Source organism: Bartonella sp. LJL80 (assembly GCF_054871565.1).
This window is the reverse complement of the sequence record NZ_JBTXLM010000012.1, coordinates 1-57,182: the sequence shown is the minus strand read 5'-3', so window position 1 is coordinate 57,182 and position 57,182 is coordinate 1. Positions and strand designations below refer to the sequence as shown.

Below are 57,182 nucleotides of genomic sequence, written 5' to 3'. Positions count from 1 at the left end.
AATTGTACCTAGCACAACAATACCAGCTGATTCAGCGCATAGAAACAAGACGAAGACCCAATTTAAAATAAACGACTTATATCAGAATAGCTTAAAATTTATAAAAAGAATTGTCAACTAAAAAATGAAATATTTAGATACTCTAAGTCATTGTCTTTTATTTTCGAAATTCTTTACATACATACCGGATCTATTAGCAGCGAACATCGACACTTGCGCCTATCTTTTATCTTTCTGTAGATCGCAAACCAATATGCGCAGGGTTACATCATAAAAAAACAGCATACAGACCTATCTGCGGTCCTTCTATAGCCCCAAGTGTAATTTTTGATGTTTTTTTTAACAGTATCCTTGACAATGGACAGGTCAATTTTTATCTCTTGTGGCATGTTAGCACTCACTGTGGTAGAGTGCTAATAAGGGGGCAAAACCCTCTTTGAAATTGAGCTTAAATCGAGTTGAAACAATTTAAGGGTTCAAAACATGGCTAAGACCAAATTCCGCCCACTTCACGATCGCGTAGTCGTTCGTCGGGTTGAATCAGAAGAAAAAACCGCCGGTGGCATCATTATTCCAGATACCGCTAAAGAAAAGCCGCAGGAAGGCGAAGTTATCGCTGTTGGACCGGGCGCACGCGACGAAAGCGGCAAGCTGGTCGCACTCGACGTCAAGGCCGGCGACCGCGTTCTGTTCGGCAAATGGTCAGGCACAGAAGTCAAGCTTGATGGCGAAGATGTCCTGATCATGAAAGAATCCGACATTATGGGCATTCTCGGCTAATCGCCGTATTTCCATAAAATCTCATCAATCTATTCCGGGATATTTCCCAAGGAGAAGTTAAATGGCTGCTAAAGAAGTCAAATTCGGCCGCGATGCGCGTGAGCGTATGCTGCGTGGCGTTGATATCCTTGCCAACGCTGTCAAGGTAACTCTCGGCCCTAAAGGCCGCAATGTTGTTATCGATAAATCTTTTGGCGCACCGCGCATCACCAAAGACGGTGTTTCGGTTGCCAAGGAAATCGAACTTGAAGATAAGTTCGAAAATATGGGCGCACAGATGTTGCGCGAAGTTGCATCCAAGACCAATGATGTTGCCGGTGACGGTACAACAACAGCTACTGTTTTGGGTCAGGCGATCGTTCAGGAAGGCGCAAAGGCTGTTGCTGCCGGCATGAACCCGATGGATCTGAAGCGCGGCATTGATGCAGCTGTGGAAGAGGTTGTTGAAAACCTTCTCAAGAAAGCCAAAAAAATCAAGACTTCTGAAGAAGTCGCTCAGGTTGGCACCATTTCTGCCAATGGCGAAGCTGAAATTGGCAAGATGATTGCTGAAGCCATGCAGAAAGTTGGCAATGAAGGCGTCATCACTGTTGAAGAAGCCAAAACAGCTGAAACAGAGCTGGAAGTTGTTGAAGGTATGCAGTTTGACCGTGGCTACCTGTCACCATACTTCGTAACCAATGCTGAAAAGATGGTAGCTGATCTGGATGATCCTTATATCCTCATCCACGAAAAGAAGCTTTCAAACCTTCAGGCTCTTCTTCCTGTTCTTGAAGCTGTTGTCCAGTCGGGCAAGCCGCTTGTCATCATCGCTGAAGATGTTGAAGGTGAAGCATTGGCAACTCTCGTTGTCAACAAGCTGCGCGGCGGTTTGAAAATTGCTGCTGTTAAGGCTCCGGGCTTTGGCGATCGTCGTAAAGCCATGTTGGAAGACATTGCAATTTTGACATCCGGTCAGGTTATTTCTGAAGATCTCGGCATCAAGCTTGAGAATGTCACACTTGACATGCTCGGCCGCGCAAAGAAGATCAACATTTCTAAAGAAAACACCACGATCGTTGATGGCGCTGGCAAAAAGCCTGAAATCAACGCTCGCGTTAACCAGATCAAGGCACAGATTGAAGAAACCACATCGGATTATGATCGTGAAAAACTTCAAGAACGTCTGGCCAAATTGGCTGGTGGTGTTGCCGTTATCCGCGTTGGCGGTGCAACGGAAGTTGAAGTGAAAGAGAAAAAAGACCGCGTAGACGATGCATTGAATGCAACTCGTGCTGCGGTTGAAGAAGGCATCGTTGCCGGTGGTGGTACAGCTCTGCTTCGTGCAGCTGCTGAGATCAAGGTAAAAGGCATCAACTCTGATCAGGAAGCTGGCGTCAACATCGTTCGTCGTGCTCTGCAGGCCCCTGCCCGTCAGATCGCAACCAATGCCGGTGAAGAAGCTTCTATCATTGTTGGCAAGGTTCTTGAGAACAAGAAAGATACCTTTGGTTACAACACAGCCAATGGCGAATTCGGTGATCTGATTGCTCTGGGAATTGTTGATCCGGTCAAGGTTGTGCGTTCTGCCTTGCAGAATGCCGCTTCAATCGCTGGCCTGTTGATTACAACAGAAGCAATGATTGCCGAACTGCCGAAGAAAGAGGCTCCAATGCCTCCAATGCCCGGCGGCGGCATGGGCGGTATGGACTTCTAAGAAGTCCGGTAAAAAGAAATCCTTGAGCTCAACTTATGGGTTTGAGGTTTGGTTTAGACTTCGAGATGAAGTCATCACCATAAGAAAACGGGCCTTGGGCCCGTTTTTTTATGCTCTGATTTTATCCTCTATTGGCTTTCGCGTTTGGCTGGTCAAACGCTTCACCGCACTCTATCTCATCGAGAAAGCACGAGTGATACGTGGCTTACAGCTATCCTTTCGACCAAATGTTTTGTGTTGATTATTGCGGGAACATGCTCGCGATGTGGATTCGTCTCTCGCGCAATGGACATAGCGCATTGATGAAAATGGCGATCCGTGTATGCGTGTCTACCCACTATCCGCTATGATCAATTGCGTCACTCTGAAAGCTTGCGAAATAGCTTTCTATTTTGCCCAATACCGTTTGCAGCAAATCTGAAAGCCAAAATCGTGCGGCCGCCTTAGGCTGATAAACCTGTTCGATCGATAAGCTTTTGTGTTCAGGCAACTATGCAGCAAGTTGCGCGATGCGCGTAGACTTAAGGCGAAGTTGAATGAACATTTAGGATATCAAATGAAAAATCGTTTTACCAACAAAGTCGCTCTAGTAACTGGAGGTTCGAAGGGGATAGGAGCTGCCATTGCAAAGCGCTTAGCATCCGAAGGTGCTGTCGTTTTTGTCAACTATTCGCGCGGATCAGAGGATGCTGATAAATTGGTTGAAGGCATTCGCCAACAAGGTGGTATTGCGTTTGCAAAGAAGGCCAATGTCAGCATTCAAGGCGAAATCGAGCGCATAATTGCGGAAATTACCGAGACCCATGGTCGATTAGATGTGCTCGTCAATAATGCGGGAGTATATACAACACAGAGTTTGGAAGCCTTCAGCGATAGTGAATATGGCAGACAATTTGATTTGAATGTCAAAGGCTTGATTTACTGTTGCAAGGCTGGCGTCGCGGCGATGCCGGAAAGTGGTGGTTGCATCGTCAATGTAAGCTCGAGCGTGACATCGTTTAATCCTGAAAACTCGCTCATCTACACTGCCTCCAAGGCAGCCGTGGATTCAATCACCAAGACGCTTGCCAATGAGCTCGGCAAACGAAAAATACGCGTCAATGCCGTAAATCCCGGCTTAACCATCACAGAAGGTGTGCGCGATAGCGGGTTTTTCGATCCGAGCTTCAGAGCACATATCGAGTCAATCACGCCTTTAGGGCGCATCGGTACACCGGACGATGTGGCCCCCGCAGTGGCTTACCTTGCTTCGGATGAAGCGGGTTGGGTTTCTGGCGAGTGCCTAATTATTGGCGGCGGCCTTAGTTAATTCTTTATCCAAGAGGAAGAAAATGAAGTTAGATAAAACTTACGGCCCATTGATCAACGGCGCCTTTGAACTTGATGGACTCGACATTCATCCGGTGATTTCTCCAGCAACTGGCGAAAAACTTGCCGACCTGTCCTATTGTGGAGAACAAGACGTCGAGCGTGCGATTCTAGCCGCAAAAGCGGCATTTCCAGCATGGAACGCATTGGGACAACAAGCGCGCGCACGCTTGGTATCCCAACTGGCCGATGAATTGGAGGCAGACTCTGAACGCATGGCACAAATCGATGCGCGCGATGTGGGCAGATGTATCACTGAGCTACGCCGCGACTATCAAACGGCAGTGAGACATTATCGTTATTTTGCATCGGTGATAATGGGCTATGAGGATACGGGCAGAGGCATTGCTGACGGTTACAGTTTAGCAAAACGCGAACCACTCGGTGTATGCGGACAGATTATCCCTTGGAATGCGCCCGCAATCATGGCGGCGTTTAAACTTGCACCGGCATTGGTGACGGGAAATACTGTCGTGTTGAAGGCCGATGAAAATGCATCTCTATCGACTTTGGAACTCGGCAAAATGATTGCACGGATATTCCCTGCCGGTGTCGTCAATATCATCACCGGTTTGGGCAATGTGGCCGGAGCAGCCCTCACCGCTAACAAATGGGTTCGTAAGCTATCCTTTACCGGTAGCACGGCGGTTGGAAAGCTGGTTGCAAAGGCGGCCGCTGAAAAGCTGATTCCGGCAACGCTGGAGCTGGGAGGGAAGAGTCCGAATATCGTATTTCCCGATATCGAAAATATTGACGATGTTGTCGATAATGTCACTTTTGCAGCAATCCACAATAATGGTCAGTCATGCCTGGCGGGAACGCGACTATTTGTGCATGAAAGTATCTATGACGATTTCCGTGCGAAATTGGTGGCAGCTTTCAAGCGCGTGCGCGTCGGTTCACCTCTATCTGAGGACTCACGTGTCAGTTGCCTGGTGTCAGGAAAACAGGGCGAAAGGGTGCTTTCTTATATACAGCTCGGTCTCGACGAGGGGGCGACTTTGCTGACCGGCGGTAAGCGGTTAGATATTCCCGGCTGCAAACATGGCTATTTCATAGAGCCAACCATCTTCTCAGCGCAAAATAGCATGCGAATTTGCCAGGAAGAAATCTTTGGTCCGGTGCTGACTTTGATCAAATGGTCTGATTATGAGGAAATGATCGAGCAAGCCAACGATACTGAGTATGGATTAGCTTCCGGCATCTACACCAGTCAGTTGAAAAACGCTATGGAAACCGCTGATAGACTGGAAGCGGGATCCGTATGGATCAACCGCTACTCTAACATTACCGATGGTACGGCTTTCGGCGGCTACAAAAACAGCGGAATAGGCCGAGAGTTTTGTAAAGAAACCCTCAACGCCTACACGCAGATTAAAACGGTAACAATCCAAGCTTCATCGCCCGCGGCTTGGTTTGCAGAAAAAAAACAATAACAGCGTGTGTCATCAACATCATGGAGACGGTTATTGCCTGTTCTTCATGATGTACGTCTTTGGCGACACGCCCATAGCTTTCTTGAAAGCGGTACTAAAGGAGCTTTCGGATTCATATCCCAGATCAAATGCGATCTGGGATATTTTTTCATTATTGCCAATCATTCTTTCAATTGCCAAGTTAAAGCGCCAGCCGCGCATATATTCATTGACGCTATAGCCCGCCAGCTTTCTGAATTTCGTGGTAAAACCAGTACGAGACATACCTGCAATCTTGGCAAGTTCGTCAAGACTCCATTTCTTCCCTGGTTGATCGTGGATGCTGGTCAACGCCAACCCTATATTTTTGTCGGCCATTGCATAGAACCAGCCTTCGCCATGGTGAAGCGCACCGGAAGACAACAGCACCCTCAAAGCTTGTGTTAAGATAATCTGTAAAAGGTGCTCGACTATAAGCTCACCGCCCGGCCCCGGCTTTTCTATTTCCAGTGAAAGTCGGCACAGGAAGTCTGCTATGCCTTCATTTTCCTTTCTCTGTGTTTTGATAATGATAGGTTCTGGAAGATTGGAAATGTAGCGGAACGTATCATTGATCCGAAAGACAAAGCGACATCCGACAAATGAAAAGCTATTTCCGCCATTTGTAAAATAAGATGATTTTTCTTTTTCAAAATGAATCTGTCGTACATCCACTGCCGGTGCATTTGGCGCATCGAAAATGCTGAATTCCCGCCCACTCGACAAAATCAGAACATCGCCTCGTTCAACCTGATGCACAGTTTCATCGCCCGCCATTTTTATGTAAAAAGAACCGTTTTTTACAATGTATATTTTCATGCCGGAATACGCCGGAAAAAGAGCTCTGGTGCTAGAGCTCATGTCAAAAGTAACGACCTTCTGACTGCTGATTTTCAAACGAGAAACGATATCGGATAAGGGATCCATTACCACCACCATATTCAATGAATTTTACGAGTGAGTTAGTTGTGTTTTTTCACAACGCCTGTACATCCCCGTAGCATAATTTATTCCGCCTTGTTCCTAAGCCTTTCAACAAGGGTCCGAATGATAATAAAAAACGTTCATACTCTAAAGTCCTGAGTTTTACATGATGCTAATTTATTTAATTTTTAGCATTGGAGATATCATGATCGATTCCGATAAAAAATCGAACCATGTGGGTATATTGGCAGCGCTTACGACGTCTCTATTTTTTGTCTTATTAAATAGCGGCTCTCCTACGCCTCTCTACCCGTTATACAAAGAGTTGTTAGATTTTAATAATATTGATCTGACTTTTATTTTTTCATCTTATGGTTTTGGCGTTTTAGTAACATTATTCATAACTAGGAATTTCAAAATAACCGTGAAAAATTCCAAGTTCTTTCTACTTATATCATTCACCATCATTGTTTTGTCGAATTTGGGTTTCGCGTTCTCGCGCTCTTTATTCTTATTGTGCGCATTTAGATTTGTTTCCGGTTTAGGTTCTGGAATTGCAACAACTTTTATCAACACTTTACTGATAAGATTCAGTCACGGCGACAGCGCAAAACGAGCCGCCTTGATGGGTAGTTTGGCGTTGGTGGCAGGTTTGGCACTCGGACCGGTTATCAGTAGCATTTACTTTCAGGTTTCATTTTTCCCACTTTCATCACCGGCAATAACCGTCGCAGCATTCGTTCTTCTATCGGCAATAGCTATTGCAGTGCTTTGGCCGCATGATAGTCAACATCGTGCCGACGCCAAAGTTGAGACAGCTATGAAAGACACTGGTCATTTTAGTAAGTTGTCATTTTTGCTAGCAGCACTTTGCGTATTTGTTTCTTGGTCATATGCTGCACTCATCCTTTCAATGGGCCCGACAACGGCTATAAGTGTTTTCGCCGTTCGCTCTCCAGCCTATTTTGGTTATTGTGCAACTTGTTATCTGATAGTTGCCAGCATTTTTCAATTTATCTTGCCGCGGTTTTTGAAACCGGAATATTCTCTGATATCTGGGCTCATCACACAGATTTTTTCCATGGTGATAATGGCTGTATCTCTTGAATATGCTTCAATTCTGGGGGCTTTGATTAGTTTGGTTCTCTCTGGTATTTCATATGGTGCTGTGTTTATTGGCGGGGCCATTTTGGTCAATAGAATCTCCGTCACCGCTCCCGGTTGGAATGCAGTACCGAAGTTTTATTTCATTATTTATTTGTTTAATATTGTGCCTCCTATAGCAGGATGGCTGGCTGATAAAATCGGACTTTTAAGCGCATTATCAATATCAATTTATTTCTTTATATCTGTTTATGCCGTGTTTGGTATTCTAACATTCTGGCATTATCTATTGAAACAACCTGAATTAAACCATCATGAATAACCGCTTGCTTTGATGGTATGTCCCCCAAAATATCGTGTGTGACATGCCCCCTCCCCTCAAAAAGAACCAATCTAAAATGAAATTTACCTACAGCTAGAAAGCATCCAATCCGTGTCAGGCTGAAAAAAGCAAGGCTGATCCCGATAAGCTACGATACAAACGGAGATAGGTATGCCCCATGCAATGTTTTTTACACGATGAGGCGTGATAAATCCTATCGGCTTAAATGTAAATTCCTCCATCTCCACCGATCATGGCCTACGGCAAGAACCAGCAAGGCCACTGATCGGATAATTATTTTAAGTCGATCGATTTTTACTTTATTTAACGGCGAATATGCATCTATTTGAATGATACTGACGCAAATATAACAATCCTACTCATCATATTCACGGTAAAGTGCGTTTTCTATTTAATAAAACGGCATAAGCTATTTCTACAATATTTATGGTGGTGGGAGATTTCAATGGAACAAAATGGTTTTAGTCGCAGAGACTTATTGAAACTGATCGGCGCAGCTGCCGGTACATCCGCTATGTATCAAGCTATGGTCACCCTGGCCCACGCCAATGACAGCGACTTCATTGCTCCGCCTGTTTTGTCGGGCGCCCCGAAAGGAGCAAAGGTTATCATATTGGGTGCGGGAATAGCCGGTCTTGTCAGTGCTTATGAGTTACGAAAAGCCGGATATGATGTTCATGTTCTGGAATATAATAATCGCATGGGCGGACGCTCATGGGCGATACATGGCGGTGACAAATATACTGAACTGGGCGGCTTCGAACAGGAATGCAAATTCGATCCTGGTTTGTACATTAATCCAGGGCCTTGGCGCATACCATATCACCATCAAGGGTATCTGCATTATGCACGCACGTTTAATGTCAAGATGGAGCCTTTCAATGCCGTGAATGGCAATGCCTATCTCCATTCAAGCAAAGCATTTGGTGGCAAGCCGCAACGCTACCGGCATATTCTGGCCGATTATAACGGGCAGATGGCCGAGCTTTTGTCCAAGGCTGTCAACCAAGACGCCTTGAACGATAGTGTGAATAAGGAAACGCAGGAACTCTTATTGGAATCTTTGTGCAATTGGGGTGCGTTGGACAAAGACTTTCGCTACACCGCCGCTACAGCGGCTGCACAGCGTGGCTTTGCACAAGATCCCAATGCGGTAAGCGACGGGATACCGGCTGAACCGATAAAGCTTGATGATATTCTGACATCGCGCCTATGGGAAACGCTCAACCTGCCTTTTGCCTATGAATACGGCCCCGCTATCTTTGAACCTGTAGGCGGTATGGACGCACTGCCGAAAGCAATGTCGAAGCAATTAAGCGATATCGTCACGTTGAATGCACGGGTTAAAAAGATCATTCAGGCGGAAAACAGCGTTACTGTTACCTATGAAGACGTCACGCAGCAAAATGCCGAAAAAACCGTTACGGCAGACTATTGCATATGCACAATTCCCTTTTCCATCCTGTCGCAACTGGAACATAATTTCAGCGATGCCATGGAAGCGGGCATTGCAGCCGTACCCTATGCTCCAAGCTTCAAGGCCGGTGTACAATTCAAGCGGCGCTTCTGGGAAGAAGATGAGGATATCTATGGCGGCATCACATTTACCGATCTGCCAATAGGACAGATGTCGTATCCTAGCACCGACTTTCTTTCCAATGGAAAAGGCGTCGTTTTATGTTCCTATTTGTTTGGCGTTCAGGCGTTTGAATTTTCCAGTTTGACGCTTGATGAACGTTTGAAAAAAACGATGGAATCCGTCGTCCAAATTCATCCGAAAGCAAGGGAAGAGTTCGACAATGGTGTAACAATGGCGTGGCACCGTTCGCCCTTTACCCTAGGCTGTTATGGTCTTTGGACCAACGAAACGCGTGCCTTGCATTTCAAAAATGTATCCACAATGGATCGGCGTGTTGTACTTGCAGGCGAGCATATATCCTATATTCCTGCCTGGCAGGAGGGCGCCATTCTGTCTGCAATGGAAGCGATACGCCAGCTTCATGAACGGGCTGTAAATGCACAGTAAGCGGGAGGATGAAATGTTGAAGCGAATATTTTATAGCATACTGTTTCTAAGCTTTGGCAGTTTGGGAGCATGGGCAGACGGTGTTGGTACAACCGGGCCCTCACAGTTTCCACAACAGACCGGTAAAGAATTGTTTGCCAATATTTGCCAGTCCTGCCATATGCCCGATGCAAAGGGTGCAACGGGTGCCGGCACCTATCCGGCACTGAGCAAAAACGAAAATCTGCGTTCCTCCATGTATCTGGCTTATGTCATTATGTATGGCCGCCACGGAATGCCCGGTTTCGGCGGCGTATTGGACGATGCGCAAATTACCGAGCTTGTGAATTATGTCCGCAGTTCGTTTGATAATCATTACCAGGATCCTGTCACCGAGGCCAATATCAGCTCCATCCGCAAACCGGATTATGAATATGTTGATATGAATTAGCCAATCGGGTGTGGAGGCTGCCATAGGCAGGGATGGAGTCACAGTTGCTATGAAAAAATTTGTTTTATCTCTCATCGGAATTTGTCTTTTAGTGTTTGTCGGTTTGCTGGGCTTTGCTTTGTGGCCAACCAAAACGCCTGTTCTTACAGCAGATAATGATGCGCTTCATCAACCCGACATCATAGCAAAGGGACGCTATCTTGCGGTTATCGGCGATTGTGCTGCCTGTCACAGCCAAAAAGGTGAGGAAGCCTTTTCCGGTGGTGCGGCCATTCAGTCGCCTATCGGTGCGATGTACGCTCCCAATATTACGCCAGACGAAACCAATGGTATCGGCGCTTACACCTTGAACGAATTTGCCCGCGCTTTGCGCAATGGCATTCGAAAAGACGGTGTCACTCTTTACCCGTCAATGCCCTACCCTTCGTTTTCGCGATTAAGCGATGATGATATCAAAGCTCTCTTCGCCTACTTCCGATATGATGTTTCCGCATCCGATCGTCCGCGCATGAAAGATGGAATTGCCTGGCCTATGTCTATCCGGTGGCCCGTGGCTATTTGGCGTAAGCTCTATGCACCCCAGGCAATTGCTTTTGACACTTCCGATTATGCCGACAGCAATATCGCACGTGGAGCTTACATTGTGCAAGGGCTGGGCCATTGCGGTACATGTCATACGCCGCGCGCGCTGACATTGCAGGAAAAGGGTTTGAGCGAAAAAACCGCCACCTACCTGACGGGAAACACACTCATTGATGGCTGGGTAACGACAAACTTACACAACGACAGCAATGGTCTTAAAAATTGGACGGAACAGGATATTGTTGCCACACTTTCGAGTGGCAGAAATCCGCATGGCGTTGCCATTGGCAAACCAATGAACGACATGATCACCCGTAGTGGCAGAAATTGGAGCCAAGAAGATCTGAATGCCGTTGCTGTCTATTTGAAATCCCTGCCCCCATCCACGAAAACCCAAAGCGGTTTTTCGATCGATAATTTGGCAACAACTACGCAAACCAATAGTGATATTGCTTATCTTTATCAGAAAAACTGTTCCTCATGTCATGGCCGGAATGGCGAGGGTATGGGTGGTATATTCCCGCCTTTAGCGGGCAATCCCACTGTCATCGCGCCCGATGCTCAATCGGTTGTCAGACTGGCTTTGAACGGCTATAGCGCACCGGAAAACTACGGCAAACTTGTGCCGTTGAGTATGCCTTCTTTTGCGTCGAGATTATCTGACGAAGACATTACAAACATCGTCAACTACATACGCAACCATTGGGGAAATCATGCCCCGCAAGTGGGAAGCGCAACGGTGACAAAACTACGAAAAGCCTATCCGGTTTCACATTAGAATGCTTAGGCTGTAGTTAGAATTAACCGTAGCCGAAAGCGCGACGAAAAACTGCAGTGTGGGTGGCGAAACCTGCACTGCCTTTATCCGTGTTTCCATAGCGCCGGTAACAATGTCATCCGAACATTTTGAACCCGCATATCTGACGTGCAACATGACAAACTCCAATTGAACTTGAGACGATTAGAGCGCGAGCGGCCTTCATCCCAAAAAAAGCGCTTCGCCTCGTTCAACCATTGGTTCGGTTTTCCGCCGGCATTATTCATAAGCAATAGATACGGCAAAACATTTCACAACGCTTGACACGAAAATCGAAACGGATAAAAACGTAACATTATAACGTTACGGATTCACTCATGCCAAAAATCATTTCACAACGCCTTTTATCCATCGATGCCATGCGTGGCTTCGTCATCATCTTGATGTTGCTCGACCATGTTAGAGAAACATTCTTTCTGCATCAGCAGGTGGCAGACCCTATTGATGTTCAGAATACTGCATTCTCGCTATTTTTCAGTCGTGAGCTCGCGCATATATGTGCGCCGGTTTTTGTTTTGCTTACCGGTGTTTCTGCAGCTCTTTACGGACAGAAGGTCCAATCGACGAAAGCGGTTTCCGGCTTTCTTTTGAAACGCGGATTACTCCTCGTCATTTTTGAACTCACTATCATTAATTTTGCCTGGACTTTCCAATTTCCGCCCACGGTGGTCTATCTTCAGGTCATTTGGGCAATCGGCCTCAGTATGATGGCGCTTTCAGCGCTTGTCTGGCTAGACAGGAAAACCATTGCTATAATCGGTCTCATCATCATCGCGGCGCACAATCTGCTCGACGGGATTCATTTCTCACCCGATTCCGCCCTTTATATTCCTTGGGCGATCTTGCATGACCGCTCTTGGATTGAATTTGGTGAAGCCTTTAGAATGCGAACATCCTATCCTGTTTTACCATGGATCGGGATCATCGCTATCGGATACGCAATCGGGCCGATTTTTTCCAAGACTGTTAGTGCTGCAAAACGCCAACTTTGGCTGACAACGACGGGTATAGCCTGCGTCATCGCCTTTTTCCTTATAAGGCTTCTCAACGGCTATGGTGAAAAACATTGGCAAACAGGGGAAAACCTGACACAGACCGCGATGAGTTTTTTCAACATCACGAAATATCCTCCGTCACTGCTGTTTGTGCTACTCACCCTCGGGCTCGGTTTTATCCTTCTCGCGGTCTTCGAGAAATACCAGCTCTCAAAGCCGATTGGCTGGCTCGCCGTCTTTGGCAGCGTACCGATGTTTTTCTATATATTCCATCTCTACGTTTTGAAATTTCTCTACATCATCGCAAGCGCCATCTGGGGATTGAACCAAGGCAAATATTTTGGCTTTGATTCCATTCATTCGGTTTGGCTCTGTACCGTCATTCTCGTGATTTTGCTCTATTTTCCAGTCCGCACATTTGCCCGCTTCAAGGCAAGGCGGCGTGATTTGACCTGGCTGAAATATTTTTGATTGCGATAACTTGAACAGTGATGTCAGCAGTGAAACCCTCGTGCGTTACACATTCGCGCGAGGGCTCTTTCCACTGCCCATATCTTAGGCTATCGTCACCCGATCAAAGAGGAGTTTTACTATGGCATCTATCCGCACCGAAACCGATACCTTTGGCGCAATCGACGTTCCAGCCGATCATTATTGGGGCGCACAAACGGAGCGCTCTCTCCATAATTTCAAGATTGGCGGCGAGAAGCAACCTATCGCGTTGATACACGCGCTCGGCATTGTCAAAAAAGCGGCAGCGGTTTCCAATATGAAAGCGGGCAAGCTGGCGCCGGAAATCGGCAAGGCCATTATTGCCGCCGCTGATGAGGTTATCGAAGGCAAGCTCGATGATAATTTTCCTCTGGTTGTTTGGCAGACGGGGTCGGGCACGCAGACAAATATGAATGTCAACGAGGTGATTTCAAATCGTGCCATTGAGATGCTCGGCGGGGAAATGGGCTCCAAAAAGCCTGTCCACCCCAATGACCATGTCAATATGAGCCAGTCCTCAAACGATTCTTTTCCAACCGCCATCCATATTGCCACAACATTGCAAACGGTAAACAAGCTTTTCCCCGCCATCGACCATCTGACGATCGCTTTGAAGGATAAAGAAAAGCAATTCGACAAAATCATTAAAATCGGTCGCACACATACACAGGATGCGACACCAGTCACCTTGGGGCAAGAATTTTCAGGTTATCGTGCTGCTTTGGAACATAACCGTATCCGTATCGAAATGGCTTTGCAGGATGTGGCCAAGCTTGCACAGGGTGGCACAGCAGTAGGCACGGGCCTCAATGCACCTATCGGCTTTGACGTTGATTTTGCCGAGGCTGTGACAGATATAACCGGTGTTCCATTCAAGACAGCGGAAAACAAATTTGAAGCTTTGGCAAGCCATGGTGCGATTACAAATTTCCATGGCAGCCTGAATGCCTTGGCGACAGATCTTTTCAAGATTGCCAATGATATCCGTTTTCTGGGATCAGGCCCCCGCTCCGGCCTTGGAGAACTGAGCTTGCCCGAAAACGAGCCGGGTTCATCCATCATGCCAGGCAAAGTAAACCCGACACAATGCGAAGCCATGACCATGGTTGCCTGTCAGGTATTTGGCAATGAAACGACCGTGACCGTTGCTTCTAGTCAGGGCCACTTTGAACTGAATGTTTTCAAACCGGTTATTGCCTATAATGTGTTACAGTCCATCACCATCCTGTCAGATTGTATGGTGTCTTTTGCTGACCATTGCGTCAAAGGCATCAAGGCAAACGAAAGCCGTATTCATGATTTGATGGAGCAATCTTTGATGCTGGTAACCGCTCTGGCTCCGGCTATCGGTTATGATATGGCGGCAAAAATTGCCAAGACAGCGCATAAAAACGGCACAACATTACGCGAGGAAGCTTTAAACGCCGGCGTGTCCGAGGCCGATTATAATCGTCTGGTTAAGCCGGAAGACATGATCCATCCAAAATAGAACCAAGCTGTTTTGATTTTGTCTAACCGAAACCGTGCAGGATTTTTCCCGCACGGTTTTTCTACAAGTATCCGTTGAAAAGGTTGCATGACGTTTTCGTTCGCGAAATACATAAAAAGGATACTTGGAGTAAAGCCATGCCTCTATCCAAATCGGATACACTCCAAAAAACAGCATGGCGCATCGGGCATAATATATCCGCCGTTGTCGTTGAGCCAATTTCAAGTCCGCGGCGTTCCCCCTATGGACGCAGGCAGCAATGCTCGTCGGTTTGTGTATGTCTCTTCATCCAGCATTCAAATTAGAACAGACAATCTCGTGGACTGTCTATTCTGCTACTATAATTGCCTTTGTCAAAAACCCGATGGTCTTAACTCTCAACGCGGCTGCGTTTTTTGATGTAGAAGATAACAGCCAACAGAACGATGATCGCGACGGCCATACCACCCCAAAACAGCATTAACAGCGGTGTTGCCGAATAGTTTGGCTTCATCTTTCGCAAATCAGAGACTTGCGACTTGTTTACCTTGGCATCAGGGTTACCCCAATTCTGTAAAACGTAATTTGCCAGTGATGCAATTTGTGTATCATCCATGTCCTTGTTGTAAGCTGGCATAAAAGCATCAACTTGACCGGTATGACGTGACACGCCATTTAAAATGGTCAGCACCAAATTGGATGGATCGGCAGCACCAACCGCGGAATTGTGAAACAGAGCCGGATAATAATTGCCAGCGACGCCCGAACCACTTGGCTGATGGCAAGACGCGCAAGCATTGTTGAAGAGAACTGCGCCGTCGGTGGTCGATGTATCGCTCGCATTCCCGGTGATGGCCGTTTCTACGTTGAGTTCCTTATTTTCAACAGCTGCGAAGAATGCCTGATCTGTCTTGCCAAACAGGGCGTAATCAGCGGCAACCGGCTCGCCATAGTCTGAACGAGACTGTTTTTGTGCTGGATCAGCAACTGGCGTCAGCGAGCGCAGATATTTGACCACTGCTTGCAAATCGGCATCTGTAAAATATTGGGTGCTGTCTTCAACTGCTTCAGCCATATCCCCCGCGGCCGAGCCTTTCCCAACGACCTTGCCTGTATGGAGGTAAGCTATAATTTGTTCATCCGTCCAGCTTCCTATACCGGAAATCTTGTCGGGTGTTATGTTGGGAGCATGCCATCCACCTGCACTCGAACCAGCAAGATGTTTGGATGTATCAAGCCCCATCATAAAATTGCGCGGCGTATGGCAAGTACCACAATGCCCCAACACATCAACCAGATAACGACCACGGTCAATATCACTTTCGCCTGCTGCATGGTTCGAGCCGGAACGCATGTTGAACAAGTTCCATCCAATCATCAACAGTCTGATGTTAAAAGGAAATGACAGTTCTGTTTTGGGTGCTGCTTCGTCTATAGGCTTCGTCGTTTGTAAGTAAGCATAGAGTGCGCTTGCATCATCATCCGTCATGGCATGGTAAGCATCATACGGCATAGCGGGATAAAGCCGACCTTTGGTCTTGCTGATACCATCTCGCACAGCCTTTGCGAATTCGGCTTCACTCCAATTACCAATGCCATATTGTTTGGAAGATGAGATATTGGCTGAATAGACCGTACCAAATGGCGTGCCCACAGCATATCCGCCGGCAAATGGTTTTGCCACATCTGCCGTATGGCAAGCCACGCAATCGCTGGCACGGGCGATATATTCGCCATGTGCAATCTTGTCTTGGCTGTCCTGAGCAAAAGCACTGCCGGACAGCGCAAGTATGGCCGCCAATGACATGAGATAAGGCTTCATTTTATACCTCCCTTGCGATGATTTCTGCACTACGCAGCGCCAACGCTACACCGGTCATTGTTGGATTGTTTACACCGACGCTCGGCATGATACCCGTGGTCGACAAGAACAGATTGTCGTGATCAAACGTACGTCCTTCAGAATTCACAACAGAGTCCTTTGGATCATCTCCCATGATGAGACAACCTGCTGGATGGTCGCGGTTTTCCCAAACATCATCAGTCAGGCTGAACACATCACCTTCAAAAATTTTGAGGAAGGTCCTATAATCCTGAAGCGCAACCTCTGCACCCGCCCGCACGTAATCATCAACGGCGAAATGGATGGACATTTGTGGTAGGCCGAACATATCCTTGCTCTTGCTATTTAACGTCATCCGGTTTTCAGGATGTGGCAAAAGCTCGAAATTGGATGAAATCTCAACCGTTCGTGCCGAATAATGGCGGATTTTTTCATCCAGCTCCTGCCCGACAATGCCCTGTTTCAACAACCAGTCAGTTACAGCCGGATTTGACACATAGTTGCCTATTTCGTGGCGGATTGCGCTTCGCTGCTTACGAAACTCGCCATCGCGCCATTTCATAATATCGCCTTGCTGCACCGGCCCACGACCGGGCCAAAGCGGATCCTTGGCGAAGAATACCAAGCCATGACCATTATTATCCATCAAGTTGCGGCCGACCATATCCGACGAGTTTGCCACGTCGGACAGGAGCAGAAGGCGAGCGGTTTCCAGTGTATGCGCTGCCACCACAAAATATTTTGCCGTCAGTCGGGTCGATTTGCCGTCTGGAGAAAAATAATGAACGGCAGAAATCTTTCCACCTTCGCCTTTTTCAAGCTTGTAGGCGCGGGCATTTTCAATAATCTTTGCCCCCGCTTGTTCAGCCTTCGTTGCGTGCCGGTCACCGCTATATTGAGAACCGATAGGGCATATAGGCGAACAATTGTTATTTCCCACACATGCCGGACGCTCTTCATAAGGCACGGTAGCCCGTCCGTTGGGCTGATAGGTAAAGGGATAGCCATGTTGCGCCAGTTTGTCCTTGATGGTCTGGCTTGAATAGCTATAAACCTGTGGCGGTATCGGAAAAGGCTGCTTACGAGGTGGATAGGTGCCACGACCGTGGCCGCTATAATCTTCCTCACTATCGCCAGAAACTCCAAGTTCCATTTCCGCCATGTGATAGTAGGGTTCAAGATCGTCATAGCTGATCGGCCAATCTCGCCCGACACCATAGGTTGACTTCATCTTAAAATCGTTAGGCAAATTTCTCCAGCAAGCCCCGCCCCAATGCCATGTCGTGCCGCCAACAAGACGAAGCTGTCCCGGCAGATAGACTTGTGGACCGGTATTTACAATATAACCTTCCTCATAAGAAGTCGGTGCCCATTTTTCAGAAGGATAAGGGTCGTTTCGGTTTCCACCGTTGGAATAGACATTGCCGCTGGAGCGGAAGTTCTGCAATATTTTCCAGCGCGGCACCCGCGGTCCCGCTTCAAGAATAAGCACCGATTTGCCAGCGCGGGCAAGAAGGTTTGCTGAATTGCTACCAATAATACCCGAGCCGATAACAATCACATCTGCATCATAATTTTCCATAGGTAAAATCCCGATTGTTAAGGTCAGTCATTTGAAAGTGTGGATGGTGTTGCCCGCCAATAACCAGGCCCGCCGCGCGCATAGGTTGGGAGAACCGTCACATCAATCGTCGGGCTCCACATCAAAGCTTGAGAATAGGTTATGGGGATTGCTTTATTCAATTCGCTGCTGCTGTTGATATCACCGACGCGCCCCAGATAGAAAGCCGATATAATATCGATGATTGTGCGTCGGTGGCCGGCATCAGCAAAAATTTCGGATGTTTTCAAGGTCTCGATAGACCGTTCCGCCGTTTTCTGGAGTGCCACATTCAATGCCCAGTAACGGTCTTCGAAATCCGCCATTTTGGTTGTCAGTGCAATCCACGCTTGTGAAACAACGCCTCTATTTAAATCATGTTTTCCAACCAGCATACGACTGACTTCATCGAAATTTACCGGCTCTGTGTCGGTTACTAAAGCGGCAGACGCCTTTTTCAAAACACCGGGAACGAAACTAACGGTAACCGTTGCAAGCAAACCACCGAAAAGCAATTGGCGGCGTGATAATAAACTGCGACCATCGTGGCTGAGATTGGTGTCTTGCGACCTGTTCGTAATCATGAAGCGTGTTCCTCACTTCTTTATAATAACTCTAAAGAAGAGGGGTACACCTTGTATTAAATTGATACAATCGATCGAAGCTCATGTCACATGAAAGTGTAGTCGAGTTTAGAGCCCGATCGCAGAAAACCGGCTATCCATGATACTTCAATCATATGTGATAAGCCGGCTTTCAATGGATCGGAAACATGCAAATAGAAAGGTTGAAAGTAGAAGGCTTGCAAGTATATGCACCAAATTACGATGAAAAATACTTTCATGCAAATACATTGGCTTCATCTCAAGACATGCGCATTTTCTTCGGTAAAATGAAGCGGCTCTTTGAAAAGCTTGCACCGTTGATACTCGACCTATCTTCCTACGGTCAGGACTTATTAATTTGACTGATATGGCACAATAAACAGCAAAGAGATGCGCGAGGGAAAGCGAAAGCCAAGTTTTATACCCGGGTGAGCTTTTCTAGCATGCGGATTGAAGCTGTTTTTGTGTCCCTTCGGGATATGGTGAATTTTGCTGATAATTTTGCCGAAGCCCCTCGAAAATATTCATATTTCCTGCGGCTTTTCTCCTCGTTCTCAACAAGATTTCCTCATACCATTTCCTTCAAATGAATAGGTCCTGACCCTAGTGTTCCTCAAACTTTCGATAGATCTCTGCCTCTACTCCTTTGGGGTCACGATTGGCACGCTCGGCCTGTTTCGGATCGAACTCACCACATATTTTAGCCGTGACGATCGCCGCTACACAATTGCCTGTAACGTTACATGCGGCAACAGCCATGGACATGAACCGATAGACACCAAAAACGAGTGCCAAACCTTCAATGGGTAAAAAGCCCGATGCCGTCACTGTGGCGGCAAAAACAACAAATGTTCCGCCTGACACGGTTGCCGCACCTTTGGAGGTGAGAAGCATAATGGCCATCAAACCCGCCAATTGTTCCCATGTCATGGGTGCATGATAAACGTGGCTGATAAAGACAACCCCCATGCTCATGAAGATGGATGTGCCGTCGAGATTAAATGCATATCCCGTAGGCAAGACCAAACCGACGGTTTGCTTCGACGCTCCATAGCCCGGTAATTTTTCCAGAAATTTTGGCAAGACACTCTCTGATGAGGCTGTTCCCAGAACAACAATCAATTCATCTTTGATATAGCGCAATAGGCCGAAGAGGTTAATCTTGAACAGCAAACAAACAGAGCCCAAAACAATGATGATAAAGGCTATGACTGCAAGATAGAAAGCGATTACCAACCAAGCCAAAGCGATCAGAATATCAGTACCATTCGATCCCACGGCATAAGCGACGGCACCGAAGGTTCCGATAGGGGCTAACCGCATGATTAGATGGATAAACTCAAAAAACGCATCGGAGATTGTCGCTAAACCACGCTCGATAGGTGCCCGTTTTTCTGTCTTGAGGGATAGCAATGCCGCACCGAAAATGATCGAGATGACGAGCACCTGCAATAGCTCGCCCTGCGCAAAAGCTCCCACAAAATTTTCAGGAAATATATTCAGGAAAAAATGCATGAACCCGGTATGGGATTGTTCAGCCTTTTGGGCTGCTGCCAATGCAGCTTTAGTGGCAGTTTCTGAAGCCATAATCTCACCAACACCGAGACCGACACCCGAAAGATAAGCACAAGCCAAACCAAACACGATGGCGATGGTCGAAACGATTTCGAAATAAATCATCGCCGTCAGACCGACCTTCCCCACCCTTTTGAAATCACCCGCAGCGGCTATGCCCGCAACGACGGTCAAAAATACCAGCGGCGCAACAGCGGTCTTGATCAGACGCAGAAAAATATCGCCAAGTATTTTGAGTGAAGCAGCCCATTCAGGAAAAATGACACCTGCCAGCGCTCCGAGAACCATGGCAATAATGACTTGAAAGCCCAAGCCTTTCCACAATGGCTTTTTGCTTTTTTGGGGTACAATTGTACTCATATCCTCAACCATGAAACATATCTCCTCCGATATGTGTGTAAATTAGGAATAAAGGTTTAGAAAAACGTCTTGGGGTATTGGCACTGTCCGCCGATAGCATTTCCAGCAAAAGTTGGATCGCTTTTGCATCGGACAATACAATCAGGCGATGGATCCGGTGCCAATTTCCAGCCCATATAAAGTGGGTTTCCTCACGAGCGGTTTCCGAAAAGTGTGAAACGGTTTGCGAATAAGAAACCGCATAAAACAAACGATGAGAGCAGAACCATAATTCAATGTAAAATGATCTGCTCTAGACTTTTTTGAGCTTCAGCAGCCGGTCAACCATTTCGCCGCTCAATCCTAAGTAGTTCTTTGGATCACATGCCTGCTCGATAAAAGCTGCACCACCGATATCAGTGACAAGCTTCGTATCCTGTTTTAAGACATCCACCAAATGGCGTTTTTCCTCTATCGCCACCTTACATGCATCATAGACGACATCATGGGCCTTCTGCCTGCCGATCTTGGGAGCAAGCGACATCATCACGGCTTCACCAACAATAAGGCCATGCGTACGATAAAGGTTTTCATGCATGCGTTCCTCATGCACAACAAGGCCATCCAGCATATAATGGGCTTGGGCAAGCGCTGAAGAAGACAAAATGAAACTTTCCGGCAGCGAAATCCATTCCAAATGCCACGGGCCTGTTGCACGTTCAAAATCGTGAATCATACCATCGAGCCCGGCAGCAACATGCTGGCGTACAGACTTAGCCACGGCCAGCATCAACTCACATGCTATGGGGTTGCGCTTTTGCGGCATGGTTGAAGAGGCGCCGCGACCACGGACAAATGGTTCTGATAATTCGCCAAATTCGGTCGAAGCCATTAACATGACGTCGGTAGCAATTTTGGCGAGCGAGCCCGTCATCAGACCCAAAAACGTCAATGTTTCGGCAATACCATCACGGGCAACATGCCAGGTCATCTCCGGTTGAGCCAAACCAAGCTCTTGGCAAAATTCAGCCTGAATTTTCAAGCCATCCCTGCCAACTGATGCAAGTGTACCGGCAGCTCCGGCAAATTCCCCAAACAGGACACGTTTTTTTAATTGCTGCAAACGCTCCATATGGCGGTAAAACGGGCTAAGCCAAACGGCAACCTTATAACCAAAGGTGATGGGCAGAGCCTGCTGCAAATGGGTACGTCCTGCCATCGGTGTATCGCGATACCGCAATGCCAGATTTTCCAAAACCTTGCAGATATTTGTCAGGTCAGTTTCAACGATCTCCAGCGCATCACGTATCTGCAAAACATTGGCGGTATCCATAATGTCCTGGGTCGTTGCGCCCCAATGAACATAGCCACCGGCATCACCTGCCGCCTCGCTTAATTGATGAACCAAAGGCAAAATCGGATAGCCGACAATTTCTGTTTCTTTGCGCAACCGTTCAAAATCTATCTGAATGGTTTTGGCCGCCGCATCAATGGCTTTACCGGCTTTCATCGGGATAATACCAAGCGTTGCTTGTGCTCGGGCCAAGGCGGCTTCAGCCTGCAGATAATAGTCCACGAGTTTTTCGTCGGAAAAAATTGTTCTCATAGGCTGTGTACCGAACATATCGCGGTACAAGATTGAATCAATAACGCTGCTTGCCATGGTTTTCTCCTCACTTTGTTCGTACAATAATTATTGTTCGTACAAAGTCAAGTAGATGCCTGCAATCTCTAGAATATCGTTACAAAGGTGCTAAAAATCTTCCAGTGCATGTCCGGTTCACATTTCGCAGATAATTCGCTTCTGCCCTTTGGTTATCGCGATTCTTATATGATATGAGCGGGATACAGGATTGATCCGGTGGAGCTATTCTGCCGCTTATGTGCTTCAAACTCTTCGGGAATTGCTCTATATCCAAAGCATAGCGATTAACGCCAAAAGGGGATTCTGCTTGAAACGATATGAGGAAATTCTGGAAAAGATCGCCGCCGGCATTCGTGAAGGCGTGTATCCTCTTGGTACGACTTTGCCGAGCGAACCTGATCTTGCAAAGAAAATGGGGGTTAGCAGATCTACTATACGTACGGCCTTGAGCGAGCTACAAAAACTCGGTCTCGTAACGCGCCGTCCTTCAACCGGAACCCGTGTAGAGGCCACCGTTCCCAAACAAACGAATGCGGGATATGCCTACCGCATCGACTCGATCGAGGCACTTATTGCCTATGCATCAGCCATGCCACGCGAAATTTTAGAACTAGATGATATCGTTGCAGACAATACACTGGCATCCCTGATAGGCCGGCAACCCGGCTCGCGTTGGGTTCACATTGCCCATTTACGACGCACCAAAGATGATCCACAAGCCACGCCGTTTTGCTGGACAGATATTTATATTGACGGGCGATATAGCCAAATTATACGCGACAATTTACAAGATCACGATGGCGCACTATCCAACTTGATTGAAACCCACGCCGGACGCAGGGTGAGCGAGATTGAACAGATCATCGAAGCCGATTTCATGCCCGAAAGCTTGGCCGGTATATTTGGTGTAAAACCCAATTCTCCTGCTCTCAAGATACAGCGCCGTTATTATTTCACAACCAAAGAACTGATACAGTTTTCAGTCAGTTTTTACCCAGCCGGACGATATGCTTATACGTCGCGGCTGGTTCATGATGTCGGATGACGCTACGCTTTCATCATCACGTGATAACGGTCGGCTTGTCACGCTGAAGCTGCTTTTTAAGGTCAACAAGTTTGTCGGCGGCCACAATCAGCATTGCCAAAGCTTCCTGCGGGTCGTCATCCTGTTTGAGCGGATCTGCTTCATAATGCTCCATGTAGATACGCACCGTTGCCCCTGCTGTACCAGTACCAGAAAGTCGATAGACCAGACGCGCACCGCCTTTAAAGAAGATACGGATCCCTTGATGCTCGCTGACCGAGCCGTCAATCGGATCGTGATAGGCAAAATCGTCCGCCCGCTCGATCTCCAGGCCAGCCACTTCCAAACCGGCCAGAACAGGCAGCCGGTCGCGCAGAGCATCAATCATCCGTTTCGCTGCATCAGCATCGACTTCCTCATAATCATGACGTGAATAATAGGAACGCCCGAAGTCGACCCAATGTTGCTGGACAATCTCGCCCACACTTTTGCCAGTCGCGGCCAGAAGATTGAGCCAGAACAGAACAGCCCATAAGCCATCTTTTTCACGCACATGATTGGAGCTTGTGCCAAAGCTCTCTTCACCACAGAAGGTGACCTTTCCAGCATCCAGAAGATTGCCAAAGAATTTCCAGCCCGTCGGCGTCTCAAAGATATTTAAACTTAATTTCCTCGCAACATGATCGGCCGCAGCACTGGTGGGCATCGACCGCGCAATACCGGAAATTCCATTTCTATAAGCTTTGATCTTGGTTGCATTCGCAGCCATGATCGCCAAGGAATCCGATGGTGTTACAAATTGTTTCCAACCAATAATAAGATTGCGGTCACCATCACCATCGGATGCCGCACCAAGATCAGGCCCGTTATCTGACATCATCAATGCATACAAATCATGGGCATGGACGAGGTTCGGGTCTGGATGATGCCCGCCAAAATCCGGTAGTGGAATGGCATTCATCACCGTACCGGATGCCATCTTCAATCGGTTTTCAAAGATCTCTAGCGCGTAAGGCCCGGTTACGGCATGCATGGCATCGAATTTGAATTTCAAGCCGCCGGCTATTGCTTGCCGGATAATATCGAAGTCAAACAATTCTTCCATCAATTCCGCATAATCTGCTACCGGGTCAATAACTTCGACAATCATCGAGCCAATGCGGCTTTCGCCTAACCGGTCCAGATCAACATCAGCGCCATCATCAATCTTGTAAGCGGTGATTGCTTTGGACGCCTCAAACATGGCTTTGGTCAATCTTTCCGGTGCGGGACCGCCATTACCAATATTGTATTTGATACCGAAGTCACCTTCCGGGCCGCCGGGATTATGGCTTGCGGAAAGGATAATGCCGCCATGGGCATGGTATTTACGAATAAGATGCGAGGCTGCCGGTGTCGAGAGGATGCCCCCCAGCCCAACCTTTACCCGGCCAAAACCGTTTGCAGCCGCCATCTTCAAGGTTTTTTGGATGACTTCACGGTTGAAATATCGGCCATCGCCACCTAAAATCAGCAATTGCCCATGAATATCACCTGCACTATCGAAAATGGACTGGATGAAATTTTCAGCATAGTTTGCTGTCTGAAAGACCTTGACCTTTTTGCGCAAACCCGACGTCCCGGGATTTTGGTCGGTAAAGGCAGTTGTTGAAATTATCTGAATAGCCATTTTTTCACCATCTGATCAAATATAATGTCAATCTAATGCGATTAGTCATGAATATCGAGTGTTAAATTATCATTCTTCTGTGTGTTGTGCTTGCAACTGCGGGTTCAATCCCTTACCTTTCAGCTGTGAATTCCGGCGCACATCAATGCCTTTCTGGCAGTATTTTCAAATCAAAACAGGAGCATATTAATGATCGGAAAAAAAGTTCCAAATGTGACATTTCGTACCCGTGTACGTGATGAATCTGTTGGCGGTCCGAACCCTTTTCGTTGGCAAGATGTCACGAGTGATGACTACTTCAAAGGCAAGCGCGTCATTCTTTTCTCGCTGCCGGGTGCTTTCACGCCGACTTGCTCGACATTTCAATTGCCGGATTTTGAGAAACTTTATCCGGAGTTCAAAGAAGCCGGTATCGACGAAATTTATTGCCTTTCGGTCAATGATGCGTTTGTCATGAATGCATGGGGCAAGCAGCAAGGCTTGAACAACGTCAAGCTTATTCCAGATGGTTCTGGCGAATTTACCCGCAAAATGGGCATGCTCGTTTGCAAGGATAACCTCGGTTTCGGTATGCGCTCTTGGCGTTATGCAGCTATTATCAACGACGGTGTCGTTGAAAAATGGTTTGAAGAGGAAGGCTATTCTGACAATTGCGAAAGCGATCCTTATGGTGAATCATCACCGCAAAACTTGTTGAAAGCTCTCAAGGGCTGAGTTTAAAACCAAAGCTCCCCGTCATCAGGGGAGCTTTTTATCATTGACGAGGATGACATGGACATCACACTCCATCTGGATGAGAAGACGAAGCAGGCGCTGCAGCAATATCTGGGCAAGCATCAATCATGGAACGATGAAGCTGCTGTTGCAGAATATTTCGTCAAAAAATCCTTGCAGGATGCAGGACTCTTGGAAAACGAGCCGGGTGTGGGGACCAAGCCGGAAAAACTGAATTCCAGCAATGATGACTAAGTTTTCATGACAGATTTACCAGACCCCGTAGCCTTAGCAAAACACCGCCTGCGCCGCAGATTTTTTATCCTACTGGCTCTCGCTATCATACTGATCGCCCTCCTTGTCTGGATGACGTTGGCCGTACTTGATGCCAATGGTATCGACGCTTTTGATGCGATCGTCTGATTGCATTCTGCCATCACCATAGGGCTTCGATGCATCGCGCATCTTGTATTGGATCTAAGAAGCCCCTCACACTTTTGAGATAGATAACTGCGAAACAATTAAGGGTCGATGCGTAAGGTGATAGCGCAACAAAGCGCTAAACGCATAACGGCACAATGAGACGCTTACCGTCGACCTTATTGACTGTGCGAACCCAACATCAACAAATCAGACACACAATTGGAGTTTGACCATATGCAAATCTTCAAAAAAGACTTTTAGAGCGCTTTTTGATCTGATTGGATCAGATCGTTGCTCTACTCCACTGGTTATGCCGCCTTTTTATCCGATAGGAGCAGGATAAAGAATTATCCGGCGAACCATTTTTCCCCTTGGATGCACTGCACACTTTTCGCAAAACGCTCTAGAGCAAATCTTCTTTTTGTTGGGGAATGGATTTGCTCCAGATTTTCTATTTGTCGAATTGTCCAACGAAAAAGCTCATTCAACTTTTTCTGGAAATGCTCTATGCGACCGCTTGCCCGATACGCGCGATCACATCCCTGATCGCAGGATTATCAGCGCGGCGGGTCGCCGATACAAGGCAGGCTTGCGACTTCAAGATCACACCATCTTGCAAAATTTTCAGCTTATTAGCGGTCAATGTTGCGCCTGTCGATGTGATGTCGACGATCATATCGGCAGACCCAGCCGCCGGAGCGCCTTCGGTTGCGCCCAAGCTTTCGACAATGCGATAAACCTGTATGCCATGTTTTTGGGAAAAGAACTGCTGTGTAAGACGCCAGAATTTTGTAGCAATCCGCAAACGACGGCCATGACGCTGACGAAACTCCGCTGCAACGTCATCCAAATCTGCCATTGTTACGACATCATGCCAAACCTCCGGCACGGCCACGACAACATCGGCATGACCAAAACCAAGGGGTACTTCCACCTTGACGCGCTCATCTGGATGAGCAAGCGTTTCATGGATAAGATCCTGACCTGTCACGCCCAAATCAACATTGCCATAGCCGAGTTCGCGGGCAATTTCAGAAGCTGACAAAAACAAAATTTCAAGTTCAGCGGCATTGGCCACTTTGGCCCGATAATTGCGATCATCATCGGGGAGAACAATCTCATAACCGGCGTCCGTCAGGATGGACAATGCTTTATCTTTCAATCGTCCTTTTGATGGCAGGGCCAAGGTTATTGTCATCGTACGTCCCCTTTTCCATCAAGCCAGATACTATGGTTCAAACGGTCAAGCCAGATGGAAAACCCTACCGCCGGAATTGGGCCTTTTGCACCCAACATCGTCATCAAACGATCGTAACGTCCGCCACCGACCACAACCTGATCGCCGCGCCTTATCTCATAGACAAGTCCGGTATAATAATCGAGCGGACGTCCAAACGCCGCGTCATACTCGATTGTCTGCAAATCAATCCCTGCTTGGGCAAAAGCGTGGTTGCGGGCCTGGAATGCTGAAAGCAGCGGCTCAATTTCAAGGCCGTTCTTTTTACCAAAATCAGTAAGCGCCTGCTCTGCCCTGCCTAACGGGACCCGGATCGTCAAAAACTCTTCAAGGGCTTTCAGTGCCGCTGGCGCCAACCGCGCAAACGATAATTGCTGTTTTTCCAAAAGGCGTTTGGCAATTTCCATAGGGTTGCGGCCGGCCGAAGGTGAAATTCCCGCTGCGAACATCTCTTCCTCAAGATGGGCAACAAGAGCGGTTTCATCTTGTGCATTGACGTAGGCAGCCAATGCGTCGGGTAAAGGTTGCGCACCTTTCTCGCAAGCGATGTCTTCCATCACACTGCGCAGCTGCTTGTGATTGCCGAATGCACGCAACAGTTTTTTCTGCCAACCGGCAGCAAGCCCGAGTGCATCAAGCATGGCAGCAAATACCGACTGGTCGCCCAAAATGATATGCTGATCTTGCAGCGGCGGATTAAGCGCCAAAATGTCCAGTGCGTCGCGTAATGAACGAGCATCAGCTTGCGCTTCATGCCCATCACCCAGATCTTCTATACCTGCTTGATGAAAACCGCTGTCTCCTTGGCGGTTTTGCCTAAAAACCTCGCCAATATAGGCATATTGCCGCGGTGTTGCCGCTCCCGTCGCAATATGCTGGATGCATACGGGGATGGTGAATTCCGGCCGCAAACACAGGCTATCGCCATTTTCATTTTCGGTCATGAAAATACGACGGCGCAAATCTTCTCCTGCCATATCCAGAAACGGATCAGCCGGTTGCAAAATCGGTATGGAAACAGGCATCAGCCCCTTTTGTGCAAAAAGGCTTTCAATGGCTGTTGCCGTCAATTCACGCTGTGTCATATCGCTTTCCGATGTTGGGTTTAACCGTCCAATTGCGCACGAAGGATGTCTTGCACAGTTTCAACCAGCTTCGTCTCGGCAACCGTCACCTGAGCGGGACGGCTTTCGCGCCATGTCTGGTTATCCTCGATCTCGGCGGAAAGGCGCGCACCCTCCACCAGATCCTTGATTTGTACCATGCCTTCATCGCGTTCCTGCGAACCCTGAATGATTACGCAAGGCGCATGGCGGCGGTCGGCATATTTCATTTGTGCTTTCATGCCTGAACCACCAACATAAAGCTCGGAACGGATACCGGCAGCACGCAAGTCTGCGACCATCCGTTGATAGCGCCCCAAAGCTTCCCGGTCTTTATCCATAACAAGGACGACAACCGGACCGGTATCGGTATTAAGTTCGAGTTTGCCCAAATTTTTCAACGCTGTCATCAAACGCGACACGCCGATGGAAAATCCTGTAGCTGGAACCGGTTCACTGCGGAATCTTGACACCAAACCGTCATAGCGGCCACCACCGCCGACGGAACCGAAGACCACCTTCTGTCCATCTTCATTGACGACATCGAACAACAGCTCGACTTCAAAGACCGGGCCGGTATAATATTCCAGCCCGCGCACAACAGACGGGTCGATTTTGACCCGTTCCTGATAACCAGCGGCCATGAACAAGGCCTGCATATCTTCCAATTCGCCCACACCTTCGAGGCCGCGGGCGCTGCCTTCAACCACTTTGAGCAGATTGGCAAGGGTTGCTTCACCTGTATCGGCACCGGCCGACGTGAATGCCATAACTCGCGCGATCGCTTCATTGGAAAGCTCTGCGCCCTTGGTGAAATCACCGCTTTCATCAAGGCGGCCTTTGCCCAAAAGAAGCTCGACGCCTTGCGGCCCGAATTTATCCAGCTTGTCGATGGCGCGTAAAACTGTAAGGCGTTTTTGCGCATGCGCGTCGCCAGAAAGGCCAATGAGCTCCAAAACACCGTCGAGGATCTTACGGTTGTTAACGCGCACCGCATAATCGCCGCGCGCAATCCCAAGCCTTTCCATTGTATCTGCTGCCATCATGCAGATTTCTGCATCGGCCGCGACCGTCGGCGTACCGACAGTATCGGCATCGAACTGCATAAATTGGCGGAAACGACCCGGTCCCGGCTTTTCGTTGCGGAATACCCAGCCGGCGCGATAACTGCGATAGGGCTTGGGAAGCGTTTCATAATTCTCGGCAAAGTAGCGGGCAAGCGGCGCGGTCAGGTCATAGCGCAAGGACATCCATTGCTCATCATCATCCTGAATGGAAAACACACCGGCATTAGGACGATCCTGATCAGGCAAAAACTTACCCAATGCATCCGTATATTCAAAAATGGGGGTTTCTACCGCTTCGAAGCCATAAAGCTCGTAAACTTCGCGGATGATCGACATCATTTTTTCGGCAGCACGCAGTTCCGCGCTCGTGCGATCGACGAAACCACGAGGTAAGCGCGCTTTGGTTTTTTCCTGTTTGCCTGTCATTTGTCTAATACCGCCAGATTCTTTTGCCAGATTTTCTTCAATGAGTTGAGGCGTTTTAGCCCATTGCATTCAAACCGGCAAGGCTTGGTGCCGGTTGGAACGAGCAAGAATTTCAGGAAATACAAGTATTTTCAAGATGCTTCGACAAGGCTATCGGCAAAATTTGCCATATCCCGCAGGGACACAAAAAACAGCTTCAATCTGCATGCAAGAAAAGCTCATACCTCAGTATACCACTTGGCTTTCGCTTTCCTTCGCGCATTTCTTTGCTGTTGAGAGCGGTTGCCGATTGATGTGAATCATCAATCGGATAAGATACCGCGACAAATCAAAAGCTTGAGACGCGCCAGCCGGATCGCATCAGGTCGAAAAGCGCTTTAATGTGGCATAACGTTCAACTAGGTAGGTCCCGCCCCTAGTTCCAGCGCGCAAACGGATCTTTCAAAAACTGCCATTTTTCTGGAACGAACTCCTCATCCTCGACAAGGCACTCATCGAGACAGCGGGTAAGAAAAACCTCGTCCATGGGATCACATCCGATGAAAACAATCTCCTGTCTTCTATCGCCCCACATATCATCCATGTGCTGCGCCATGGCCTGATGCCATTCAGGCGTGTCCGGCCAATAGTTCTTTGGTACTCCCGACCACCAGCGTCCACGTTTTTCTGTGCGTATCTGGCCGCCGGCCTGACTGAGTTCTGCAACATCCGAAGGACGTGTCGCCAGCCAGAAGAAACCTTTCGAGCGGATAATGCCTGGCCATGAACTATTGATGAAATCGTGAAATCGTTCTGGATGAAAAGGACGCCGACGACGATAGACAAAAGAGCGAATGCCATATTCCTCGGTTTCGGGAACATGGTCGGCAAAACCATAAAGTTCTTTTACCCACAACGGGTGATTGGCGACCTCGTCGAAGTTGAACATATGGGTGTTAAGGATTTGCCCGGGTGAGACGCGGCCAAAATCTGTCTCGATGATTTTGGCATCGGAGTTGAGAGAGCGGATGATCTTAATGGCAATAGCGCGGTTTTCTGTCGTCGTTAAACTGATTTTGTTTAGAATGACGATATTGGCAAACTCTATCTGGTCGACAAGAAGATCGACAATGGTGCGCGTATCGTTATCACCTGCTGTCTCGCCATGATCGCTCAAAAAATCCGAACCAGAGTAATATTGCAGCAGAGAATGGGCATCCACCACCGTGACCATCGTATCCAGCCGAACAAGATCTGACAGACTTCTGCCCTCCTCATCACGCCAGTCAAACGTTGCGGCAACCGGCATAGGCTCCGCGATACCGGTCGACTCGATAATGAGATAGTCAAATCTTTGCTGCTCGGCCAATCGTCTCACCTCCTGCAGCAGATCATCGCGCAATGTGCAGCAGATGCAGCCATTTGTCAGTTCCACAAGCTGCTCTTCTGTGCGCGACAGTTCCGCCCCCCCCTGACGCACCAGCTCAGCATCAATATTGATCTCGCTCATATCGTTGACAATTAACGCCACCCTCAAACCACTGCGATTATTCAAGATATGGTTGAGAACCGTTGTCTTTCCTGCCCCCAAAAAACCTGAAAGCACCGTTACCGGCAAACGTTGTTCCTTTACCATTGTCCACATTCCTTTTCGACACGCATTTTGCGTTTATGTAATGTAATAACATAACGTTGTCGAGTAGGTTTTATCGCTTATTCTTTTCTGTCAACAATGGTGGGATGCCCTTGCTATTTCGAGATCGATATTGTTGCTATAGCTACAAAGTTCGCCATCGCGTCGGACAGCGTTAACAGGGGGAAGCGCGCAATGTCTTGGAAATATCCTTTAACAATCGCTTTATGTCTATCTATCTCCGCCTGTGCAAGCAAACCAAAAAAGGACATGAGTGGCGAGGAAGCCATCAAGGTCGCGCAGACACATATAGTAAGCGGCGGCTCCGCTATTGCAATCCGTTTGACTTATGAGGGTGAACTCTGTCGCGTGGCCATTGTGCGCCTACGAAAGGTCATCAATGGAAAGCTCGATGAGAAGAACTCGACAGTCCTGTCGGCCGGTAGTTCCAACTATCAAGTTGCCGGTTTGTCGGACAAAGCTATCAGTCAAGACAAATTCCTTTTTAATAAGGTGACCTTTGAGAAACGCTTCGCAGAACTCACAAACACAAAAATCTCACAAGCGTTTAAGCCGATAGCGGCAGGTGATTATCTCCTGACAAGTGCACGATGCAACACAACCCGCAATATGACGGTTGGCATGGGCGAAGATATGGAAGATATCATTGTCAAAGCCTTGTTCAATCCGAAGAAGAAACCGCTTCTGGGCCTGAATTTCATCCATATAGGCAATGGAGAGCTTGTGGATGCTGGAATTCTAGAGCTTAAGCATTTGCCGGAAACGATGAGATCAGCACCCAGTAATGGCGCTTTTGTCATGGCGTATCCTGCAACCGCACGGTTCCAAAATGCACTGGATGAAAAATTTCCTGAAATCACAGCACGGATCAAATTTACCCGATTTGATATGAACTTGGAACTCATGTCAGAATTGATAAAGAATATGGCCGCTGCTGAATAAAACGCATAATAAGCTTGTTTAGCCAATGCTATGCTTTGTTATAGGAAATGGCTATCTGCATAGTCCAACGACAAAGGCTGGAATCAAGGATCAAGACCTAGGGTTGCGCGCATATCGCATTTTATTTCATCCATTGCCCTCACTGTATGGCTGCAACGACGTTTTATCGACAGCAACATCCTTCAATATGATCGTTGACCAGCCCCATAGCCTGCATGAAAGCATAGCACGTAGTCGGCCCGACAAAGCTCCAGCCGCGTCTTTTTAAATCCTTTGACAAGCGATGCGATGCCGGTGTTGTCGGATTTGCTTTTAACGTTGCATAGTCAATCCGTGAAAACCGTTCTGCCTCCAAGGGTTTGAACGACCAGAAATAATCCGACAGGTTTTCGCCCTGATCCAGCATTTTGAGCGCGCATTTGGCATTATTGATCACAGAACGGATTTTGCCTTGATGTCTGACAATGCCGCTGTCAAGCAAAAGGCTTGCAACCTTGGTTTCATCATAACGGGCTATTTTATGGAAATCGAAGCCATCAAATGCTTTGCGGAAGTTTTCCCGTTTGCGCAATATGGTTATCCATGAAAGGCCCGACTGGAAACCTTCGAGACAGATTTTTTCAAACAAATGCCTGTCATCGGTCACAGGCTTTCCCCATTCATCATCATGATAAGCGCAATAAAACGGGTCCTGTCCTGCCCAGAAACAGCGGGGTTTTCCGTCTACACCCAAAACCAGACCTTCGGCGAGTTGTTTCAAAACAATGACCCCTGGTTACCTGTCGGTGGTGTTGCCGGTTTGACTTTTTTCGTCTGCTTTGGTGCTGTGGCGGCGGTGGAGGCCTCGACCGTTGCGTCAGCAAACCTGATATGTATCTGTCCGCTTTCAGGAAGGTTTTCGGCGCGCTTGATCGGGGCTTCTTTCTCATCGAGCACCAACGCAAATCCGCGTTCAAGAATGCTTTGGTAGGAGACGGTTTTTAACAGCCGTGTCGTCGCAAGCATCTGCTGCTGGCGTTTTTCCACAATGCGGATAAAAGCCTGCTGCATGCGGGCGTTATAAAACTGGGCTGTCTCGCTTCCCTTTGTCATCAACGCTACCACCAAACGCGGTGTCAGGCTGCGCTGCAAAACTTCGAAATTCTGACGTTTCTTGACCGTAAAGCCGACAAAAGCCTGCTCAAACCGCGAAGCCAGATGACGGCTTTTTTGCTGGTACCGTTCAATCAAATTTACCATCAGCCTTGGTGACAGACTGCGTCCAAGGGCCATAAACGACTGACGCTTCCTATCGCTATTGACAATAAGCGCACGTGTAAGACGGCTTGAGGCCTCGTCGAAGCGCCTGCGCGGCAAAGCCAACAGCTGATCGGCTGAAGGTAAAGCCCGCGCCGCGCTATGCAATTTCTGCCGCCTGAAATCAAAATGACGGGAAAGCCCGCGCCTGAGCCTTGCATGCAGAGAAGCAAGCTGCGCTTCCAAATCTGCTTTGACAGGAACCGCCATTTCCGCGGCACCGGTCGGTGTTGGTGCTCGAACATCGGCGGCGTAGTCGATCAGTGTCCAGTCGGTTTCATGTCCCACAGCAGAAACAACCGGTATAAATGATGATGCGACAGCGCGCACGACCGCCTCGTCATTAAACCCCCATAAATCCTCAAGGCTGCCGCCGCCGCGCGCCACGATGATCAAATCAGGTTTGGGTATGACATCATTCTTGCCAACAGCATTGAAGCCTTGAACGGCTGCAGCCACTTCCGCGCCGCAAGTCTCGCCTTGTACGCGCACCGGCCAAACCACGATATGAAGCGGAAACCTGTCGGAAATTCTATGGATGATATCACGGATGACTGCACCGGTGGGCGAGGTCACAACGCCGATAATGCGTGGCATAAACGGCAGAAGCTGCTTACTGGCCGGATCAAACAATCCTTCGGCGGCAAGCTTTTTCTTACGCTCTTCCAAAAGCGCCATTAAAGCACCGGCGCCAGCCGGTTCAAGATTATCAATGACGATTTGGTATTTCGATGATCCCGGATAGGTTGTGAGCTTTCCGGTGGCAATGACTTCCATGCCTTCTTCCGGCTGGAACTTGAGTTTGCCCATCACGCCGCGCCATATAACCGCTTCAATCCGTGCCTTATCGTCCTTTAACGAAAAATAGGCATGGCCTGAGGCATGCGCTCCGCGATAACCCGATATTTCGCCACGCACACGCACATGGCCGAAGGCGTCTTCTACCGTACGTTTCAGCGCACCTGAAATTTCAGAAACGGTAAATTCGGCAGCATTGGTCGCAACCGTATTTTCAGTGAGTAAATCAGACATTGTTTTTCATAACACAGAATAAAGCACCGATTCCATCGTCAGGGTAAATTCGCATAGACACGCTATAAAAGTCCATACGTCACATTTCACCCATTGTGTCGAGGAACTTTGCCGAAGTTCGCGCATTATAAAACACTATCCCCAACCATAGGCCTTCAGCAAGACGGGAAATTAACATGACAAAATTGCCGACAGAGCATGAACGTGCAACCGAGACCGCGAAAGAGGTAACGCCGCCATTAAAAGGCGGCAAGCTTGAAAAAGAAGTCAAAAACCAGAAGGAGGATGACAATGCTTAGAGCTGGCATTCTGTGGATGATGGGTGTGCCGCTTGGCCTCGCCATTCTGGCTTGGATATTTTTCTTTTAGGTCTTTCGGTTCAGCCAAACGCAGAGCGAAGACATATCAAAAGACCAACCGATGCGGAACGAAGCCAGTCTTCGTCCGCTTTTCCATTTCATGACTTATTATCTTACGTTCGCGCGAGCCAATCGCGCATGGCAGCATTGACAATTTCAGGTTGCTCGATCGGTGTCAAATGCCCGGCATTTTCTATCACGACCAGCTCTGCCTGGGGCATAAGCTGTGCCATGGCTTCCGATACGTGGTATGATCTTATCTGGTCTTGCTTGCCTGAAATAATCAATGTCGGCCGGTGAAACGCCTTTAAAACCTGTGTACCGTCTTGCCGTTCAGCCGTATTTTGCCGAATAAGTACATCCGCTCCGAGATTTCGCGTCATGGTCTGGACACGCTCGGTCATTTCTTTATTCAGCCAATGGGAGGGATGCAGATAAGACTTCAACATCTGATTGCCGATACCAATGAAATGCCCGGGCAAGCGGGCCATATCCGTAACCATTCTGCGCTGTTTGGCCTGCTCGGGCGTATCGGGAAGATAGGTTGTGTTGATCATCGCCAATCGTTCAACCCTTTCGGGTTGCTGCCTAAGTATCTCTTGTGCAACGAACCCGCCTAAGGAAAAACCCGCAAGCGCAAATGATGGTGAAGCGACCTCTTCAAAGACGGATACTGCCATCGCACCGATCGTGTCGTCCTGCGTGATATCCGGTACGATGCAATCAGCAATGTCGGACAAAGCGTTTACTTGGTCACGCCAGAGATTTTCATCATTCAACGTGCCCGGTATAAGCACCAATGTCTGCTTTTTCATCCGTCAAAACCTTTATCGATGTCATGCGGGAATGCTGTATGGTTCACGTCACCAAAAGCATAGAATGCAACAGTCAAGCCAAGCAAGCACTTCAAAATTGCGTTAACGCGTATAAAGAGAAGTCGGGACCACAACTTTAGGTTAAACAGTCCACAGGACTGTTCATTATTCCTGCTTCTTTTGCGCTGAAACACGCGGTGAAATCAATAATTTCTGCACGCAAAGTGAATAAAATAAGCCACACGATGCATTGGAGCGCTTTTCGCGCTGATGCTATCTGGCCGGCGCGTCTCAAGCTTTTGATTTGTCGCGGTATCTTACCCGATTGATAATTCACATCAATCGGGAACCGCTTTAGAAGCTTGGTGGTGTGCACGCGCTGACCACATGGCATTCGACATTGCCAACACAGCGGAACCGATGCGGGCGACGGCTTTCGAAATAATAGGCGTCACCAGCGCCCAATATCCGCCTTTCATCTTCAACGCTCACCTCCAGCCGCCCCGATATGACAATGCCGCCTTCTTCCCCCTCATGAACCAGTGGGACTTTGCCGGTATCTGCACCGGGTTGATAACATTCCTTGAGAATTTGCAGCGCGCGCATGGGAAACCGTTCGCCAATCTGCTTGAAGGAAATTTTACCCTTGCCGATTTCAAGTAGTTCCTCCGCCTGATAGAATACTTGTTTGGGGTGGTCGGGCTGTAACGAAAAAAACTCCCCCATATCAATCGGTATTCCATCAAGTATGCGTTTCAATGCACCGACTGAAGGATTGCTTTTTCCTGCCTCGATGAGTGAAATGGTTGAATGTGTCACATGCGCGCGTTCGCCTAATTGACGTTGCGATAAACCTGCCCGCATACGGACAAACCGCAGTCTTCCGGCGATATCGATTTTATCCATTCCATTCCCCTGTTTTTTACGTTCGATATTAAACAACAATAGACATTCATTTCCAATAAATACAAGAGGTTATAAAACATCAGAAAAGGTCTTGTTCAATAATCAAAACCGTGGCTTCATAGGAAAAACCTTGAGGAGAACACTATGAACCACAAACCCAATATGCCTGATCTTGAAAGCTACTGGATGCCTTTTACAGCAAACCGACAGTTCAAGGCAGCGCCTCGTATTCTGTCATCGGCTGAAGGCATGCATTATACGGATATTGACGGAAACCGTATTCTTGACGGAACGGCTGGCCTTTGGTGTGTCAATGCAGGTCATGGACGCCGCGAAATATCGTCTGCGGTGGAACGCCAGTTGACGACATTGGATTACGCCCCCGGTTTTCAGATGACGCACCCTATTGCACATGAATTTGCAAACCGGCTGGCAACCATGTCTCCAGGGGGAAAAGAAGCCAAGCTTAACCATATTTTCTTCACCAATTCGGGATCGGAATCGGGCGACACCGCTTTGAAAATCGCTATCGCCTATCAACGCGCCATCGGTCAGGGCACACGCACGCATGTCGTGGGACGCGAAAAAGGCTATCATGGCGTCGGCTTCGGCGGCATTTCGGTGGGCGGTCTGGTCAATAACCGTCGGGTTTTTCCACAAATACCTGCAAGCCATATGCGCCATACGCTGAATGTGGAAAAGAACGCCTTTACAAAAGGCTTGCCGGAACATGGTGCCGAGCTGGCTGACGACTTGGAAAGGATTGTGCAACTCAATGGGGCAGAAACCATCGCGGCCGTCATCGTTGAACCGATGTCCGGTTCTGCCGGAGTTATCCTGCCACCGAAGGGCTACCTCGAACGTCTGCGTGAAATTTGCACCAAACACGGCATATTGTTGGTTTTCGATGAAGTCATCACCGGTTTTGGGCGTCTGGGAACGCCGTTTGCGGTCGATTATTTTGGCGTAGTACCAGATATTGTCACCACGGCGAAAGGCCTTACCAATGGTTGCATCCCCATGGGGGCAGTGTTTGTGCACGAAACTATCTACAAAGCCATGACGACAGGGCCGGAAAACCAGATAGAACTGTTTCACGGCTATACCTATTCCGGTCATCCTGCAGCGTGTGCCGCCGGTCTTGCCACAATGGACATCTATCATAAAGAAAATCTTTTGCACAAAAAGGGTGAGCTGACAGATTATTGGCAGAACGCCTTGTTTGGTTTGCAAGGTCTGCCCAATGTCATTGATATTCGCGTCATCGGGTTGGTTGCAGGTATCGAGCTTGCACCACGCAGCCAGACAGCGGGTGCACGTGGCTATGATGTGTTTATCGATTGTTTTAAGAACGGCGCGCTTGTGCGCCAAACCGGCGATGTGATTGCCTTATCACCACCGCTGATCATCGAAAAAGCAGAAATTGATGAATTGGTATCTCGGCTTGCCGATGCTATAAAACGCGCGGCTTGAATGCTTCGCAACATACATCCTATAAAAGTCGGTCGCAGCCGGCTTTTATTTTATCCGGCATTGTATTTCATCAGCCTTAGCCCTATTTTCAGCACTCATTGGCTGAACCGTCGAAGGAATACTATGTCTAAACCTGTCAACTCGCTGCTCGGCGACACACCCGGTCGTGTTGTCATCAAATTGCTGATCTTCTCTTTATTGGTGGGGATCGTGATGACGTTGCTTGGCTGGACACCGATGGACGTGATCTGGAAAATCATCCATTTCTTCACATCACTCTGGTCAATGGGTTTTGCGGCTTTCTCAAAACTGTTTGACGTTATTATCGTCGGAGCCGCCATTGTTGTGCCGGTTTTCGTTATCATGCGTATTCTTAATTGGAACCGTTAGCATGATTTCTCGATAAAACTGGTGGAAGAAAATCTCCTATCGTCAAATTAGCATTGCAATCTGCGGGTGAAGGTTTAAAGCCGCTTTGTTATTTTGCGAGGGGAAAAGACACCATGGGTAAGCTCACCATAAACCGTCCATCGAGTTTCATTCATAAGAAACAGGCATACAAAGTCATTGTCGACGGCAAGCAAATCGGTTCAATCGGCAATGGCGGCGTGGCAGAATTTGATCTTGCAGCCGGAACCCACACCTTACAAACAGGAATGGGTAAATGGTCGGGCCTCAGTGCGACAAAGCAGTTCAATATTGGTGACGGTGAAACCGTCGCATTTACTACCGGCGCGCACAAAGCTTCCATCATATTGTTTATATTGGCTATCTTGTTTGGTGTTGGAACAGGCAAAAATCTGGCCGCTGGACAAAGTTTTGCTGTTTTATTCAATATTATCATCATAGCGATAATCTACTTCGCTCTGGTCAAGATCTGCATCACGCTGAAACGTGACGCTTAAACCATAAAACGCACGCATAGAGGTGCCGCCATGCTGACACGCAGACATTTTGTTCTTCTCACCGGTGCTGTCATGGCCCAGTCGGCTTTGAGCATCCCGGCTTTCGCTGCTTCAGATGACGCGGCAAGTTTATTGAATGCTATCCGTGCCGAACATGGATTAACGCCGCTTTCACCTGACAGCCAGCTTGAAAAAATGGCACAGCATCAGGCCAATCTGATGGCTGATAAGGGTAAGGTCAGCCATTCTGTTGGCTGGGGCAATGGTTTTGTTGCGCGGTTGCGCAAATTCGGTATTCGTGGCGCTGCCGGTGAAAATTTATGTGCGGGGCAAAAGGACATAGCATCCGCGTATAAAGCCTGGATGAATTCTCCCGGACATCGGCGCAATATGCTCGACCCTGAATTCGGTCATTTTGGATTGGCCAAGGCATCCACACCACAAAAACCCAATTACATCTATTGGGCCATTGTGTTCGGTCGTTAAAGGCAACAGCCACATTGAGCCGAATTCGCGATCTTTCTTGATAAAGTTCGCCCGCTTAGTCTGTTTAAGGCCGTGCTGAGCATTGCAGCCGTTATCCTGAAACTGTATCCTTTCAAACCGAAGCTGTTTCGTTGCTATTTTGCAACACAGCACAGCATAAACTCTGGTTTTCAATATCCGTTCTCCTCGGCCGCTCTTTTCCCTTTCCATGTCATAAAACTGAAATGCAGTGCCGCTAATTGCTCCAGCATGAATTTATCGCTGATGATTCAAGAATAACCGAAGTGCAGAACTCGCCCGAAATATCGGTCGAGATCTCAGCACAAAAGATAATGAACCGAAAAATGGCTGGAGATATCTTATGCGTTTCAAAACAGTGCTTTTAGCATCTGCTGCGGCGTTAATGACAATAACAACTGCAAAGGCTGCCGATGTGGTTGTTGCAGAACCTGAACCTGTTGAATATGTTCGCGTTTGCGATGCTTATGGCGCAGGTTACTTCTATATTCCCGGTACAGAAACCTGTATGCGTCTTTCCGGCTACGTCCGCGCCGACATCAAGGCAGGCGACAAGGCCGATGCACGTAAAGCAGGTGATGTTGATCAAGACACCTATCGTTGGCGGACACGTGCCACGTTGCGCTTCCACACAGCTTCTGAAACAGAATTGGGCACTTTGCGCACCTTCATCGAGCTGCGTTCGCAATGGGATGACGGTTCCGATACAGCCGACGGCCAGTTGCGTTTCGGCTATATCGAATTGGGCGGCCTTCGTGTTGGTCTTGACGAATCCATCTTCAGCCACTGGACAGGCTATTACGGCAATGTCCTGAATGACGATGTGGTCAATCCGATGAACACACAGCGTACCAATGTTATTTCCTATACATTCAACAATGGTTCCGGTTTTTCAGCCATCCTTGGCGTTGAGCAGGGCAACAATGCCGGTGATGACGGTAAAACCGGTTATGACTATTACCGGAACGATCTGGGTGGCATCAGCGCACATACAAAAGTTCTTTCATCCGGCATTGACGACTACACACCCAATATCCTTATGGGTTTGAAATATGCCCAAGGCTGGGGCAAAATCTCGGCAGTGGGTGCTTATGATGCCTATAATGAAGAATGGGCAGGTAAAGTCCGTCTTGACCTCAATGTAACAGACCAGTTCTCGGTATGGGTCATGGGTGGCTATAAATCTGTCGATGATTATTATGCAAGCGACAGCACGGCCTATCGTCTGCCGGATGGCACACGCTCTGCATCCAAGACGGAAAACGGCATCACACGTCGCGGTGTCTATCGCCTGATCCAGACCAATTATGGTGACTGGGGTGGTGATTGGTCTGTTTGGGGTGGCGCCACCTACAAATTCACCAAAAAAGCATCGTTCAACACCCAGCTCTCTTATGATGACACAAGCACATTTGCTGCATCGGTCAACATCAAGTACGATCTGGTACCAGGCCTGACGATCACGCCGGAATTGACCTATGTGTCATGGGATGACGATTACAAGGTCCGCAACGATGCCGGTACGACGGTGTACCAGTCCAGCATGAAAGGCAAAGACGCTTTTCAAGGCATGGTGCGCTTGCAGCGTTCGTTCTAAGACGAAGCAAAATTGCAAACTGTTGCAAACAAAAGAAAGGCCGGAGAAAATCTTCTCCGGCCTTTTTATTTACCTGTGCACGCACTGGTGCGGTAAAACTTGATGCGTTTAGCGAAAAGTGGCGACCGGTTTTCGCGGTGGAACACGCGGTAAAACAAATACCTGATGCATGTCATGTGAATACAATAAACCAAGATATGCATTGGGGAATGATTGCTTTATAGGCAAATTTGTTCAATTCAAAGGTCAGCTCCGGAAAACGCGGGATACATATTAGGGTCAGGACCTGGACCAACAGCATTGCCAGACAGGACAATTTTGGCATGGCCCTGAAAAGGTTGGCGCAAAAATTTTAAAATCGCCAGCATGTTTTCACACTGGTTTTATTGATCGTGTCGAACACGCTTCCACTGGTCACGTGTAAAAACATTGATGTAAATTCCCCAAATGCCGGTTTTTGTGCGGGAAAATATCCGCTTGACTTCGCGGCAGATGGTTTGCAACACCTTGCGCTTCTGCTTTTTTTGTTTTTCCAATGACGAGCGGTCTGTCTCTAAAGTGCTCTGCAAGCCTGCCTGCACCACAATAGCAGGATCGAGCTGCCAGATTTCGAACTTCGCAAAAATTCCATAGGTCGGATTAAACAAAAAATGATCGAATGGTGCACTGACACGATCCATATCGGCAAGCAGCTTTCGTGCTGCCGTTTTTGATACGATATAGGCGGCAGCCATAATATGTCGGCTCTTCAAACGGGCAACGGAAAAGCCATGCCCGCATGCTTGCGGGGGACCGAGCCAAACCTTTTTACCATGGGTTTCCAGTTTGATGATGTCTCCACCCTTTGGGATCCATTCGCAAGAAGAGAGAAACGACGCTGCCGTTTCTGAAAACGCTACGTCATCCTCGAAGATCGCGCCATAATCGTCATCCCCTTCAGCCACCATTTGCAGTGCGCTTTTATGACTGAGGAAACAGGCAATCTCGCCGCGCGTCAAAGGTTGCTGCCAAAGCTGCCCTTGCGCCATATCCTGCAAGAAAGCATCATCGAGGTTTTTACCGTCGACAGCAACCACCCGTTGGAATGACAGACCCATAGCTGAGAAAACATCGCGCAAACGTTGTAGCCGCTCGGGCGAACGATCAAGATTGATCACATATAACTTCATGGTCTTTTCAATCACTCACGCTTACAGTGCTCTTGGCGAATGCTTAGAGCGCTATTAGATAGGTTTTATGAACAGTGATCAATGCCCTTTGCAGCAAAAACCGGACAGCTTGATTTTGCCAAGCCGCTTTTTGCATTGGTTCGACAAAAAAGGCTGGCAGCCAAGACCCCACCAATTGGCATTGCTCGAACGGGCCCAAGATGGGCAATCTACACTTTTGATTGCTCCGACGGGCGCAGGTAAAACATTGGCAGGTTTTTTGCCCTCACTGGTGGATATTTCAGAAAAGAGCCGCGAAGCCGGACTGCACACCCTTTATATCTCGCCACTCAAGGCATTGGCAGAAGACATTCATCGCAACCTGACAGCCCCTATTGCCGAAATGGGCTTGGCGGTTTCCATTGAAACACGCACCGGCGATACACCGCAACATAAAAGACAGCGCCAGAAAATGGCTCCGCCCGATATTTTGTTGACGACACCGGAGCAATTATCACTCATCCTCGCCTCCAGCGAAGCGGAGCGTTTCTTTCAATCACTCGATACGGTTATTTTTGACGAACTTCATGCACTTGTCACGTCAAAACGCGGACAGCTTCTAAGCCTCGCACTCGCGCGTCTGCGCAAATTGCGGCCATGTCTGAAGACCATTGGTCTTTCGGCAACTGTGGCTGATCCTGATGGTCTCCGGCGATGGCTTGTTGCGCAGGATGAAAACCGGCCAATGGCTGGTTTGGTAACCGTTGAAGGGGGGGCGAAAGCCGAAATCAGCATATTGGCGACACAAGAACGTATTCCTTGGGCTGGACACTCTGCCCGATACGCCATTGGCGATATTCTTGATACAATCAAAAAAGCGCGCACCACCCTGATTTTTGTCAATACACGCTCGCAGGCGGAAATGCTTTTTCAGGAGCTCTGGCGCATCAATGAGGAAAGCCTTCCCATTGCACTTCATCATGGCTCGCTTGATGTCGGCCAAAGGCGCAAGGTGGAAGAGGCAATGGCGCGCAATGTCCTGCGCGCAGTTGTGGCAACATCGACGCTTGATCTGGGTATTGATTGGGGCGACATTGATCTGGTTATCCATGTCGGAGCCCCCAAAGGCGCAAGCCGCCTTGCCCAGCGTATCGGGCGCGCCAACCACCGCATGGATGAGCCTAGCCATGCGGTGCTTGTGCCGGCAAACTGTTTCGAGGTGCTTGAATGCCAGGCTGCGTTGAATGCCAATTACACCGGCACGCAGGACAGCCCGCCATTGAGTGAAGGTGCCATTGATGTGCTCGCACAGCATATTCTGGGCATGGCTTGCTCCGGCCCATTTGATGAAAATGCACTTTATGAAGAAGTCAGGCAGGCAGAACCCTATAGCCATCTGGATCGCGCGATATTTGACCAGGCATTGAATTTTGTTGCCACGGGCGGCTATGCTTTAAGAGCCTATGAGCAATACGCCAAAATCCGACGCACAAAAGACGGACTTTGGCGGGTGAGCAACCCGCGGATTGCACAGCAATACAGATTGAACATGGGCACAATCATCGAAGCAGCGGAACTTAATGTAAGGTTGGTGAAATCTGGCCGCGCGCGCTCGGCGCAAGGCGGCCGCATGCTTGGCCGCATCGAAGAGAATTTCGTGGAAAGCCTGACCCAAGGAGATACGTTTATCTTCGGAGGCCATGTTTTATGTTTCGAGACAATTCGTGAAAATGAATGCTACGTCAGCCGATCACCAAAGATCGAAGCGCGCGTGCCCGCCTATATGGGAGGGAAATTTCCGCTGTCGACCTATCTGGCAGCCGAGGTCAGAGCGATGCTTGCCGACCCCCGTCGCTGGTCGGTGCTGCCGATGCAGGTAAAAAACTGGCTCGAACAGCAGAAAATACAATCCCGCCTGCCGCGACAAAACGAGTTGCTGGTTGAAACCTTCAATGAAAAGGATCGCTCCTTTCTTGTTGCCTATCCCTTTGAAGGCAGGCTTGCCCACCAGACACTCGGAATGTTGCTGACGCGCAGGCTCGAGCGCGCAGGACAGCATCCCGTCGGCTTTGTCGCCACCGACTATTCCATCGGTCTCTGGGGGCTGGAAGATATGGGTGCGAATATCCGTCGCGGACGCCTCTCTTTGGCGGAGCTTTTCAACGAAGATATGCTTGGAGATGACCTTGAAGCGTGGCTTGATGAAAGCTACCTTCTCAAGCGCTCATTCCGCAATTGCGCGATGATCGCAGGGCTTATCGAGCGGCGTCATCCCGGCAAGGAAAAGACCGGCCGGCAAGTTACCGTATCGACCGACCTTATTTTTGACGTTTTGCGTGCCCATGAACCCAATCATATTTTGCTTCAGGCGACACGTCAGGATGCCGCGCAAGGTCTTTTGGACATTAAGCGGCTTGGTGATATGCTTGCCCGGATCAAGAATCACATTGTCCATCAATCGACGGACAGAATGTCGCCATTGGCGCTACCTGTGATGCTTGAAATCGGCAAGGAGATGATCCCGGGCAGCGCGCAGGATCATGTTCTGGCGGATGCTGCGGACGCGTTGATCCGCACAATTTTATAGCGGATTGCGCATAGTGGGTTATAGCGTGTTGTGAAAAGTGGAAGCCGGTTTCGCGTTAAAAACACGCGTTGGAACAGACAATTCATGCATGTCGTGTGAGCTTGATGAATCATGGCATGTATGAGGCGATTGAATATGGTGAAGTTGTTTGAAGCATAAAGCAGGGTTGGAAAGCTTTACGATTTCGGTCAATGGTGCGGAACTCGTCTGCGACCATAGCGGAGTGTTATATTGGCCTGCCGAAAAGCTGCTTGTCGTTTCCGATTTGCATTTGGAAAAGTCATCGTCCTTTGCCAGACGCGGTCAGCTTTTGCCACCCTATGACAGTCAACGTACTTTGCAGCGTCTTGCAGCGGTTGTTAAGCGTTACCAGCCAAAAACCATCATTTCGCTTGGCGACAGCTTTCACGACAATGATGCGTCGTCGCGCCTGTCTTCCGACAATGTCGCTCTTATTACCAGTATTATCGACAATCGGCAGATGATATGGATTGCCGGCAATCATGACGATACACAAACGAGCTTCGCCGGTGACTGGGCTTATGAAATGACAATCGGCCCGCTTACATTTCGTCATGAACCTTCCCGCCAGCCATTTTGTGGTGAAATAGCAGGGCATCTCCACCCCGCGGCGCGGATTGTCCGGCGCGGCATGGCTGTTCGACGGTTTTGTTTTGCCAGCGACCGGCAAAGAATGATCCTGCCTGCCTTCGGCGCCTATAGCGGCGGGCTGGAATTATCCCATAAAGCCTTCCAGACCCTTTTTGATCCATCGGCCCTCATCGCCTGCCTGCTTGGCGAAGGCTGTGTTTATCCGGTGCACAAAACTGCATTTTTTGCGGGATAATTTCTGCATAACGTTGTAAGGAAGAAGCCCTGTGATATTGTCGCGACATGATTGTCGCAGTTGCAAAGGTTTGAAGCATTGACACTATTGGCTACATTGTTGCTCTGGCTTGCGGGCATATGCCTTGCTTTGCACCTCTTTACCTTTGCCGTTGTTTTGCTGCGCAGTTATTGGAAACCCAAAAGCCCGTTGGGCGACGGGCATGACCAAGCCGTGACAATCCTGCGTCCGGTTTCCGGTCTTGAAAACAATCTGGAACGCACTTTGGCATCGGGCTTTGAACTTGACCACCCGAAATATGAAATCATTTTTTGCGTGTCCAAGGATAGCGATCCGGTGATCCCGCTCGTCGAAAAACTGATGGCGCGTTATCCCGATATTGAGGCGTCTTTGCTCATTGGCAATGATGTGATCAGTGACAATCCAAAGCTGAACAATCTTGTCAAAGGTTGGAAAGCGGCAAAATATCCTTGGATTGTCATGACCGACAGCAACGTCCTGATGCCGAAAAACTACCTTGCAGAACTGTTTTCCCGCTGGACCAAACATACCGGTCTTGTTGCATCGCCACCTTTGGGCTCCGAGCCGGATAATCTGCCAGCCGATCTTGAAGCCGCTTTCCTGAATTCCTATCAGGCACGCTGGCAGCTGACATCGGATACAATCGGCAATGGTTTTGCCCAAGGCAAAACCTTATTCTGGTATCGTGACATTCTCAACAAGGCAGGCGGGATTGAGGCCTTGGCATGTGAATTGGCAGAAGATGCGGCTTCAACCAAGGTTATCCGTGACCAAGGGTTGAAAGTACGCCTATCAGCGATGCCATTTGGCCAACCCTTAGGAAAAAAGGACTGGAAATCCGTATGGAAGCGTCAAGTCCGCTGGGCCAAATTGCGTCGCGATTCCTTTCCCGCTTTCTTTTATATGGAAATTCTTTCCGGTGCTGTTTTTCCGGCAATTTGTCTGTTTTTTGCCTGCCTTCTTGGCGCGGCGTCTTTTTCGTTGATGCTATGGTATTTTATCATCTGGTATCTCACCGAATTTCTTGTCACTTCGGTTGTTGGATGGCCATTTTCATTCCGCCAAGCGGTGGCGCAAATCATGCGCGACCTTGCCTTACCCCTATTGTGGTTGTCGGCTTTTACAAAGGGCGGCTACCAGTGGCAGGGTCACAAGGTGGATATTGGCAAAAAGTGAGCGTGAGGTCATCCGGGCTTTTCCGCTGAGGGTCAGCAGCTAGAGCATTTCCAGAAAAAGTTGAATCAGCTTTTTCGTTGGACAATGCGACAAATAAAAAATCTGGAGCAAATCCATGCCCCAACAAAAAGAAGATTTGCTCCAGAGCCTATCCATCTTTCGTTGGGTCGTAGATCTGCTCTACCCTTTGTTTTACCGAAATTGTCATGCGATAGGAGCAGGATAAAGGATTGACCAGTGATTCAATTCTCCTGCCGATGCGCTTCACATTTTTGTGGAATTGCTCTAGTCCGCGGTGACAATCTAACTTTTCATTGCGGACTAGGGTCAGGACCTAGTCCTTGCGGAACACCAATCGCCCGAAAAAGCCGGTGGCAATAGCAACCAGAACCGCTATCAGCCCATACCAGAAACTATGAACATGAGCGGCACGAAAGATCGTGTAGGCGATATGGGCTTTGACGATCTCCAGTTCGGTTGTCACCGTCTGGATAAATTCGCCATCACGGAATAGATAGGCATGAACCCTATGGTGCCCGACAGGCACATTGGCCGGCAATCGGAACCGTGCGGTAAACAAAGATGCGGAACCGAATGTGACCGCACCAACATTTTCGCTATAAAGGTGTTGCGCGCTTTTCAACGCTATCAATTCATCCCGAAAGACTTTGATCTTGGCATCATCGGTATCGTCGGCACGCAAAGGCAAATAATCCAGCCCCAACCCCAAACGTTTATAATTGGCTGCACTGGTTATGTCGCGGATCTCACGCGTTGTCGCCATCGCGTAGGATAGCGGAACATTTTTAAATGTCAGCGCTTCGGCATTTACCCAAACACCGGCAGTCCGCTTTTTCTCGCGCATGATCATGGAACGGATTGGCCCTTCCATGACAACGATAATGTCATAACGCCCCTGACGGCGCAAAAGCGGATCGGCATTTTCAAGAACACCGGCGATGTAAACATCACGACCGGCAAAATTGGTATCAATGGTGATCGAACTGGTTGTCACAATGATTTGCATATTTTCGCCCGGCTGGGCGATGTCCATTGTTTGCGCATATGCTGCAGACATCATGCTTACAAGACCCAGGAAAACCATTATTGCCTGATAAAGTGCCTTCATCATCTAACCGCCAATCAGGGTCAGAGAAAACAGATCATCAGGCCGCACAAACAGCTGATAGGCCAAGCGCGCACAGACCGCCAAAACAAGAAGCGCCAGTAGCATACGCAATTGTTCAGCCTTTAATTTCCGTCCGGCCCGTGTGCCATATTGTGCACCGATGACGCCGCCCAACATCAAAAGAAAGGCCAATACAATGTCCACCGATTGGTTGGTCATGCTTTGCAAGACAGTGGTAAAGGCGGTGACAAATGTGATCTGGAACAGCGATGTTCCGACAACCACATTGGTTGGTACACGCAAAAGATAGATAAGAGCCGGCACCATGATGAAGCCGCCGCCAACGCCCATGATGGACGAAAGCAGACCGATGATAAAGCCAATAACCAGAACAGGGATAATGCTGACATAAATCATCGATGCGCGGAAACGCATTTTCAATGGCAGCCGGTGGATCCAGATATGTTGACCGGGACGGCGGATATTGACCGACTTTCCACTACGGGTGCGCATAATCGCCCGCCAGCTTTCAACCGCCATCAAGCCGCCAACTCCGCCAAGAAGGATAACATAGAGAAGCGAGATAATGAGATCGAGCTGACCCAATTGCCGTAACAGGGAAAAAAGCTGGATTCCAAGAAACGAGCCGACCAGACCGCCGATAACAAGAAGCACACCCAGCTTGATGTCCAGTGTGCGTCTCTTGAAATGGGTCAGCGCGCCGGTGACCGACGATGCAATAACCTGATTGGCACCCGTACCTACAGCGATAGCCGGCGGAATGTTATAAAAGATAAGAAGCGGCGTAATCAGAAAGCCACCGCCAACGCCAAACAATCCGGAAAGGAAGCCAACACCGGCACCCATGCCAATCAAAATCAGCATGTTGAGCGACATTTCAGCAATCGGCAGATAAATACTCACATCTTTCACCTGCTAAGCCATGACCGGGCTTATAACCTGTTAATCTGTCCCTATGCGTGCCTGCCGCATATGTTGCACCATCCTCTGCTTCAAAAACCATTGAAGCAATCCGTCCTTGATGCCGTTTATAGGAGCTCATTGCCAATAAATATCCAGCATCCTGTGTTAGATTAAATCCGTTTTTCATTGAGGCATGAATTCACTTTAACTCTTCGTTGTATTGCATTTTCCTTACACAAAAGCTGATCCAACTTTTGTTGGAATTGCTCGAATTATCGTCAGATCAACGACAAGCGACCACTCTTATCGTAAAAACGAAAAAAGTGTACCGCCAGCGCCCACCTGAAGATAGAGGCCATAGCTCAGCGTTAACATCAAAGCAATTGCGGTGTAACGGGTCAGCTTTTTGGCAATGTCATAATCTTTCACACGCGATTGAGCAAAGCTTGTCGGCGTTTGACGGTTGGCCGAACGCGCCTGCGCTATCAATTCCGCTGATTTTACCGCATCAAACGCAGTTGATGACGCATCTTTTGGCTGCTCTTCACCCTCTTGCAGTGTCATTTCTGCCGGTTTGCCCGCAACAAGCGGACTTTCCGCCAATTGCCGCAAAACAGCATTTTGCGGCGATGAAACCGGTTGCTTAACATCATCAGCAGCCAATGTCGTTTTCAACGATAGTTCTGCATGCTGGATTGGGGTATCGCTGATCGTATCACCGTCACCTTTTTCCAACTTGCATTGGATATCGGCCATTTGACGTTCAAGCGCTGCAAGCTGCGGTGAAAACCGCGCTACCGCTGTGGCTTCGCGCAATTGACGCAAGACCTCTTGATTGTTTTTCTGATTTTCAGTCATGAGCTTTTTTGCCTGCAAGGCCAATTCCTGCTTCATGTCTTCTTGTATTTGCGCTGCCGCCGCATTGACGATCGTCTGAAAGCTCTCAGCCGATATGAAACCGTTTTGCGCTTGCGCTTTCAACGCTTTTTCTATCCCGGCAAGCCGACTGTGCAATTGTTGCTGCGATGAGCGGCGGGCATAATGCTCGGCAAGCAAAGCACGGCTAATCTCGTTGAGATGCTGGTGAATGTCAACCGCATTCGGCTGATGCACCGACATAGTCTCGCGGTTCTGCGATACCGGTGCTTTCTTCTTCATCTCATTATGAACACGGCGCAAACGGTCAGCAATATCGGAAAGTGTGGGTTGCCGCATGGGCGACATTGGCTCGGTATGGATTGCACCATGGTTGCCATCCGGTGCGACCGGTAACCTCGAAAGACGGTTTGTATTCACTGTTTTCGGCCTTTTACTCTAAACGATACACTTAACACAAGCACACACTGCCATGGCCATGCATGGCATCAACGTTGGCAATCACCGAACAGCCGATCATTGCTACGCTTTTACACAAACACTGTTATCGCCGGTTTTGGTAAATTTAGATTTAACCACTGTAACAGATTGTTTTATAAGGATCTTTTTCCCAATGATTGATCCCGAACCAATCCACCTTCCACGAAATATTATTGCGTTGCTCATGCTTAAGCTTTTTAAAAACATCACGATCTTGGATATTTGCGACATTTTACTCTTTTATCTCCCCGCGCAGTATGCCAAAGAAACCCTTGAATGAAGGGTTATGCGCGCCCTTGCTCAAATCGCAGTCTGGAATTTCGAATGTCTGAAACATTAGATAACAAAACCATCGCGGCGGAAGACGCGCCCACGACAGGCCGTTACCCGGCAGTCCGTTTCAAAGGGACGAAGGTGGCCTTTGATACATTCACCGCGGTTGACAAGGTCGATCTGGATGTGCCGGCCGGCCAGTTTCTGGCAATTGTCGGGCCGACAGGTTGCGGCAAGTCGACATTGTTGAATGTGGCAGCAGGACTTTTGCAACCCGCCGCTGGCAGTTGCGAGATTTTCGGCCAGCCGCTTTCCGGCATCAACCGGCAGGCAGGCTATCTGTTTCAGGCAGATTCCCTGATGCCATGGAAAACCGCGCTGGATAATGTCGCCATCGGGCTGGAAATCCGCGGTGTCGCAAGACAGGACGCCCTACAACAAGCCCAAAGCTGGCTCACACGGGTGGGACTTCATGCCTTCGGCCATCGCTACCCCCATCAGCTTTCAGGTGGCCAGCGCAAACGCGTCGGGCTGGCACAAGTGCTCATGCTCAACCCCAAGCTGATTTTAATGGATGAACCCTTCGGGCCGCTTGATGCCCAGACACGCGTGCTAATGGGCGATATGTTGCTTGATCTGTGGTCGGAAGACCGCAAGGCGGTAATGTTTGTCACCCACGATCTTGAAGAGGCCATCACCCTTGCCGATCGTGTCATCATCATGTCGGCGGGGCCGGCCTCGCATATCAAAGGCGACCATATAATCAATCTGCCGCGCCCGCGCGAGATACAGGAAATTCGCCATACACCCGAATTTGCCGAAATCCATCGCGCTTTGTGGGACCAGCTCAAGGAAGAGGTCCTGCTGGCCTATCAACAGGAAGACCAGTCATGAAACGTTCAACCATTCTGATCTTGCAAATTTCGGTTGCGGTTATCTTTTTTGCGGCATGGGAACTGGCGACAACCGTTCCGGTTTTCGACGGCAAACCGCTGATGCCGCCATTTTTCTTCTCCACACCGCTCGATATTTTCCAGCGTATCGGTGCAGATTTCATGAGCGGAACCGTTTGGTATCACTTATGGATCACTTTACTTGAAACCATTCTGGCCTTCGTCATTGGTGCCGGTGGTGGCATTCTTCTGGGGTTCTGGTTTGCGCGCCGCGAAATGGTGGCTGCTGTTTTCGACCCCTATATCAAAGCGGCCAACGCTCTGCCGCGTGTGGTGCTGGCACCGATATTCGCACTTTGGTTCGGGCTTGGTATCTGGTCAAAGGTGGCGCTTGGCTTCACGCTGGTGTTCTTTGTGGTGTTTTTCAACGTCTATCAAGGCGTCAAGGAAGTCAGCCCGACGGTGTTGGCCAATGCCCGCATGATCGGGATGAATGACCGCCAGCTTTTGCGCCATGTCTATCTGCCTTCGGCCATGACATGGGTGTTTTCGTCGCTGCACACTTCGGTGGGTTTTGCCATGGTGGGGGCGGTTGTGGGCGAATATCTCGGCTCATCGGCCGGTCTTGGCTATCGCATTTCGCAAGCCGAGGGTGTGTTTGATGTCACCGGTGTTTTCTCCGGCATGTTGATCCTGACAATATTCGTCATTCTCATCGATATCTTTGTCACATGGATTGAAAACAGACTGCTCGTATGGCGCGCAAAGCCAAAAGGACAATAAAAGCTTTAGGGAGTTTCGTCATGAATATGTTTATCCGTCTGGCAGTATCTGCCTGTGTTGCTGTCATGTGCATGACCGGTTTGGTAAAAGCACAAGATGCACCCGAAAAAACCGACATCACTTTAAGCGTTGGCGGGGCATCGCTTTTTTACTATCTGCCCTTGGCAATAGCCGAGCACAAAGGATTCTTCAAAGAAGAAGGCCTGAATGTCAAAGTTGTCGACCTCAAAGGCGGCTCTCAATCGCTGCAGGCGTTGATTGGTGGTTCTGCCGATGTGACAACCGGCGCTTATGAACAGGTCATTCGTATGCAGAGCAAAGGACAGGATGTCCGCGCCGTCATTGAGCTTGGGCGTTATCCTGCCATTGTTTTGGCGGTACGGGCAGACCTGAAAGACAAGGTCAAAAAGCCGGGCGACCTCAAAGGCATGAAAATCGGTGTCACGGCACCGGGGTCTTCAACCAATAATTTTGTCAACTACCTGTTGGAACAGGATGGCGTAAAGCCGGATGAGGTATCAATTATCGGCACCGGTGGCGGCGCAACCGCGGTCGCAGCCATGAAACGTGGCGAAATTGATGCTATGGCCAATCTTGATCCTGTCATCTCGACATTGATGCATGACAAAGATATTTTCGTGCTGATTGATACCCGGACAGAAGCCGACATGATGAAGGTCTTTGGCGTGCCGACGATGTCATCGGCGGTTCTTTATACCAAAAAAGACTTCATCGATAAAAACCCCAATACTGTCCAGCATCTGACGAACGCATTCGAGAAAGCCCTGCAATGGCTGCAAAAGGCCACGCCGGAAGATGTTGCGAATGCCGTGCCGCCTGAATATGTCGGCAATAATCGTGCAGTCTATCTTGAAGCGGTCAAAAACTCGCTCCCCACTTACTCGGTGGATGGCGTGATCACGGCCGCCAGTCAGGAAGCCGCGATGAAGCTTTTATCCTACGACAAGCAGGTGATGGACGCCAATGTCGATCTATCGAAAACATTTGACGACCGCTTTGTGAAAAAAGCACTCGAACAGAAGTAGTTATACCTAGCCTTTAAAAAGCGCCGTCTTGCGGCGCTTTTTTTGTTTGCATATGGATTATTGTGCAGTATTCAAAACAGATAAAGACTGGTCAAATATACGATAATGCGTCAGCATGATATTTGACCACGCAAGGGAGGGAAGCATGGCAACGGCGGAAGATTGGATCGGGCGGCAAGACACCTGTGAAGACGTCATTGATTACGGGCTGGTCAAACGCATGGCCGCAACACTGAATGCAGGCATTCCAGCCCCGGAAAGCCCCCTGCCCCCTTTATGGCATTGGATGTATTTTCAGCCCGCCGCCGCCCATCATGGTTTGGGAGAAGACGGGCATCCGGCGCGCGGCGGTTTCATGCCGCCAGTGGACAACCGCAACCGCATGTGGGCAGGTGGGCGGCTTGATTTCCATAAACCACTTTTGATTGGTATGCCGGCGCAACGTATCTCGACCATCCGCAATGTGGTTGAAAAACAAGGTCGTACCGGTGCTTTATTGTTTGTGACCGTCGAACACCATTATATGCAGGACGGTGCAAGCTGCATCGTCGAGCAACAGGATATCGTTTATCGCGAGCCTTCCAAGCCTAAACTGGCAGCAACCACACCCTGCCCTTTGCCAGAATGGTCGCAACGCCATCAACCGGACACGGCTTTGCTTTTCCGCTATTCGGCTGTCACGTTCAATGCCCATCGCATTCATTATGATTATCCCTATGTGACGCAAAAAGAGGGCTACCCCAACATCGTTGTGCAAGGACAATTATTGGCAACGCTTGCATTGAATGCATTCCAACAGGCAAACCCGACAGCTTCGCTCACAGCCTTCGCTTTCCGCAGCCAAAGACCGATGATCATTCCAGACCAATTCGACGCGGCCGGTCGTTTAACGGGCGAAGGAACCGCCGAACTTTGGGTCGGCAATGAAAACGGCGTCGCCCAGTCTTGCGATGTGGTTTTCCGTTTAAATAGCTGAACTTTTTGCAGTGGAATAGCGATTGACCTTGCCGGGTTCCGGTTCTAGTCTGCATAAGAAAAACAACATAAACCAATTTTATAAAAAAGGTACGCGATGAAGATATTGGTAGGGATAAAGCGCGTTGTTGATTATAACATCAAGGTTCGCGTTAAGGGGGACGGTAGCGGTGTTGATCTGACAAATGTCAAGATGTCGATGAACCCGTTTGACGAAATTGCCGTGGAGGAGGCTTTGCGCCAGAAAGAGGCCGGCAAGGCGAGTGAAGTGGTGGTTGTTTCTGTTGGCCCGCAGGCGGCACAGGATACCTTGCGCACCGGCTTGGCCATGGGTGCAGATCGGGCCATTCTTGTCAAAACCGACGATAATGTGGAACCTTTGGCGGTTGCCAAAGCGCTGAAAGCTGTCGTGGAACAAGAAAAGCCCGACATGGTCTTTCTCGGCAAACAGGCGATTGATGACGATAGTAACCAGACAGGTCAAATGTTAGCCGCTTTGCTCAATTGGGGCCAGGGGACATTTGCCTCCAAGCTTGAGATGCGCGATGGCGAGGCCGAAATCACGCGTGAAGTGGATGGCGGGTTGCAAACCTTGTCTATCAAGCTTCCAGCCGTGATGACGGTTGATCTGCGCTTGAATGAACCGCGTTATGCCTCCCTTCCCAATATTATGAAGGCCAAGAAAAAGCCGATCGAGGAAACCAGCCTGGCTGATTTGGGTGTGGATGGAACACCGCATTTAAGCGTTCTTAAAGTTGACGAACCGGCTGGGCGCAAGGGTGGCATCAAGGTTGGCGATGTGAGCGAGCTTGTTGCAAAGCTTAAAGAAGCCAGCGTTCTTTAAGACAGGGAGAAGACAATTATGGCAATTCTATTATTGGCCGAACATGACAACCACTTTCTGTCGGAACAGACAGCCAAGGCGCTTTCAGCAGCACAGGCAATCGGTGGTGATATCGATATTCTTGTCTGCGGCCACAAGGCCCAAGGGGTTGCCGCCAGTGCGGCGCGCCTTGCAGGTGTGCGCAAGGTTCTGCTGGCAGAAGCCGACTATCTCGAACATCAATTGGCAGAGGCTGTCTCGGCCACAATCCTGCAGCAAAGTGCCACTTATGATGTCGTGATGGCAGCAGCGACGACCAATGGCAAAAATATTTTGCCGCGTGTTGCCGCCCTGCTTGATGTGATGCAGGTGTCCGACATCATCGCGGTGATTGCGCCCGATACGTTCCAGCGTCCGATCTATGCGGGCAATGCGCTTGAGACGGTGCGTTCCAACGACGCCAAGAAAGTGATCACGGTTCGTACCGCTTCATTTGCCGCGGTCGGAGAAGGTGGCAGTGCATTGATTGAGACGATCACACCTGCGGCAGATCCGGCACTTTCACGCTTTGTGAGTGAGAATAACGCCAAGAATGATCGTCCCGAGCTGACATCGGCACGGGTGATTGTATCGGGCGGCCGCGGTCTTGGGTCGCAAGAGCAATTTATGGCGGTTCTGGGGCCGCTTGCAGAGCAGTTGAACGCAGCCCTTGGTGCCAGCCGTGCTGCGGTGGATGCAGGCTATGCCCCCAATGATTGGCAGGTCGGGCAAACCGGCAAGGTTGTTGCTCCTGAACTCTATCTAGCCATTGGTATTTCCGGTGCTATCCAGCATCTTGCCGGCATGAAGGATTCCAAGGTGATTGTTGCCATCAACAAGGATGAGGAAGCGCCAATCATGCAAATCGCCGATTATGCACTTGCCGGTGATCTGTTCGAGCTCGTGCCACAACTGCAAAAGGCGCTGTCATAATGGAAAGCAGCGGTTATGAGCCTCGGGAAAGCATGTCGTTTGATGTTGTGATTGTGGGTGGCGGGCCTGCCGGTCTTTCAGCATCGATCCGCTTGAAACAGCTTCATCCCGATCTCTCGGTTGTGGTGCTTGAAAAAGGCGCCGAAATCGGTGCGCATATTCTGTCGGGTGCCGTTGTCGATCCGGTGGGGATGGATGCCCTGTTGCCCGATTGGCGTGACGATGAAAGCCATCCGTTTAAAACACCAGTGCGCGAAGACCACTTCCTGCAATTGACCGCCACCAAAGCCAAGCGTCTGCCCAACAGCCTGATGCCCAAAATGCTTTCCAACCATGGCTGCTATATCGTATCGCTTGGCAATGTCTGCCGCTTTCTTGCCCACCGTGCCGAAGCGCTCGGTGTCGAGATCTATCCGGGGTTTGCCGCTGTCGAAGTGCTTTACGATGACAAGGGGGCAGTCATCGGTGTTGCAACCGGTGACATGGGAGTGGAAAAGGATGGAAGCCACGGCCCCAACTACATGCGCGGTATGGAGCTGCTTGGCAAATACACCTTGATTGGCGAAGGTGCACGCGGTTCCCTTGCCAAACAGATAATCAAACGCTTCGGGCTTGATAAAGGCCGCGAGCCGCAAAAATACGGGCTTGGCATCAAGGAGCTTTGGCAGATTGATCCGACCAAACATCAGGCCGGACTGGTGCAGCACTCATCCGGCTGGCCGCTGGATAATGACACCGGTGGCGGCTCGTTTCTCTATCATCTGGAAGACAATCAGGTGGCGGTGGGCTTTGTTGTCCATCTGAATTACAAAAACCCTTATCTGTCGCCGTTTGAAGAGTTCCAGCGATTTAAAACCCATCCGGCAATTCGCGAGACCTTTGCCGGTGCCAAACGTATTTCCTATGGTGCGCGGGCCATTACCGAGGGTGGCTATCAATCTGTGCCGAAGCTGACCTTTGCCGGTGGGGCTTTGATTGGCTGTTCGGCGGGTTTTGTCAATCTGCCGCGCATCAAGGG

The 57,182-nt window shown here is 49.0% G+C and carries 53 protein-coding genes; 33 read left to right on the top strand and 20 right to left on the bottom strand.

Features of this window, described 5'->3' with window-relative positions; genetic code table 11:
• Positions 1 to 483 precede the first annotated feature (483 nt).
• The 4 genes from groES (at position 484) to ACYSNS_RS13850 (ending at position 5,280) form a co-directional block, all read left to right on the top strand.
• Positions 484 to 780, top strand: a complete 297-nt coding sequence (gene groES / locus ACYSNS_RS13865; protein WP_461723767.1) for a co-chaperone GroES — start codon at positions 484 to 486, stop codon at positions 778 to 780.
• Between the two features lie 61 nt (positions 781 to 841).
• Positions 842 to 2,476, top strand: coding sequence for a chaperonin GroEL (groL, locus tag ACYSNS_RS13860; RefSeq protein WP_461723766.1), 1,635 nt, complete (start codon positions 842 to 844; stop codon positions 2,474 to 2,476).
• A gap of 556 nt (positions 2,477 to 3,032) precedes the next feature.
• Entirely contained in the window at positions 3,033 to 3,785 is a 753-nt protein-coding gene (locus ACYSNS_RS13855) for an SDR family NAD(P)-dependent oxidoreductase (protein ID WP_461723765.1), read from the top strand.
• A gap of 22 nt (positions 3,786 to 3,807) precedes the next feature.
• Positions 3,808 to 5,280 carry an aldehyde dehydrogenase family protein gene (locus ACYSNS_RS13850; protein ID WP_461723764.1) on the top strand — a complete coding sequence of 491 codons (1,473 nt, stop codon included), beginning with the start codon at positions 3,808 to 3,810 and terminating at the stop codon, positions 5,278 to 5,280.
• Positions 5,281 to 5,310: 30 nt separating this feature from the next.
• Here the strand turns inward: ACYSNS_RS13850 and ACYSNS_RS13845 are convergent, their stop codons facing one another.
• Positions 5,311 to 6,225 carry an AraC family transcriptional regulator gene (locus ACYSNS_RS13845; RefSeq protein WP_461723763.1) on the bottom strand — a complete coding sequence of 305 codons (915 nt, stop codon included), beginning with the start codon at positions 6,223 to 6,225 and terminating at the stop codon, positions 5,311 to 5,313.
• A gap of 202 nt (positions 6,226 to 6,427) precedes the next feature.
• Between ACYSNS_RS13845 and ACYSNS_RS13840 the strand changes: the two genes are divergently transcribed.
• The 4 genes from ACYSNS_RS13840 to ACYSNS_RS13825 all read left to right on the top strand — a co-directional run bounded on the left by ACYSNS_RS13840 (position 6,428) and on the right by ACYSNS_RS13825 (position 11,485).
• On the top strand, positions 6,428 to 7,648 hold the full coding sequence (locus ACYSNS_RS13840) for an MFS transporter (protein ID WP_461723762.1): 1,221 nt from the start codon (positions 6,428 to 6,430) through the stop codon (positions 7,646 to 7,648).
• A 466-nt stretch (positions 7,649 to 8,114) separates the two neighbouring features.
• A complete protein-coding gene (locus ACYSNS_RS13835; protein ID WP_461723761.1) occupies positions 8,115 to 9,695 on the top strand; it encodes a flavin monoamine oxidase family protein in 1,581 nt (526 codons plus the stop codon).
• Between the two features lie 13 nt (positions 9,696 to 9,708).
• Complete coding sequence (locus ACYSNS_RS13830; protein ID WP_461723760.1) at positions 9,709 to 10,125, top strand: c-type cytochrome; 417 nt, start codon at positions 9,709 to 9,711, stop codon at positions 10,123 to 10,125.
• Between the two features lie 49 nt (positions 10,126 to 10,174).
• Entirely contained in the window at positions 10,175 to 11,485 is a 1,311-nt protein-coding gene (locus ACYSNS_RS13825; protein ID WP_461723759.1) for a c-type cytochrome, read from the top strand.
• Here ACYSNS_RS13825 and ACYSNS_RS13820 read toward each other — a convergent pair.
• Positions 11,477 to 11,641, bottom strand: coding sequence for a hypothetical protein (locus ACYSNS_RS13820; protein WP_461723758.1), 165 nt, complete (start codon positions 11,639 to 11,641; stop codon positions 11,477 to 11,479). The genes ACYSNS_RS13825 and ACYSNS_RS13820 overlap by 9 nt on opposite strands.
• A 200-nt stretch (positions 11,642 to 11,841) precedes the next feature.
• Between ACYSNS_RS13820 and ACYSNS_RS13815 the strand changes: the two genes are divergently transcribed.
• Both ACYSNS_RS13815 and fumC read left to right on the top strand, forming a co-directional pair.
• Complete coding sequence (locus ACYSNS_RS13815; RefSeq protein WP_461723757.1) at positions 11,842 to 12,990, top strand: DUF1624 domain-containing protein; 1,149 nt, start codon at positions 11,842 to 11,844, stop codon at positions 12,988 to 12,990.
• A 121-nt stretch (positions 12,991 to 13,111) separates the two neighbouring features.
• Positions 13,112 to 14,500 carry a class II fumarate hydratase gene (gene fumC, locus ACYSNS_RS13810; RefSeq protein ID WP_461723756.1) on the top strand — a complete coding sequence of 463 codons (1,389 nt, stop codon included), beginning with the start codon at positions 13,112 to 13,114 and terminating at the stop codon, positions 14,498 to 14,500.
• 370 nt (positions 14,501 to 14,870) lie between these two features.
• Here the strand turns inward: fumC and ACYSNS_RS13805 are convergent, their stop codons facing one another.
• The 3 genes from ACYSNS_RS13805 to ACYSNS_RS13795 are packed head-to-tail and all read right to left on the bottom strand — an operon-like array spanning position 14,871 to position 18,506.
• Positions 14,871 to 16,301: a c-type cytochrome gene (locus tag ACYSNS_RS13805; protein ID WP_461723755.1), complete on the bottom strand. Its 1,431-nt coding sequence runs from the start codon at positions 16,299 to 16,301 to the stop codon at positions 14,871 to 14,873.
• A 1-nt stretch (position 16,302) separates the two neighbouring features.
• Entirely contained in the window at positions 16,303 to 17,904 is a 1,602-nt protein-coding gene (locus ACYSNS_RS13800; protein ID WP_461723754.1) for a GMC family oxidoreductase, read from the bottom strand.
• Positions 17,905 to 17,927: 23 nt separating this feature from the next.
• On the bottom strand, positions 17,928 to 18,506 hold the full coding sequence (locus tag ACYSNS_RS13795) for a sugar dehydrogenase complex small subunit (RefSeq protein ID WP_461723753.1): 579 nt from the start codon (positions 18,504 to 18,506) through the stop codon (positions 17,928 to 17,930).
• A gap of 188 nt (positions 18,507 to 18,694) precedes the next feature.
• Here ACYSNS_RS13795 and ACYSNS_RS13790 point away from each other — a divergent pair, with 188 nt between their 5' ends.
• Positions 18,695 to 18,889 carry a hypothetical protein gene (locus tag ACYSNS_RS13790; RefSeq protein ID WP_461723752.1) on the top strand — a complete coding sequence of 65 codons (195 nt, stop codon included), beginning with the start codon at positions 18,695 to 18,697 and terminating at the stop codon, positions 18,887 to 18,889.
• A 241-nt stretch (positions 18,890 to 19,130) separates the two neighbouring features.
• Here ACYSNS_RS13790 and ACYSNS_RS13785 read toward each other — a convergent pair whose 3' ends face one another.
• The gene (locus tag ACYSNS_RS13785) at positions 19,131 to 20,474 is read right to left on the bottom strand and encodes a cation:dicarboxylate symporter family transporter (protein WP_461723751.1); all 1,344 of its coding nucleotides are present in this window, start codon (positions 20,472 to 20,474) and stop codon (positions 19,131 to 19,133) included.
• 280 nt (positions 20,475 to 20,754) lie between these two features.
• The gene (locus ACYSNS_RS13780) at positions 20,755 to 22,104 is read right to left on the bottom strand and encodes a class-II fumarase/aspartase family protein (protein ID WP_461723750.1); all 1,350 of its coding nucleotides are present in this window, start codon (positions 22,102 to 22,104) and stop codon (positions 20,755 to 20,757) included.
• A 289-nt stretch (positions 22,105 to 22,393) separates the two neighbouring features.
• On the opposite strand from ACYSNS_RS13780, the gene ACYSNS_RS13775 reads away from it, so the two are divergent.
• Positions 22,394 to 23,131 (top strand): GntR family transcriptional regulator, encoded by a 738-nt coding sequence (locus tag ACYSNS_RS13775; protein WP_461723749.1) that lies wholly within the window; start codon positions 22,394 to 22,396, stop codon positions 23,129 to 23,131.
• Positions 23,132 to 23,147: 16 nt separating this feature from the next.
• On the opposite strand, the gene ACYSNS_RS13770 is transcribed toward ACYSNS_RS13775, so the two are convergent.
• On the bottom strand, positions 23,148 to 24,779 hold the full coding sequence (locus ACYSNS_RS13770; RefSeq protein ID WP_461723748.1) for an alpha-D-glucose phosphate-specific phosphoglucomutase: 1,632 nt from the start codon (positions 24,777 to 24,779) through the stop codon (positions 23,148 to 23,150).
• A gap of 189 nt (positions 24,780 to 24,968) precedes the next feature.
• Between ACYSNS_RS13770 and ACYSNS_RS13765 the strand changes: the two genes are divergently transcribed.
• The 3 genes from ACYSNS_RS13765 to ACYSNS_RS13755 are packed head-to-tail and all read left to right on the top strand — an operon-like array spanning position 24,969 to position 25,916.
• Positions 24,969 to 25,493, top strand: coding sequence for a redoxin family protein (locus ACYSNS_RS13765; RefSeq protein ID WP_461723747.1), 525 nt, complete (start codon positions 24,969 to 24,971; stop codon positions 25,491 to 25,493).
• A 57-nt stretch (positions 25,494 to 25,550) separates the two neighbouring features.
• Positions 25,551 to 25,748, top strand: coding sequence for a hypothetical protein (locus ACYSNS_RS13760; protein ID WP_461723746.1), 198 nt, complete (start codon positions 25,551 to 25,553; stop codon positions 25,746 to 25,748).
• Positions 25,749 to 25,754: 6 nt separating this feature from the next.
• Positions 25,755 to 25,916, top strand: coding sequence for a hypothetical protein (locus tag ACYSNS_RS13755; RefSeq protein WP_461723745.1), 162 nt, complete (start codon positions 25,755 to 25,757; stop codon positions 25,914 to 25,916).
• Between the two features lie 505 nt (positions 25,917 to 26,421).
• Here the strand turns inward: ACYSNS_RS13755 and hisG are convergent.
• The 4 genes from hisG to ACYSNS_RS13735 all read right to left on the bottom strand — a co-directional run bounded on the left by hisG (position 26,422) and on the right by ACYSNS_RS13735 (position 31,364).
• Positions 26,422 to 27,114 (bottom strand): ATP phosphoribosyltransferase, encoded by a 693-nt coding sequence (gene hisG, locus ACYSNS_RS13750; RefSeq protein WP_461723744.1) that lies wholly within the window; start codon positions 27,112 to 27,114, stop codon positions 26,422 to 26,424.
• Positions 27,111 to 28,238, bottom strand: coding sequence for an ATP phosphoribosyltransferase regulatory subunit (locus ACYSNS_RS13745; RefSeq protein WP_461723743.1), 1,128 nt, complete (start codon positions 28,236 to 28,238; stop codon positions 27,111 to 27,113). Before ACYSNS_RS13745 ends, hisG begins: the two co-directional genes overlap by 4 nt.
• Positions 28,239 to 28,258: 20 nt before the next feature.
• Positions 28,259 to 29,749, bottom strand: coding sequence for a histidine--tRNA ligase (gene hisS, locus ACYSNS_RS13740; RefSeq protein WP_461723769.1), 1,491 nt, complete (start codon positions 29,747 to 29,749; stop codon positions 28,259 to 28,261).
• A gap of 415 nt (positions 29,750 to 30,164) precedes the next feature.
• Positions 30,165 to 31,364 carry a GTP-binding protein gene (locus ACYSNS_RS13735; protein ID WP_461723742.1) on the bottom strand — a complete coding sequence of 400 codons (1,200 nt, stop codon included), beginning with the start codon at positions 31,362 to 31,364 and terminating at the stop codon, positions 30,165 to 30,167.
• Between the two features lie 192 nt (positions 31,365 to 31,556).
• On the opposite strand from ACYSNS_RS13735, the gene ACYSNS_RS13730 reads away from it, so the two are divergent.
• A complete protein-coding gene (locus ACYSNS_RS13730) occupies positions 31,557 to 32,324 on the top strand; it encodes a hypothetical protein (protein WP_461723741.1) in 768 nt (255 codons plus the stop codon).
• Between the two features lie 163 nt (positions 32,325 to 32,487).
• On the opposite strand, the gene ACYSNS_RS13725 is transcribed toward ACYSNS_RS13730, so the two are convergent.
• Positions 32,488 to 33,084 (bottom strand): DNA-3-methyladenine glycosylase I, encoded by a 597-nt coding sequence (locus ACYSNS_RS13725; protein ID WP_461723740.1) that lies wholly within the window; start codon positions 33,082 to 33,084, stop codon positions 32,488 to 32,490.
• A complete protein-coding gene (gene xseA, locus ACYSNS_RS13720; RefSeq protein WP_461723739.1) occupies positions 33,081 to 34,652 on the bottom strand; it encodes an exodeoxyribonuclease VII large subunit in 1,572 nt (523 codons plus the stop codon). Before xseA ends, ACYSNS_RS13725 begins: the two co-directional genes overlap by 4 nt.
• A gap of 176 nt (positions 34,653 to 34,828) precedes the next feature.
• Between xseA and ACYSNS_RS13715 the strand changes: the two genes are divergently transcribed.
• Positions 34,829 to 34,951: a hypothetical protein gene (locus tag ACYSNS_RS13715; RefSeq protein ID WP_461723738.1), complete on the top strand. Its 123-nt coding sequence runs from the start codon at positions 34,829 to 34,831 to the stop codon at positions 34,949 to 34,951.
• Between the two features lie 173 nt (positions 34,952 to 35,124).
• Here the strand turns inward: ACYSNS_RS13715 and ACYSNS_RS13710 are convergent, their stop codons facing one another.
• Together ACYSNS_RS13710 and ACYSNS_RS13705 are read right to left on the bottom strand one after the other, a co-directional pair.
• Positions 35,125 to 35,826, bottom strand: a complete 702-nt coding sequence (locus ACYSNS_RS13710; protein WP_461723737.1) for an alpha/beta fold hydrolase — start codon at positions 35,824 to 35,826, stop codon at positions 35,125 to 35,127.
• 354 nt (positions 35,827 to 36,180) lie between these two features.
• Entirely contained in the window at positions 36,181 to 36,732 is a 552-nt protein-coding gene (locus ACYSNS_RS13705; protein WP_461723736.1) for a cupin domain-containing protein, read from the bottom strand.
• A 144-nt stretch (positions 36,733 to 36,876) separates the two neighbouring features.
• Between ACYSNS_RS13705 and aptA the strand changes: the two genes are divergently transcribed.
• From aptA to ACYSNS_RS13680, 5 genes are all read left to right on the top strand, one after another.
• Positions 36,877 to 38,205 (top strand): omega-aminotransferase AptA, encoded by a 1,329-nt coding sequence (gene aptA, locus ACYSNS_RS13700; RefSeq protein ID WP_461723735.1) that lies wholly within the window; start codon positions 36,877 to 36,879, stop codon positions 38,203 to 38,205.
• A gap of 123 nt (positions 38,206 to 38,328) precedes the next feature.
• Positions 38,329 to 38,595 (top strand): DUF6460 domain-containing protein, encoded by a 267-nt coding sequence (locus tag ACYSNS_RS13695; RefSeq protein ID WP_461723734.1) that lies wholly within the window; start codon positions 38,329 to 38,331, stop codon positions 38,593 to 38,595.
• Positions 38,596 to 38,708: 113 nt separating this feature from the next.
• The gene (locus ACYSNS_RS13690; protein WP_461723733.1) at positions 38,709 to 39,110 is read left to right on the top strand and encodes a hypothetical protein; all 402 of its coding nucleotides are present in this window, start codon (positions 38,709 to 38,711) and stop codon (positions 39,108 to 39,110) included.
• A gap of 30 nt (positions 39,111 to 39,140) precedes the next feature.
• Positions 39,141 to 39,596, top strand: a complete 456-nt coding sequence (locus ACYSNS_RS13685) for a CAP domain-containing protein (RefSeq protein ID WP_461723732.1) — start codon at positions 39,141 to 39,143, stop codon at positions 39,594 to 39,596.
• Between the two features lie 361 nt (positions 39,597 to 39,957).
• Complete coding sequence (locus ACYSNS_RS13680) at positions 39,958 to 41,211, top strand: porin (RefSeq protein WP_461723731.1); 1,254 nt, start codon at positions 39,958 to 39,960, stop codon at positions 41,209 to 41,211.
• A 383-nt stretch (positions 41,212 to 41,594) separates the two neighbouring features.
• Here ACYSNS_RS13680 and ACYSNS_RS13675 read toward each other — a convergent pair whose 3' ends face one another.
• Positions 41,595 to 42,380, bottom strand: coding sequence for a glycosyltransferase family 25 protein (locus ACYSNS_RS13675; protein WP_461723730.1), 786 nt, complete (start codon positions 42,378 to 42,380; stop codon positions 41,595 to 41,597).
• Positions 42,381 to 42,447: 67 nt separating this feature from the next.
• Here ACYSNS_RS13675 and ACYSNS_RS13670 point away from each other — a divergent pair, with 67 nt between their 5' ends.
• The 3 genes from ACYSNS_RS13670 (at position 42,448) to ACYSNS_RS13660 (ending at position 46,990) form a co-directional block, all read left to right on the top strand.
• Positions 42,448 to 44,946 carry a ligase-associated DNA damage response DEXH box helicase gene (locus tag ACYSNS_RS13670; RefSeq protein ID WP_461723729.1) on the top strand — a complete coding sequence of 833 codons (2,499 nt, stop codon included), beginning with the start codon at positions 42,448 to 42,450 and terminating at the stop codon, positions 44,944 to 44,946.
• 148 nt (positions 44,947 to 45,094) lie between these two features.
• Positions 45,095 to 45,793 carry a ligase-associated DNA damage response endonuclease PdeM gene (gene pdeM / locus ACYSNS_RS13665; protein WP_461723728.1) on the top strand — a complete coding sequence of 233 codons (699 nt, stop codon included), beginning with the start codon at positions 45,095 to 45,097 and terminating at the stop codon, positions 45,791 to 45,793.
• A gap of 60 nt (positions 45,794 to 45,853) precedes the next feature.
• A complete protein-coding gene (locus ACYSNS_RS13660) occupies positions 45,854 to 46,990 on the top strand; it encodes a ceramide glucosyltransferase (protein ID WP_461723727.1) in 1,137 nt (378 codons plus the stop codon).
• 334 nt (positions 46,991 to 47,324) lie between these two features.
• Here ACYSNS_RS13660 and ACYSNS_RS13655 read toward each other — a convergent pair whose 3' ends face one another.
• From ACYSNS_RS13655 to ACYSNS_RS13645, 3 genes are all read right to left on the bottom strand, one after another.
• Entirely contained in the window at positions 47,325 to 48,119 is a 795-nt protein-coding gene (locus ACYSNS_RS13655; RefSeq protein ID WP_461723768.1) for a TIGR02186 family protein, read from the bottom strand.
• Between the two features lie 3 nt (positions 48,120 to 48,122).
• Entirely contained in the window at positions 48,123 to 49,043 is a 921-nt protein-coding gene (locus tag ACYSNS_RS13650; protein WP_461723726.1) for a sulfite exporter TauE/SafE family protein, read from the bottom strand.
• A 303-nt stretch (positions 49,044 to 49,346) separates the two neighbouring features.
• Positions 49,347 to 50,339: a hypothetical protein gene (locus ACYSNS_RS13645; protein ID WP_461723725.1), complete on the bottom strand. Its 993-nt coding sequence runs from the start codon at positions 50,337 to 50,339 to the stop codon at positions 49,347 to 49,349.
• 52 nt (positions 50,340 to 50,391) lie between these two features.
• Here ACYSNS_RS13645 and ACYSNS_RS13640 point away from each other — a divergent pair, with 52 nt between their 5' ends.
• From ACYSNS_RS13640 to ACYSNS_RS13605, 8 genes are all read left to right on the top strand, one after another.
• On the top strand, positions 50,392 to 50,679 hold the full coding sequence (locus tag ACYSNS_RS13640) for a hypothetical protein (protein WP_461723724.1): 288 nt from the start codon (positions 50,392 to 50,394) through the stop codon (positions 50,677 to 50,679).
• Positions 50,680 to 50,723: 44 nt separating this feature from the next.
• Positions 50,724 to 51,566, top strand: coding sequence for an ABC transporter ATP-binding protein (locus ACYSNS_RS13635; RefSeq protein ID WP_461723723.1), 843 nt, complete (start codon positions 50,724 to 50,726; stop codon positions 51,564 to 51,566).
• Entirely contained in the window at positions 51,563 to 52,348 is a 786-nt protein-coding gene (locus ACYSNS_RS13630) for an ABC transporter permease (protein ID WP_461723722.1), read from the top strand. The genes ACYSNS_RS13635 and ACYSNS_RS13630 overlap by 4 nt, the downstream gene beginning before the upstream one ends.
• A 20-nt stretch (positions 52,349 to 52,368) precedes the next feature.
• Positions 52,369 to 53,394: an ABC transporter substrate-binding protein gene (locus ACYSNS_RS13625; protein WP_461723721.1), complete on the top strand. Its 1,026-nt coding sequence runs from the start codon at positions 52,369 to 52,371 to the stop codon at positions 53,392 to 53,394.
• 145 nt (positions 53,395 to 53,539) lie between these two features.
• Entirely contained in the window at positions 53,540 to 54,370 is an 831-nt protein-coding gene (locus tag ACYSNS_RS13620; RefSeq protein WP_461723720.1) for an HTD2 family dehydratase, read from the top strand.
• A gap of 96 nt (positions 54,371 to 54,466) precedes the next feature.
• Positions 54,467 to 55,213, top strand: a complete 747-nt coding sequence (locus ACYSNS_RS13615) for an electron transfer flavoprotein subunit beta/FixA family protein (RefSeq protein WP_461723719.1) — start codon at positions 54,467 to 54,469, stop codon at positions 55,211 to 55,213.
• Positions 55,214 to 55,231: 18 nt separating this feature from the next.
• On the top strand, positions 55,232 to 56,164 hold the full coding sequence (locus ACYSNS_RS13610) for an electron transfer flavoprotein subunit alpha/FixB family protein (RefSeq protein ID WP_461723718.1): 933 nt from the start codon (positions 55,232 to 55,234) through the stop codon (positions 56,162 to 56,164).
• On the top strand, positions 56,164 to 57,182 hold a 1,019-nt coding region (locus ACYSNS_RS13605), incomplete at its 3' end, for an NAD(P)/FAD-dependent oxidoreductase (RefSeq protein ID WP_461723717.1). The genes ACYSNS_RS13610 and ACYSNS_RS13605, both read left to right, overlap by 1 nt.

Coding starts and splice junctions, on each gene's coding strand:
- groES (WP_461723767.1), top strand. CDS start 484: ATGGCTAAGACCAAATTCCGCCCACTTCACGATCGCGTAGTCGTTCGT.
- groL (WP_461723766.1), top strand. CDS start 842: ATGGCTGCTAAAGAAGTCAAATTCGGCCGCGATGCGCGTGAGCGTATG.
- ACYSNS_RS13855 (WP_461723765.1), top strand. CDS start 3,033: ATGAAAAATCGTTTTACCAACAAAGTCGCTCTAGTAACTGGAGGTTCG.
- ACYSNS_RS13850 (WP_461723764.1), top strand. CDS start 3,808: ATGAAGTTAGATAAAACTTACGGCCCATTGATCAACGGCGCCTTTGAA.
- ACYSNS_RS13845 (WP_461723763.1), bottom strand. CDS start 6,225: ATGGATCCCTTATCCGATATCGTTTCTCGTTTGAAAATCAGCAGTCAG.
- ACYSNS_RS13840 (WP_461723762.1), top strand. CDS start 6,428: ATGATCGATTCCGATAAAAAATCGAACCATGTGGGTATATTGGCAGCG.
- ACYSNS_RS13835 (WP_461723761.1), top strand. CDS start 8,115: ATGGAACAAAATGGTTTTAGTCGCAGAGACTTATTGAAACTGATCGGC.
- ACYSNS_RS13830 (WP_461723760.1), top strand. CDS start 9,709: ATGTTGAAGCGAATATTTTATAGCATACTGTTTCTAAGCTTTGGCAGT.
- ACYSNS_RS13825 (WP_461723759.1), top strand. CDS start 10,175: ATGAAAAAATTTGTTTTATCTCTCATCGGAATTTGTCTTTTAGTGTTT.
- ACYSNS_RS13820 (WP_461723758.1), bottom strand. CDS start 11,641: ATGTTGCACGTCAGATATGCGGGTTCAAAATGTTCGGATGACATTGTT.
- ACYSNS_RS13815 (WP_461723757.1), top strand. CDS start 11,842: ATGCCAAAAATCATTTCACAACGCCTTTTATCCATCGATGCCATGCGT.
- fumC (WP_461723756.1), top strand. CDS start 13,112: ATGGCATCTATCCGCACCGAAACCGATACCTTTGGCGCAATCGACGTT.
- ACYSNS_RS13805 (WP_461723755.1), bottom strand. CDS start 16,301: ATGAAGCCTTATCTCATGTCATTGGCGGCCATACTTGCGCTGTCCGGC.
- ACYSNS_RS13800 (WP_461723754.1), bottom strand. CDS start 17,904: ATGGAAAATTATGATGCAGATGTGATTGTTATCGGCTCGGGTATTATT.
- ACYSNS_RS13795 (WP_461723753.1), bottom strand. CDS start 18,506: ATGATTACGAACAGGTCGCAAGACACCAATCTCAGCCACGATGGTCGC.
- ACYSNS_RS13790 (WP_461723752.1), top strand. CDS start 18,695: ATGCAAATAGAAAGGTTGAAAGTAGAAGGCTTGCAAGTATATGCACCA.
- ACYSNS_RS13785 (WP_461723751.1), bottom strand. CDS start 20,474: ATGGTTGAGGATATGAGTACAATTGTACCCCAAAAAAGCAAAAAGCCA.
- ACYSNS_RS13780 (WP_461723750.1), bottom strand. CDS start 22,104: ATGGCAAGCAGCGTTATTGATTCAATCTTGTACCGCGATATGTTCGGT.
- ACYSNS_RS13770 (WP_461723748.1), bottom strand. CDS start 24,779: ATGGCTATTCAGATAATTTCAACAACTGCCTTTACCGACCAAAATCCC.
- ACYSNS_RS13765 (WP_461723747.1), top strand. CDS start 24,969: ATGATCGGAAAAAAAGTTCCAAATGTGACATTTCGTACCCGTGTACGT.
- ACYSNS_RS13760 (WP_461723746.1), top strand. CDS start 25,551: ATGGACATCACACTCCATCTGGATGAGAAGACGAAGCAGGCGCTGCAG.
- ACYSNS_RS13755 (WP_461723745.1), top strand. CDS start 25,755: ATGACAGATTTACCAGACCCCGTAGCCTTAGCAAAACACCGCCTGCGC.
- hisG (WP_461723744.1), bottom strand. CDS start 27,114: ATGACAATAACCTTGGCCCTGCCATCAAAAGGACGATTGAAAGATAAA.
- ACYSNS_RS13745 (WP_461723743.1), bottom strand. CDS start 28,238: ATGACACAGCGTGAATTGACGGCAACAGCCATTGAAAGCCTTTTTGCA.
- hisS (WP_461723769.1), bottom strand. CDS start 29,749: ATGACAGGCAAACAGGAAAAAACCAAAGCGCGCTTACCTCGTGGTTTC.
- ACYSNS_RS13735 (WP_461723742.1), bottom strand. CDS start 31,364: ATGGTAAAGGAACAACGTTTGCCGGTAACGGTGCTTTCAGGTTTTTTG.
- ACYSNS_RS13730 (WP_461723741.1), top strand. CDS start 31,557: ATGTCTTGGAAATATCCTTTAACAATCGCTTTATGTCTATCTATCTCC.
- xseA (WP_461723739.1), bottom strand. CDS start 34,652: ATGTCTGATTTACTCACTGAAAATACGGTTGCGACCAATGCTGCCGAA.
- ACYSNS_RS13715 (WP_461723738.1), top strand. CDS start 34,829: ATGACAAAATTGCCGACAGAGCATGAACGTGCAACCGAGACCGCGAAA.
- ACYSNS_RS13710 (WP_461723737.1), bottom strand. CDS start 35,826: ATGAAAAAGCAGACATTGGTGCTTATACCGGGCACGTTGAATGATGAA.
- ACYSNS_RS13705 (WP_461723736.1), bottom strand. CDS start 36,732: ATGGATAAAATCGATATCGCCGGAAGACTGCGGTTTGTCCGTATGCGG.
- aptA (WP_461723735.1), top strand. CDS start 36,877: ATGAACCACAAACCCAATATGCCTGATCTTGAAAGCTACTGGATGCCT.
- ACYSNS_RS13695 (WP_461723734.1), top strand. CDS start 38,329: ATGTCTAAACCTGTCAACTCGCTGCTCGGCGACACACCCGGTCGTGTT.
- ACYSNS_RS13690 (WP_461723733.1), top strand. CDS start 38,709: ATGGGTAAGCTCACCATAAACCGTCCATCGAGTTTCATTCATAAGAAA.
- ACYSNS_RS13685 (WP_461723732.1), top strand. CDS start 39,141: ATGCTGACACGCAGACATTTTGTTCTTCTCACCGGTGCTGTCATGGCC.
- ACYSNS_RS13680 (WP_461723731.1), top strand. CDS start 39,958: ATGCGTTTCAAAACAGTGCTTTTAGCATCTGCTGCGGCGTTAATGACA.
- ACYSNS_RS13675 (WP_461723730.1), bottom strand. CDS start 42,380: ATGAAGTTATATGTGATCAATCTTGATCGTTCGCCCGAGCGGCTACAA.
- ACYSNS_RS13670 (WP_461723729.1), top strand. CDS start 42,448: ATGAACAGTGATCAATGCCCTTTGCAGCAAAAACCGGACAGCTTGATT.
- ACYSNS_RS13655 (WP_461723768.1), bottom strand. CDS start 48,119: ATGAAGGCACTTTATCAGGCAATAATGGTTTTCCTGGGTCTTGTAAGC.
- ACYSNS_RS13640 (WP_461723724.1), top strand. CDS start 50,392: ATGGCCATGCATGGCATCAACGTTGGCAATCACCGAACAGCCGATCAT.
- ACYSNS_RS13635 (WP_461723723.1), top strand. CDS start 50,724: ATGTCTGAAACATTAGATAACAAAACCATCGCGGCGGAAGACGCGCCC.
- ACYSNS_RS13630 (WP_461723722.1), top strand. CDS start 51,563: ATGAAACGTTCAACCATTCTGATCTTGCAAATTTCGGTTGCGGTTATC.
- ACYSNS_RS13625 (WP_461723721.1), top strand. CDS start 52,369: ATGAATATGTTTATCCGTCTGGCAGTATCTGCCTGTGTTGCTGTCATG.
- ACYSNS_RS13620 (WP_461723720.1), top strand. CDS start 53,540: ATGGCAACGGCGGAAGATTGGATCGGGCGGCAAGACACCTGTGAAGAC.
- ACYSNS_RS13615 (WP_461723719.1), top strand. CDS start 54,467: ATGAAGATATTGGTAGGGATAAAGCGCGTTGTTGATTATAACATCAAG.
- ACYSNS_RS13610 (WP_461723718.1), top strand. CDS start 55,232: ATGGCAATTCTATTATTGGCCGAACATGACAACCACTTTCTGTCGGAA.